Here is a 56,580-nt window from a genome sequence, read left to right on the forward strand (position 1 = left end):
TCTTTGATAGCCTCCAAAGCAACCTTTGCCTTGAATGCAGAACTAAATTTTCTTCTCGATTTTTTCATATGTACAGCATTAAATTTACAATTTAAGTAGCTGTCTTAAAAATGGGGAGTATTATAGTTATCTGATTTTATCGATAAAGAATTAGATAGTAGCGTAAAAATAGTTGGATACAACTATCCAGATGTTGTACTCGATTGTCGAGATTTAAATCTAAAGGTGGCTTGCCGCGAGGTAGTTTACTATTCTAATATTCCTTTTTCTCTTTTATTCTTGTGCGTATTTCTAAATTTACTTTTTGAACTAAATCGTACAAACAAACTTAAAAAAAACCTTCTCTGATTCGGTCTTAACTCATTTGTGTACTTGAAGTTAGATCCGTTAATACTTTGAACAACTCTTCCAGAATTAAATGGATCTAAAACAGATAACACTAAATTCCCTTTATTTTTAAAAACTCTTTTGCTTATCCCGAACTTAAAATACTGATTCGAACTTTGAAATGTCTGAAAATTGACCTTATTTTTAGGACTATAATACCAACTTAATTCAATCTTATAAGATTTTAGTCTTATAAGATTTGTAATAGAGGTATTTACTCTATAAAAATCATTATCCTTTATATCTTCATCAGATATAGTTCCGTACTTTCCATCTAACTTGATGATAGAATTTAACCATTTTGGAGAATTCATATTATATGAAAGGTTAATGCCAAAGGTAGAAGCCCTTCCAATATTTTCCGGTCTACTTATAGTTACATCGCCTTCAGCATCAAAAACAGAGGCATATTGAATTATATCCCTTACAAAGTTTGTATACAATGTTGTATTTAAAGAAGACTTTTCAAATTCATTAAAAGATTCCAATTCTATAGTATGGGTTGATTGAGGTTTTAAATCAGGGTTACCTATTCGTATTCTTTGTAAGTCTACACTAGTATTGAAACTGTTAAGAAAGCTCAAACGTGGTTGTCTTAAGAGGTTGAAATAATTTAAACTTATTTCATTATTATCTCCATATTCATATTCTAAATTTACTTGCGGTAACAAATTAAAAAAGGTTTTACTGGCTGATTCACTTGAATCCTGATTACTCAAATTACGCTCAGTACTTATAAGTCTAAATCCGATGTTAAAATAGATGTTTTCGAATTCATTCGAGTAGTCGCCAAAAAGAGTATTATCAAATTGGGTAAAGGCAATATTGTTTTCAGAAGCAGCATTAAGAGTACTCAAAAAAAATTGCTCCTGATCTATAGTACTTAAATCAAACCGATACCCTATAGAAAGATAGCCATTATTTCTGATAGTCCAGTCATATCGGGATTTAAGTTCAATCTCATTAGATAATAATCTGTCAAAAGCATTGGTTGTAAAATTGTTATCTGTTGATGAAGATTCTGAAAACTCCTCTGACCTTTCTCTAGATTCGAATTCATATTCTACTTCTACTTTTAATTGCTCTCTTTTAGAATTAAATTTGTGTTCATATTCGTGTGCTGTTACTATAGAAAAGAGATTGTTTTCAGCATCATTTATCTGAGTTGTTTGTGTTATATCCCCAGATAAAGTATTCCGAATTCCATGAGTAGATAAAGTGTTATTCTTATTAAACAGGGAAACGTTACCTACGAGTTCACTATTTTCATTCGGTAAATATTCATATTGAATCTCACTGAATTGATTTAGAGAATTCTTATTATTGTCATTAGTTTCAACCTCTAAATTTTCTGAACTAGCATTGAACGTTTTTATGGATTCTTTTTTTGAACTAGCTATATTATTTTCCTTTTTAATACCATACAAACCATATCCATTAAATGCTTCTTTGTTTAAAGCCAGATGAAGTCCTCCCTTGGTAGTTGACGGTACTCCAAAAGCAAAATTGACACCACCGATAAGTCCTTTCCGTTTACGGTCAGTGATAATATTTATTATAGGAGCTGTTTCAGCTTCTTTTGCAGAAGGTCGAGTCACTACTTCGATTCTTTTAATCATATCACTAGGGAGCATTTGAAGCACCTCTGATTTTGATAGATTTGATTTTCTTCCATTAATTTGTACAATAGGATCTTTACCACGTAATTGTACGGTGCCATCAATATCGACAGAAATTGATGGGAGATAACTCAAGACATTAGATATAGATCCAGCAACATCTTTAAGTGTATTGCCTATGTGATAAATTCTTTTATTATTTTTACTTTCTGACCAAAAATCTTTAGTGGTTACAACAACTTCATCTAGCTTTTTTATATCTAAAGGTTTAAGTGGAATTTTTCCTAAATTAAAAGTGTTATTCTTAAATTTAGCATAGTTTATCGGAATAAGATGTATCTCGAAATTCTGATGCCCAACCGAAAGGTTATAATTTCCTTTGTCAAAAGAGATTTGAAAATTTCCTGTACTATCAGATTTGGTGTTTCGTATAACTAAATTATTTTTTAAATCAATAATAAATATGTTTGCATCTTTTACAGAGGTATTATTACTAGCGTTCAACACGCTTCCAGTTATGATGTATTTGTTTTCTTGAGAAAGAAGTATTGTTGTATACAAAAAAAACAAAAGCTGAAAGTATCTTTTTGAGTAATCCATATTTAATTTTGTTTTTTTATCTCTGTAAGTAAGACATCTAGCTGGTAATCGTCAATGCCAAAAATTTGGTCAATTGATCTGTTAATTTCGATGTCAGGATCAGTACCTATCCCATCGAATAAATTACCATTTTTTTGAAATGACAACATATGTGAAAATTTCAATCGTAGTCCGGATAATTCATAGGATTGAGCCAGTCCGCTGGAGCCATCACTATTAACACCAGCTAAAGTGATGTTTTCTAAGTTTTTAAATGATGAGGCAAATACACTAGCAGCGCTAAATGTCAATTCATTAATCATAAAATAAACAGGCTTGTCAAAAAAATAATAGTTATTGAAATGTTCATTGTTTTTTAATACCATATAATGGAAACTACTATAATTTGCATTTTCAAAAAAATTATTATCCCTCAGTTTTATGGGGCGTTCTTGTAGTATAATGTTTTGTGTTTGACGGCTAAAATGATCTAAAGGATAGAGGTTACGTTTATTTAAATTTTCTCTTATGAGATTTGTAACCTTTCCTTTGTACTTAGCCATATTTGCAACAAAAATATCATTTGGCTTAATGAAATAATTAGAAAAAAAATTAATGATATCTCTACTTCCTCCTGAATTATTTCTAATATCAATGATAAGTGCAGTAGCATCTTGGATAGAATTCATATACTCTGTTAACCATTGAAAGAAAAGTTCATTTTCAGATTTATTGTACATTTTTGGAAGCCTTAAATAAGCGATACCATCTTCATAACTACGTTGAAGAGTGCTATATGACTTTTTAGTCTTTTCATATGGAAACAAATGTTTGTTTATTTCGCGCCATTTGGTTTTAAAATTTACAAGCTGGCTATAAATCAAGGTGTCTTTTTTTCTATTTTTACTTAAAAATTTAAGTTTGATACTATCACCGATTTTTAAACCATCTTTTACTTGATAAAATTCATTCATTTTTTCTACTCCCAAAGAAAGTCGTGCACGTTTAGGAGCATATTTATTTAGTATATCGTGTCTAAGTATAAAAGTGTTAATATTTTCATCTTGAATTTCAGAAAGGAGAGGATAATTTTCCAGATAAAAAGAATAATTAAGCTTAGGAAGTTGACGAAGTGCAATTACTTGATTATCAATCCATGGAGCTAAGGAAAATGGTAAATAATACTGTTCTTCTTCTTGCTCTGGTGTTATTTTTTCTATGCTTGCGTGTCTATCTCCTAATTCAGAAAGTATATGCCTGATATTAATTAAGAGTTCATCTTGTTCAATATATTCTCTGGATTCAAAAAGTTTAATTATTGAATCTATCTTATTATTCACTCGCTCTCTATGAATATCAAAATAGGGAGATTTTTTGGATAGGAGCTCATAAATTGTATGTATGGTAGATATCCTGGGGTTATCATATTTTTCTTCAATTTGATATTTAGAAATAATAAAGTGGCATATAATAAATATTAGACATATCATAAAGATGGTGATACCTATATTCAATAAGTATTTCATTTATAGAGAATTTTGAAAATAAAAAATAATCTCTTGCCAGGGAACTTTTATAAACTGAATAATAACAAAAGTAATGATATAAAATTTTCTCATTTTTATCGAACTTTGCGCTATTCCTAAAATTAACAGAATTGAGCTAAACCCAATGACCGGAAAGATAAAATAGGTACCAATACAAAAGATCAAAAGAGCTATATCTTTGGCAATACTATTGTTTTTAGAAAATAGAAACAGTGAAGCGACAAGTCCTTCAAATACGAGTCCGAAAAGCTGAAATGAATATAAAATGTACCCCATAAATGTCGTTGAGGATAACTTGACAAAACTATTATTGATAGGTAATAAATTTAATATTGAAATTGAATTTCTGTTATTAGCAAGTACTTCATAAGGGGTATCTATAATAAAATGCGTTACTAGCATGAATCGTGAGTCAAACAAAAAACGTCCATGCAGAAAACCTGGGGATCCAAAACCATTAATTATTTTTTGGAAGACTGCAAAGAACATCACAAGTCCTATCAAAATTTTGGCATTAGATCTTAGATACTTCAAATCTTTATCTGTCCATAAATACGAGGTGATGAGTAATACCCAGTAAACAAATAATATTTTATGGTTATCGAGAATATAAAATTGTAAACTATTAAAAAATAAAAGCAATAATGATATAATAAGCCAAAGAATTTTGTTATTACTATAGTGACTAAATGCGAGCATTAGGGCACAGGTGATTCTCATAAAAATATCTAAACCCCATCCTGTACTTCCGTCAAGAACAAGTAAAACCAGTGAGAATTTAAAAATTAATTCTTCAGAGAAAGACTGGTAATTTTTATTATGTTTTTCCAGGATTGTAAGTAGTGAATATACCATAGCAATTATGAAAAATTAATTACTTATTTCAATTTCACCTATAAAACTCTTTTTCACGGTTAAATCATTTTCGAAAAAATCTGTTTGAAATAACCTAAGTTTTATACGTTCTATTTTTATCGCTTCTTCTGCAAGTGCAGTAGCATCATTTTCATAATAGGTAGGCTCGTATACGAACTCATAAAACTTATTATTGTTATTAATATGATTCAGTGTATTTTCATCTATATTAGATGGAAATTCTACGTGATTAGGCTTCAAATAAGAATTTATAATTTGCTTACCTAACTTTTTTAATTTTTCTTTTTTAGGGAAATTCTTAGTAGAAATAAGAAAGTTTTTTGATATAGGAATGCTAAACTTACTACTCACAATATTGATTAATATAGAATCTCCATCTTTTTTATAACCTGTTGCGGTTATATTAGTATTCTTGTTGGTCGAGAACATCCCAAAACCACCACCTTTCCAAGGAGTAAGAGAATCAAACTGAGAATTATATAATTGGATGAATGCTATTACAATTAAAACGTAGCAAATCAAATAATTATCCAGGTTTTTTAAAATTTTCATATCAATTAATAGTAAACTGTAGATTTTTTAAGAATCTACAGTTTACTATTTAAACTTTAACTGTTTAGAGAGAAATGGTAGCCTCATTATATTCACCTATAGACTCAAGTGCTTCAAGTCCTTCTTCTCTCTTTTCATTACCTTCATCACTTAAGGTTGGTGAAGATGCTACTGTTACTACATCAGCAACTCTAGAATTTTCGAATTGAGTTAACCCTGCAGCCCCAAATATGGCTAGCGCAAACAAACTGTAAAATAAACCTTGTTTTTTCATAATAATAATAATTGATTTATGTTTTACCTACTTTCAGGCTTTATAGTCGCTGTTTCGGCAATTCCGACTGTAAATATCTGTTTTTAACATATTCGTTTGGTTCAGAAATTTTAATCGATGTACTTTTTGAGGTTTTTTAATTTCAACCAATAATTTCCTGATAAAAAGTATTTACTAGACTTTATTCCAGCACTTAGCTTTCCTATATCAATATAAATAGTCAGTTAATATACTAAATTGTATTATTTTTATGAGGAAAATTCCGCAAATAAATAATTATTTAACATTAATTTAAAATAAGGGGATTTATAGTGTAATTTAATGACCTAAAAATGAACATCAAGTTGCTATTAGAATTTGATTTGTTATTGCTTTATAGATATATATGATAGGATTTAGTTGTTTTTGTTAAGGGAGAAAATACAACAAATTGGTAGGGTAAATACTCGAATTTATGACCTAAATCTGGAATCCTATTCATTGCTTATACTTACTAAATCTGTGCTGTTTTTGACTTTTGGAATAGTATAGAATACGTATGTGTCATTAGTTGCAGGGTGGTAAAAGTATATATCGAATCGTAGTTTCTGTATCTTCTGTTGTTGTTTGTAATGTATTTGTCTGATTAGAAATAAAAAAGGTTTCTACCTCTTTGGTTTTCTTTTGAAGTAAATTGCAAATACCAGGAAGGAAAGGTTTTTGTTGATATGTATTATTTTTTAGTATTGTTATGTACCCTCTTCCCTTATTCGGGCAAAGTAATTTAGATATTGCTCATGCCTACAAGACATCTTGAGATGTTTTGTTTGAAATTAGTCACATAAAATCAGATATTTTTTATTTTGAAGTATCAACGAAAAGCGGCAAATTTTAATACATAGAATTCGAAGAAGCTTATTGCCTAATTTTAAATCAGCAATGGTTTTATATAGGTATTATCATTTTTATATTTCTTAATATCAGTCGCTATATTTGGCTATTCTCTCAGTTGTAAAACATTCTCCACATCAGAACCGATTAGCCTCTTAATCTAATTGACGGAATTTTGAGATTTTTTTAAGAACAAAATTTTAGCGTTTGTCGAGATGTTAACAACCATATATTTTCTTTGGATATACTTACTTTTTGCCCTAAGTTCGCATATCCAGAGAAAGAATTAAGTTATGATTATAGAACCTAGAACTCGTGGATTTATTTGTCTGACTGCTCATCCAAAAGGATGTGAGCAAAATGTGATAAATCAAATCAAGTATGTAAAATCAAAAGGACAAGTTGATGGTCCTAAAAATGTATTAATTATTGGGGCCTCTACAGGATTTGGACTGGCTTCACGAATTACGAGTGCATTTGGTTCTAATGCGGCTACGATAGGAGTCTTTCTCGAAAAACCGCCAAAAGAAGGCAGACCAGCTTCTGCCGGATGGTATAATACTGCAGCTTTTGAAACAGAAGCACATAAGATAGGTTTGTACGCCAAAAGTATTAATGGCGATGCTTTTTCTCATGAGATCAAGCAACAAACAATTGAATTGATTAAAAAAGATCTCGGACAGGTTGATTTGGTTATTTATAGCCTGGCTTCTCCTGTAAGAGTACATCCGGAAACAGGTACAAAACATAAATCTGTACTTAAACCTATTGGTGCTCCCTACACAAATAAAACTGTTGATTTTCATACTGGGGATATTTCAGAAATATCCATAGCAGTGGCAGATCAAGAAGATATTGAAAATACAGTAGCAGTCATGGGTGGTGAAGATTGGAAAATGTGGATTGATGCTCTACAAAAAGTTTCACTTCTTAGTAATGATTTTAAAACTATTGCCTATTCTTATATCGGTCCCAAACTTACAGAACCTGTATATAGAAAAGGGACTATAGGTAGAGCAAAAGATCATCTGGAAGCTACTGCTTTTGAGATTACAGATGCATTAAAAGAAATTAATGGAAAAGCCTTTGTCTCTGTAAACAAAGCACTTGTCACACAGGCTAGCTCTGCAATCCCTGTAATTCCTTTATATATTTCACTACTTTATAAGATAATGAAAGAAAATGAAGTACACGAGGGCTGCATTGAGCAAATACAACGACTATTTGCAGAAAGACTATATAGTGGTGGTAATGAAATCCCAACTGATGAGCATGGTAGAATACGTATTGATGATTTAGAAATGAGTGAGGATATACAAACTAAGATCAAAGATTTATGGGAAAGTGCTACTACAGAAACCCTAGCTACTATTGGTGATCTGGATGGATATAGTAAAGATTTTTTTAACCTATTTGGTTTTAAGGTAGATGGTGTGGATTACAATCAAGATGTCCAGGAAATAGTAGCGATTCCCGGACTACAATAGTAGTGCAAAGAACTAATAAAATTAGACACTATTATAGAGTATTTAAATCCCTTTTGAATACAGTTAATTTATGGTGGTTTTCATATATCATTTTTTAACTTTGATTAATTCGTTTTAATAAGCGTGTAAAATAGATATATGTTTTGAGTTCCTGTGTTGTTTTTATTTGAGATATCTATAAGCCAATAAGAATTCTTAATAACTTTACTGTAAGGTTTCTCATCAAATTGCTACTTTTACATAAGAAAAAACGAAAAGACAATGACAGATACTATAGAAAGAATAAAATGCCTTATCATAGGTTCTGGTCCTGCAGGGTATACAGCTGCAATTTATGCTGCCAGAGCAGATCTTAAACCAATAATGTATACAGGTATGGAACCGGGAGGACAGCTTACTACGACTACTGAAGTTGATAATTTCCCAGGTTATCCCGAAGGTATTGATGGGCCAACGATGATGGTTCAATTACAGCAGCAAGCAGAACGCTTTGGTACCGAAGTTAGAATTGGAATGGTTACCTCTGTTGATTTTAGCAAAGAAGCAGGAGGAATCCATAAAATTACTGTTGATAACACTACGCAAATTGAAGCAGAAACAGTTATTATCTCTACAGGGGCAACCGCTAAATATTTAGGATTACCCAGCGAGCAAAAATTGCGAGGCGGTGGAGTATCTGCCTGTGCCGTTTGTGATGGATTTTTTTATAAAGGACAGGATGTGGCGATTGTAGGAGCTGGAGATACCGCTGCAGAAGAAGCAACCTATCTTGCTAATATTTGCTCTAGTGTGACAATGCTGGTACGTAAAGATTACATGAAGGCTTCCAAAGCAATGCAGCACCGTGTCAATAACACTCCTAATCTTACGGTAAAATATAATACTGAAGTAGATGAAGTATTAGGAGATCAGGTAGTAGAAGGTTTACGAATGGTGAATAACCAGACTGGAGAAAAAGAAGATATCTCTATTACAGGTTTATTTATTGCAATTGGGCATAAGCCTAATACTGATATTTTTAAGGGTCAGATAGATATGGATGATACCGGATATCTTATTACCGAAGGAAAATCAACAAAAACAAACATTCCAGGAGTATTTGCATCAGGAGATGTACAAGATAAAGAATATAGACAAGCCGTTACTGCTGCTGGTACAGGTTGTATGGCAGCTTTGGATGCAGAACGTTATCTAGCTACTATAGAAACTAGTGAAGAGGTTTCTGCATAAAAGATATTTTCTAAATTTAATTTAATTTTTTAAAACCTACTAATTTTTTTTAGCAGGTTTTTTTTCTTCATTAAAAATGGTTTTATTTTGTTTGAGAGGGTCATGCTATAAACGATTCATCTTTATAATTTCTTATCAGACTTCTATATTAATTCAGTTTAAAAATTACTCATAAAAACTTGCTTTTTTAGTGGATACTTTACAGCAAAAAAGCTGTAACCATACTTTAATTTTCTGTCTTATCTAAACAAGAAATTCCTTTTTTTATTTAAGTGCTTTAAAACAAGATTGGTATCATGCGTTTCCAAATTAGGTTCAAGATTTCTAAGTAAAAAATGCTCCGCTAGCCTCGAAATCGAAATGTTTTGTCCAATAAATGTTTTATGGACCTTGCCCTGATGTAGTTTATTACAGAAACAATACAAAAAGGTATCGATTTTTGAAGGGAATTATATGAGTAAGTTTATAGATTTTATACGTTTTCAAAAAAAATGGTAGGGTATTTTGATTGCTATTTGTTTTAGGAAGCAGGAAGAGTAATAATAGTATTAAAATTAAATTTTTACTTCTAAGTATGAGTTGTTCTGATATGAATAGAAGTTGATACATATCTTTTTGAAATACAGAAAAAGAAGAAGCACTATCATTATAGTTTGTAAAAGCGAATGTGCTAAAATAATACATAAAAGCTAAGTAAATAATTCTTCTAGAGCATTTGGTAGCAATACTACTTAGCAAGTAAAAAAATGAAAACGAACAAATGAAATTAATTAAAATTAAAAAACAGATGAATGATCCAAAGATGAATACCATCATGTGTTGCTTTTTGCTGATACTTTTATTTAGTCTGGTGAGCTGCGAAAATGATGATGTTACCCAAAATGATACTACACCGCTAGAGGAGAACCCTAATCTTACAATAAGATCTTCTTTTGGAGGTACGCTTTATGTTGATGGTAAATATATAAATAAGACGTTACCTGCTGATATTAAACTGTCTAAAGGCACATATTTATTGTCAGTTGGTGCCGAGGGCAATGAGGCTGGATATTACAGGAAAGAAATAACGATTGATAGTGATTCTATACCACAAGAAATCGAATTTACAAAAGAAGATATGGTCAATCCCAAAAAGTGGAAAGTTCTTTGGGTGACATATTCAAAAACCAGAGCTAAAGATGGTTGTCAGATTTCAGTATCACAGAATTCTATTGATATTGCTTACAATATATTTTTAGATCATTTAGAAAAGATAGAAAAAGATGCTTTTCACGCGATCACCTGGGAGGTGGTGCAAAAGAATTATACAACAGAAGAAGCTCCTGTTGCAAATGAAAGTGAGAATAATACAGAAGAGGAATGGGGATTGGATTGGACTATATCTTTGGAACAACTCAAGAAAGATTTTGATTTTAATGATTTTGACTTAATTTCTTTTTATTGGCCAGCTAATTCTGATAATGAAACTTCTTGTGACGGCTATCCGCTTAATTATGGAGGTATAGCATCTCCTATTCCTAATGGAATGAAGACTATTGTTGGAGTAATGGAACATCCATTTATAAATAATAGATATGGTATTCAACATCCTAGTGCGTATACCCATGAATGGATGCATACTATAGAAAGATTGTATCCATTAAAAGGTTTTGAGTTACCCATAGATCCCGGAGCTTGTTGTACGGCTCACTCTGGAGAAGCTTTTGGGTATGTTAGTAGTACTGGTGTAGATACGTTTTATGAAGATGTTTTTAAGGGGAAAGTGTTTTCAGAAGAAAGAAAAGTTTATCTTGGTATAGGACCAGAAGCGTTATGGCTATACCAAACCAGAAATTTTGAAGCTTCGTTACTAGATGCAGAAAGGCGTAAGGTAGCGATTGATTAAGGTACTGAATGTATAATACGATTTGTGATTAAAAAATTAGTATAAATTCATTGAATTATTTTTTCTTTATGCAAGGCAAAAAAATCAAGCATAGCTATAGCTACGGTTTATTTTTTAAACGAAGTAGAAAGGAAAAAGAAACGATGAATATGCGAAATTTTTAGTTATAAATCGTATAAAAGGGTAAGCGTTTGGTAAACAGTGTATTGTTTGCAAGACGCTTATGCTTATTTAAGCAATCCAGGGCCATAATCACTCTTTTTTCTATATAGAATAGCTTCATTGGCAAAAGCGGTTATATCAATTTTTAAATCTTCTTCCCCCAAAACATATATTTCTGCAGTATCTATAGCGTTTATGGTAATCTGTTTATCACATAAAATATAGCTGTCACTGGAACCTTCTGCAGTTACCGAGGCAGTATTCGTTTTTAGTTTTTGCCCATAAAAATCTGTATTACTATCTGTTCTAAGCTTCATAGATGTTGCTTCACCTTCAAGTTTAGCAGATGCTTTTTGATATAAATCTATTTTTAAAATATCCGTAGCCAGAATTCCTTTTAATTCGGCATTATCGTTTATCTGATAAAATGCTTCACTAGTAGTCGCGTGCAAATCAATTGTAGATTTATCATTTATAATACTGGTTAAATTAGCTGATTCAATACTTAAGAACACTTCTGTTTCATCATTAGATTCTACTCGTAGGTTTGTTGATTTTAGAAGAGAGGCAGATTTTAACTGTACTTTATTATAGACCAAAATTTTTTTTAATTCCTGTGCATAGGATATTCTAATGTTTAGTTTTTTGGAACGTTTAATGTTTTTTTTAGACTTTATTTCCAAAATACTATCGTGTACCTCTACCGCAATAAACTCTTGTAGATTACTATCCGCTTCGATGGTTACAATATTATCAGTATCTTCTATTAAAGATATTTCAAAATTATCGTGTACTTCTATACTATGGAAAGGATCTAATGATCTTTGCTCTGTAATTACAATTTTATTTCCTTTTATTTTTTCTTTTTGGGCGTAGCCATTCCCAAATACAAAAACTATACATAGAGATATGAATATTTTTTTCATCAAATAAAGTCTTTTTTAATATTATTTTATTGTTTCAAAATGCTATAATCAGAAAATAACCTAATAAATAGACAAGCTAAATATACAAGTGTGCCAGAAATAAGTCAAAAGATGTACCTAAATATAAAGCTTCTTTTAGGTAAGAAGCTTTTTTTCTCTATTAACTGCAAAAACTGTGATTCGATTAGGAACTTATTATTGGTCTATAATCCTATTTTCGACTTGAATTTACTCAATAAAACGTTATTTTTTTACCGGGTAAAAGAAAAAGAATAGATAACCATAGTTCTAGTGATGCTGAACTTTTGTTTTTTTGGCTTCTTCTACAATTTTTCCATTTTCGCGAACGATCATTTTTGATATGGTACCATCAGAAGTTTTAACAAACTCGAAGGTTAGAGGGCTTTGTTTATGAAAAAATACGGTTTCTGATTGAGGATATACGATAGCCTGCATTTTTGAAGCTTTGATCTCCAGAAGATTTTCTTTTTTTGATATGATCACTTTTCCTGTTTGTGGAGCTTGATATGTTCCTGTATATTGATTCAAAATTTTTTCTGATAACAAAATTTCTTTTTTATCAGTATTTTGTGGTGCTGGTTGATGATCATAACTGAGTGCTCTACTCATTTTCCATTGATTATTCTTGTGTTGCCAAACGTGTGTAAATTTTGCTATTTCTGTAAGTCTTTCTGTTTTTCCTTTTTCCAGAACATAAAAAAGATGCTCTCCGGTAATAATTGCACCATAGCTCTGTAAAGGATATATGGATACACTACCTTTTATAACTTCTCTTCTCACTCTAGGGTTTTCGGGATTACATAATCCACCTTTTACACTTGCCATCATTTTAGAGAGTCCGGATGTCAAACCTCCCTTGTCGTGATAGAACTCAAAATCTTCTACAAAAAAAGTTCTGAACGTATCAATATTACAGGTGTTATAGGATACCCAAAATTCTTTATCTAGTTTAGATATAGTTACTTTTAGATCTTCGTTATTGCTGTGATGAGTTTTTGTTTGGGCAGTATTTAAATTGACCGAACATATACTGATGTAGAGAAAAAGGTAGACTTGTGCGATGTTAATTTTTAGCATTGAGTATTTGTTTTTTGATTGATGAATGATGACAAACTGCCTAAAAACTTATGGCCTTATAGGATAGGATGTTACTAAAAACTATAAGTGCTTTTAGGCAGTTCTTTGATTGATTAGTTGATTGATTGGGTTGTCTTCTTTAATGTTTTCTTACATTACCTCCGGAGTTATCGTTTTCAGAAACTTTTTCAGGATCACCATAATAAACTACATTTGCACCACTGGTAGCTTTTCCTGTAAATTCTTCTTTTGCGTGAATTTTTATGTTTGCACCACTTGTTGCACTTGCTTTAGAAACTTGACTAAGCAAATCATTTGCTCTGATATCGGCTCCACTTGTTGCATTGGCGTTATGATTTTTGACTTTTCCTGATAGATTCATTAAAGCTCCACTAGTTACAGAGGTTGTTAAGCTTTCTGCTTTAATTCTAAGTTTAACATCTGCTCCGCTTGTAGCGTTAATGGAGAGATCTTTTTGTACTAAGGGTTCTTGAGAAGTTATCTCAGAACCGCTGGTAGCACTTATTTTACTAAGTTTGTCATAAGAGACATACACTGTTTTTTCGTCAGCACGATAAATATTTTTATCAGATGTAATGTATAGTACTTCTTTTTCTACATAAACTTCGATGTATTGGTGTAGGTTTTCATTGGCTTCAATGATTACTTTTCGATCTTCACTTTTTGTTAGTACAACGTCTAAACCTCTACTGGATTTAATAGTTGTAAAGTTTTTACTTATAGTTTTTTCTTTTCGAATCACTTCTCCTTCACCTTTGATTCCGTCAAAAACTAAGTTACAAGAGCAACATAAGGCAGAAAGGCATAAGGTTATTATTATTTTGGCTAGTGTCGTCATAATAGTGTATTTTAATTTATTAAACTGTTCGTTTTTTGATTTTGATTATTGTTAATTATCGGTTTTTATTTTTACACCGTGCTCGTCAATTTTGATGTCTACTTCATCACTTTTGATTTGTAAACCATCTTCATCTATTTTTAGGTTTGTATTAGAATCATCAGAATTCAGATTTATGTTTACTCCATCGGTATCTTTGTGGTCTTCTTCCCATTCATTGTATTCCCACTCTTCTTTTGGGCAGCTACTACATTTTAATTTTCCATCAATTAATTGGGTATAATTCCCTTCTTTTCCATCCAGTGTTATATAATCGTCGTATTGCCACGAGTTATTAAATCCGGATGTATTATTATCCGCATAAATAGTCATTCCTTCTGGGATGTGTAAAATAACCTTTACTTCCTGATCATTATATTTACTTTTATAATCAGCAATTGCGTAGCCATTTAATAATAGAGAATTGCCTTTTATCTGATAATCGTATTGTATAGTAGCTGCTCTTTGTTTAGCATTCTCATAGCTGTTACCTTCTGCAGTTTTTTCGATTGTAATTTTGGGGATAGAGTCTTCCTTGTTTTCTTTAATAAATACTTCGATATCCTGAATTACTAATACTTTGTTGTCATTTTTATCTCTTTTAATTTTAAAATCATTTCTATGACTTAGGTATTTTATATATCGGGTATTACCTACCATTTTGATCGTTAAGGTATCTGTAGGGGCGATATCAATTTTTCTTGCATCTTCTATAATTTCGGCATCATATGCTTCTTGAGTAGCTTGTCTAATACCGACAATAATTAATCCTACTATAGAAATAATCCAGATAGCTAATAATCCAAGTTTAGCTGGTGTACCTATAGATTTTAGGTTATTGATCACAATCTTGAGCCCAAGAATAAATAAAAAGAAGAAAGGGATACCAACAGCAAAGAGTGTTAATAGAGAAATCAGCCATAAAGGGACATTAGGGTGATTCACTACATCTATATATTCTGTAAAAGGAGTTTCTATGAACTCAAAAGTTCCTACGGTGAATAAGCTGATAAATAAACTAATGAGTGTAACCCCAGCTACGAATATCAGTAGTACTCCGATAAATTTTACAAAAACCTTTAGAATGGCTAATAATACATCTCCCAAAGCATCAAAGAAATTAGAAGATCCACTTTTTACTTTGTTAGAATATTTTTGATAATCGACATCTTTTACCTTGTCTGCTACATCATTAAAGCCTTCTTTTATTTTTTTTTCAATATTACTAATGTTTACAGCCTCTCCTTTCATGGCCAGAAAGTCTGCGGTAGTTTTCGCTTCGGGAACAAAAATCCAAAAAGCGATATAAATCAAAATAAAAGCTCCACTTGAGAATATTGTAAATAGTACCCAGGCGATTCTTAACCAAATGGGGTCTATACCTAAATAGTGACTTAATCCTGAGCTAACACCGCCTACATATGAATTCGTTGTATCTCTGAATAATTGTTTGGATTTTGGAGTATGTTGATAAGAGGAAGTTGGTTCATCTTCAAAAATTTCTTCATCTAATCTATAATCTTCCGGCTGTCCCATTATAGTAATTACCTCATCGACTTCTTTGGTGCCGATTACTTGTCTTTCATCCTTTATTTTTTCACTAAATAGTTCTGCAATGCGGGCTTCAATATCAGCAATAATTTCGTCTCTACCCTGAGGATCTGTAAATGAACGTTTTATAGCTTGAAGATAGCGTTGCAGCTTTAGGTAAGCGTCTTCATCTATGTGAAAAAATATGCCTGCTAAATTTATATTAACTGTTTTGTTCATTTTTATTTCTTTTTTGTTTAGTAACTAAGGTTACCGCATTTTGTAATTCGTCCCAAGTGGTATTTAATTCTTTTAGAAACAGTTTTCCTGTTTCTGTCAGTCCATAATATTTACGTGGAGGGCCTGATGTAGACTCTTCCCAGCGGTAACCGAGGAGTCCTGCATTTTTAAGTCTGGTAAGCAAGGGGTATATTGTGCCTTCTACTACTAACATCTTTGCATCTTTAAGGGTTTCTAAAATCTCCGCAACATAGGCGTCATTATCCTTAAGAATTGAAAGTATGCAATATTCCAGAACACCTTTGCGCATTTGCGCTTTTGTGTTTTCAATCTTCATAAAGCTGATTTTTTTTTAAAAAGTTAAACTGTTCATTTTTTGATTGATAATTGATAATTGATGATTGTTTTTATTTTAGTAGATATTGATCAGAATATACTACTATCGTTATACAAACTGTTGCTAAAAGATAATTGATGAGATTAAATTTTAGGTTATATCGCTGTTCTTTTGATGTTTTGATCAAAAGGATTAATAATATGAAACTTACAATCAATGGTAATATCCAATATCCTAACCCCATCCATTCACTAATACGAGCCTCATCATTTGGAGTAATAATGGATATGAGCATTGCCAATACTCTCGAGTAAAAAGCAAAAAACAAAAATGGATACCAATAGTCATTTTTTGTTCTCCTTATTATATAAAAAACTATAAACGCCTGTGTAATGGTGAATAAGGGTCCTGCCGCGCTTACTAATTGTTCATGCCAGGCTGATTGGTATGCTCCTTCTGATAAAAATACAGAATTAAGTGTCATTCCCATTTTGTAACCCAAGAGTTCCCCAGTGATGAAATGGGCTAACTCGTGGAGAAAGAAGGAGGATACCACAGCTATGATAGTAATTAGAATATATTTTATATTGATTGATGAATTCATTCTAATTTACTTTATAAATCTTATCGTTAAAGGATAACTATATGCATCTCCTTTATTTGCTCTTAATGCTGCCGAAATAATAAAAATGATTTCTAAAAAGAAGCCTATTAGAGCAATAATGCCGACAAAAGAAGCACCGATTAGCGTTCTAAAACCTCCTCCATCAGAGAAATTGATATTTAGATTATTAAAATGAAAAAAATCATAAAAGGAAGTATCACCAAAAATATTAAATATAAAGAATGGAAATGATATCATCCCCAGAATGATAGTATATAGTAAAATACTTAACTGAAAGTTGATGGCTTCTTTACCATGATTGTCTATAAAACTTGATTTCTCCTTATTTGTAGTCCATAAAAGTATTGGAACTATGTAATTTCCAAAAGGAATAAAATACTTAGAGAATATTCCTAAGTGTATAAAAGTTGCGATATTTCTTAAGTTATTAGTTGCCATTTTTAAAAGTATATAATAGTTTCTTATACAAATATATGGTTAAAAGAAGGTATTATGCAAAACATAGTACCATATTTTAACATAAATTTATGATTTCATTTCATTTTGTATGTACATTCTTTTTCAATACTTTAGAGCAATCAAATGATATACTATGAAGATTACTCCCAGAAAACTTAATATTTTTTCAATGTTCAAGTTACCATCTGCCTGGTTGTGTGGAGTGCGTGTAAAATCTATAAATGAATCTAGTTGTGTAGTCAGCGTAAAGCATAGATGGATAAATCAGAATCCATTCAATTCGATGTTTTGGGCAGTACAGGGAATGGCTGCAGAAATGAGTACGGGTGTTATGGTAATGGGATATATAAGAGAAAGCGGAAAAAAAATATCAATGCTTGTGGCTACTAATAATGCTGTTTTTACTAAAAAAGCTACAGGAAGAATAACATTTACCTGTAGTGATGGGCATTTGATCAAGGAAGCAGTCAAAAAAACTATTGAAACTGGAGAAGGACAAACTTTTTGGATGAAATCTATAGGTACTAATACAGACGGAGTAGAAGTGTCCAGCTTCAATTTTGAATGGACTGTGCGAGTTAAGAATTAATTAATGTTTTATAGAATAATAAAAAAAATGTAACATTTTTAAGAATAGGTTTACTAATTAATTACTTGTAATTATCAAATATAAACCTATTCTTAAAAAACTTAATTGTGTGAAGATAGCACGTTATATACTGATTGGTTTAGCATTAATTAGTACATTTTTTTTTACTTGGTTCTTTTTATTTTTTTATAAAGTACCTGATCTGGATATTCCTGAAAATGCATCTGAACAAGAAAAAATTGTATTAATAGACAGTTGGTTCGAAGAACTAAATGCTCAAAATAAATTTAATGGCGCCGTACTTATTGCTAAAAAAGGGAAACCTCTTTTGATCAAAGGACATGGGTTTACAAACTATCATAAGAATGAAAAAATAACAAAAAAATCTTCTTTTCGGTTAGCTTCTCTTTCTAAGCAATTTACTGCTGCCGGCATTATGCTATTAAAAGAAAGAGGACTGATTGAGTATGATCATTTAGTGTCAAAATATATAGATAATTTTCCATATCAAGAAGTTACGATTAGAAGTTTATTAAATCACACATCAGGTGTTCCCGATCGATACCTAGATCTTGCTGAGGATTATAAGAAAGCTGTTGATATCTTAAGTAATAAAAAAGCTGTTAACCTGCTTATAATGAATCATCCAAAAGCGGAGTTCGTACCCTTTGAAAAATATGAATATTCCAATACCAATTACATTCTTCTTGCGAGAATAGTTGAGGTAGTGTCAGAACGAACCTTTGAAGACTATATGAAAATAGAATTATTTAATCCTCTAGGAATGCAAAATACCAGAGTTTGGAATTTATTATCTAAAGAAAAAACATTTAAAAATAAAACCGGTGGTTTTCATACTTTTTTTGGGTACGCTACCGAGATGAGACCTACTTTTGTTGACGGTGTGGCTGGTGATGGTGCAGTATTCAGTAGTGTAAATGACTTTTTGATTTGGGATCAATTTTGGTATGAAAATGAGTTACTTACTCAAGATAACTTAAAAGAAGCATTTGAGATTCCTTCTTTAAAGAGTGATAACGTATCAACATATGGTTTTGGATGGGGAATACATGATAATACAACACGACATTACGGTATGTGGTTAGCTGCAAATACATTTATTATCAGAAATACAGATAAAAAAACATGTATCGTATTGTTAGATAATTCCTTTAATATTTTTTTTAGGAAAATAGTTGAGCGGTTACAGTAGCAACTGACCATTAAGTTTAAATAGTAAACTCTAGTACAAGTATAAATGATATTAAAACTAAATTAATTATGACAGCACACGAAATTGATTACGTTATTTATGGAGAAGAAATGCAATATGTAGAGATAGAATTAGATCCGCAAGAAGGAATTATTGCAGAAGCAGGAAGTTTTATGATGATGGATGATGGTATTAAGATGGATACTATCTTTGGAGACGGTTCTCAGAAAGATCAAGGATTCATGGGTAAAATTTTTGGAGCAGGAAAAAGATTGCTTACTGGAGAAAGTTTATTTATGACTGCTTTTTATAATGAAGTAGTCGGTAAAAAGAGAGTAAGTTTTGCTTCTCCATATCCAGGAAAAATTATACCGATCGATCTTACAGAATATGGAGGTAAGTTCGTATGCCAGAAAGATGCATTTTTATGTGCGGCAAAAGGAGTTTCTATTGGGATTGAATTCTCTAGGAAACTGGGTAGAGGCTTGTTTGGAGGAGAAGGTTTTATTATGCAAAAATTAGAAGGTGATGGTATGGCATTTGTCCATGCAGGAGGTACTACGGCAAGAAAGGTATTACAATCTGGTGAAAAATTAAAGATAGATACAGGGTGTATTATAGGTTTTTCTCAAGGCGTGAATTATGATATTGAATTTGTAGGAGGTATTAAGAATACTATTTTTGGAGGAGAAGGATTATTCTTTGCTAATTTGACGGGACCAGGAGTTGTATACATACAGTCTTTACCTTTTAGTAGATTAGCGAATCGAGTATTGGCATTAGCACCCAGCGGAGGAGGTAAAAGTAAGGGCGAAGGTAGTATTTTAGGAGGTTTAGGTGATCTTTTGGATGGTGATAATAATTTTTGATAAAGTTAAATAAGGGTTAAAGAACATTTTTTTAGTTTAATTTGACTATATTGTAGTAACAACTTTAAATATTGTAAGCATAGTCCTACTTTATTTGTTTTAAACCTAACAATTAAACCCTTCATTAATTTATGGCTAGAGCGATGTTTGATTACACTAAAACGGTTCTTAAAAAAGTTAGTTTTGATGTTAATCTATTTACAAAGGAAGTTATAAAAGCTTTAAACAGGCTTCTTCCTCACGAGATTGAAGAATTAAAACTTTGGATTCAATCTTTAGCACTAAACAAACCAGAGTTAAAACCTTGTTTGATTTATTTAAAAACATAAAAAAAAAGCGACTTTTTAGTCGCTTTTTATTTTTGATAAAGGACTAATAATTTTAACATTCTGAAACGTAATAGCTCCTTTTACAATTCCGGCAATAGTAGTATGCAAAGCTTCTATAATTTGCATTTTTAATTCACTTTTATTGAATATCAGACTCACTTCTCTGGCAGGAGAAGGTTCATTAAAGAAATGTAAATTGCTTTTTTCTTTTTCGCTAATATCTAATGTATGTAAATACGGTAGTAGCGTCATTCCCAGACCTTCATTAGATAGTTTAATTAAGGTTTCAAAACTTCCACTTTCTAATTGAAAACTCTCTTCTTTATAGCTTTTTTGTGTTTTGCACAAATTGATAATCCCGTCTCTAAAACAATGACCATCCTCTAATAAAAGCATATCATCAACATCGAGATCAGAAATATCTATTTTTACCTTTTGACTTAATCTATGGCTGGAAGGAATATATCCTACAAAGGGCTCATAATACAATACACGCTCTTTAATATTCTCATTTTGTAATGGTGTGGCGGCAATTGCAGCATCAAGATGTCCATCTTGCAAACGCTCCATAATAGTCTCTGTTGTCAGTTCTTCTATTTTTAATTTAACTTTTGGGTATTTTTTTATAAAATTATGCAAGAACATTGGCAGTAAAGTTGGCATTATAGTAGGAATAATACCTATTTTAAATTCTCCTCCAATAAACCCTTTTTGCTGGTCTACTATATCCTGTATACGTTCACTTTCATTTACTATATTTTTTGCTTGTTGCACTAGTTTTTTACCTACTTCAGTAAGTTCTATAGGCTTTTTACTTCGATCAAAAATCAGAATATCTAATTCGTCCTCTAGTTTTTGAATTTGCATACTCAGTGTGGGCTGAGTTACAAAAGTTTTTTCTGCTGCCTTAGTAAAATTTTGGTACTCTGCTACCGCAAGTACATAACGTAGCTGTGTTATAGTCATTTTTTATATTTTGGGTTACAAAAGTAAAAAAGCTATTGACTAAAACTATTAAAAAATAAATAAAAATTTATTTTATCTATCATTGTGGTTTTGTATACGCTATTTACTTTTTAATTGGGGTCATATGTTTATCTATGAGAAAACTTTTGTAAAGGGATATTCTCTTTTTAGGTACGATTATGAAGTTTAGTTCGTCCTATAAAAGTAACATTTTTATTTGTATATCAAAGGTGATTTTTTTTTCTATTTTAAATATTTAACGCAAAAAAAATACAAGTATTCTTGTTGTTTATTGGATTTGTTATTATTGCATATATCGAGATATTTATAGTGCACATATCTTTTTAAAAAAAGCTATTGTTTGCAATGGTAATAATGATAAATGGTGCTGCTTTGAAACTTGGTTAACCAAATGTTAACCTTTATTCTGTGCAGTTAACCTTTTGTGACAGATAGCATAGTAGCTAAAAAAAAAATATATGTTTTATTTGTGTAAATCATAACTGAAAAGTGACTGGTTTTAATTTAAACACAATTATATTATGAAAATTTTTAAACTTGCTCAGGGTACTCTACTATGTGGTTTTATATTTATTTTTGGAACATATACAATAAGTGCCCAGATATTAGAAGAAGTAGAAACACTTCATAAATATCAAAAATTAAAGGATTTTAATAAAGAGGATCAAAAAAAAATAGATCTTCAAAAGTTTGTAAAAACGAATCAAAAAACCGGGAGGCTTAAAATTCCTTCCGGGGTAAATCCTTTTTTAAGTAATTCGCCGAATGCAGGAAATTATAAGGAATGGAGTGAATTTGTCAAGGAGATGAATAGCAGGTACTATGAAAAAAATGATCAAAAAAAGTCTTCTCCATTACTTTATGAAGAACAAGAACGAGATTTTGAAAATACGAATGATATTCCTTCAAGAGCAGAGGTTATTCCAAATTTTGGGAGTAAACCTGATCAAAATGGTACTATATTAGTTAGAGGATTTGCCAATGCATCTATAAATTCTGTTCCCTCAGTATCTTTAGGAGATATTCTAGAAGAAGAAAGCTCAGATAATGGAACTGTTTTTTCAGCCACTCCTTTAGAGTTTACCGAAGATTTTCAGACATTAATGGGTACAGCAGTAATTGGGGATGGCTCAGATAGTTCTTCTGGGACTCAATTAGGAGATTTTGATGTATATTCTATTGCTTTATTAGCTGGACAAACTGTAAATTTTAAAGTCCTTTCAAATGATCCAAACAATCCGATCAATCCTGCTATTATTACAGCTACCCAAGATTTAGGTTTTCCCATATCTGATGGATCTGTAGTCGTAGAAGGAGTGGATTCTGTAGAAATTAATTTTACAGCTCCTGATGCTAATACATATTATTTTATGATTGCTGATTTTGAATCTTTTTTTGATGATGTTGATGACGCTCTGGTAATAAATGTATTTGATACAGATGGAAGAGGAGGTGTTGGTCTGGAAGGAGGTTACACTTTTGAGGTTACTTTAGGAGGCCGTTTAGAAAGTGATTTCTATTCTGTACAACTCGAAAAAGGCGATGTATTTGGTCTTGCCAGTAATGGAAGTGCAATTATAACAGAATTTTATACACCTAATGGAAAAATTGCGAATGGAACAATATCTGCTCCTGCATTTCCAATAATAGAAGAGTCCCCATTACCAACTAACGGAGAATTGGTTTTTTCTTATATAGCAGAAGAAACGGGTACTTATACGTTTCGACTGATAGGCACTTTTGAAGCATATGAAGCAGAAATAGCAGTGTCCAGACCAGGTTTTGAGACGATAAACAAAGGCAAAAAACAAGTTATTTATTTAGATTATACAGGAGGAATTATTACGCCCAGACCTTTTATTGCGATCCCTCCAGGGATTGACCCTAATATACCTGGATTAGATGAAGAACTCGAATTATCTCCTTTTGAGGATTTTATGGAGAATTGGGGGATAGAGAATACTTTTTTCAATAGAATACGTACAACATATGAAATAACGAATGTTGTAAAAGAAAATATAGAAAGAGATCTGGCTGCATCAGAAATTAACTCAGATTTTGATGTAATTATTATTAGTGATTATGGTAATCCGGTTTTGGGTAAAAAAATACCTGAAATTCTTGATAAAGTTGGTATACCTTTTAGTCGAGTTATAGTAGGAGGTACAATAGAAGAGTCCGGATTTAGTACTATTGGACTGGCGAGCGTAATAGATACAGGTAATTTTAGTCTGGATGATGATGCATTTGTATTGTTGGATCTTTTAAGCCTGACTGATGAGACTGATCTAGCTTTTGAGAATAGTATTAATTCTATTCCATTATCAGAAAATGCTACCAGAAGTGATGCCGTTACTGTAACTTTAGGAAATATAATATCTCATGAAATAGGTCACTTTTTAGGTAATTTCCATACAGATAATTCTAATGATATTAATAATATTATGGACCAGGGTGGTAGAGGTATTTCTTTTGCAGCAGGTGTTGTTGAAGGAGGCGCTTTTGGTGACGAAAATACTGTAGATGTCGATTTTGTTCAAGATAACTATTCTGTTTTAGAAGGGTTTACTTCTTTGTCAAGAAACCTTACGGATGTAAATACGGCATATGCTTTAGGTTTTAGATCTCGTTTTCGAACAGAAGAGAATTTTGATCTCCCTACCAATATAGAGGCTCTGGAAAATCAGGTATTAGCACAGTTGAATAGTATCGCGTCTGGAGAGCAGGCATATAGCTGGCCTAATCCGCAATCAGCTAATGAAACGTCAAAATTAATTTTCTCTTCAAAACAAGCTGGTCATACCGTGGTGACCTTGTATGATATGCAAGGAAGAAAAATTAAAGAAATTTTTAATGGATTCGTCAGTAAAGGCAAAAAAAATGAAGTGACACTAACTCCTTCTCAGTATAGCCTTACCTCGGGAATATATTTTTATGAGATAAAAAATTCTGATAGAAGGATTACTCATAAATTTTTAGTTAAGTAATACGATAGTTTTCTCTATTATAATATTTTATCGTTTAAATTATATTAATAATTAAAACCGAGATAATAATACGTTCAAGTTGTTATATTATCTTGGTTTTTTTGATCTTTTTCAAGAAATCAACCAAATTATAGCGAATAGAAAAAGCATAAACCACTCCAATGCAATTTCAATTTTGAACTTATACGATTTATAACTAAAAATTTCGCATATTCATCGTTTCTTTTTCCTTTCTACTTCGTTTAAAAAATAAACCGTAGCTATAGCTATGCTTGATTTTTTTGCCTTGCATAAAGAAAAAATAATTCAATGAATTTATACGAATTTTTTAATCACAAATCGTATTACCCAATGAATTAAAAATAATTTGATTCAGTTTACGGTGATTTTTTACCTAAGAACTGGGGTAAACAAAACATACTACTTGCTATTAAGGCAGGATTGCTATAAAAAAATATAATTATATTTTACAGCAAATTCAAACAGCAATAGAATATGGTCTAATCAACTTTTATTTTTATGAACTAATTCTGGTTCTGTATTAATTTGATCCAGGTATTGTTTTAAAGATAGCTCTTCAGTGAGGTTCATTTTTGATTTTGCCCTATTTCTACCCATTTTTATAGCACCAATTCCTACGTGCATTAATTGGGCTGATTCTTTTAAGGATAATCCTAGCTTGATTAAGATACAATGTTTTATGTCATTTTGAGAGAGTTCCGGATGTTTGTTTTTTAGGATAATTACCATTCCAGGGTATTGAGATTCCAGGCGTTCTGAGAATACGTCATCATTAGCGGTTTGCATTAAAAAAGAATTCAATTTTTTTTCAACTTTCTGAACCTGAGCAGCATTATTTTCTTTAATGGCTATTGATAATTCTTTTTTTATCTCAGATAATTCTGATAAAAGTTTTGCTTTGTTGTTTGCTAGCATGGAGAGTTCTGTTTCACGAACTTCTATATGATTTCTTAAGATTTCTCTTTCATTATTTTTAAGCTCTTTAATTTTTTCTTTGGATTTAAAATACTTAAGATATATCCAAATGCTTGTAATGATTAGTAATAAGCATACTAAACCGACTGATAAAATAATAATATACTGCTGCTGTTTATTATTTTGTAATGATAGGATTTCTTTCTCAATTTCTATTTTTTCCTGTTTTCTTTGCTGATCAATAATTTTGATCTTTGTATCATAATAATCGGTAAAAGCTTTTTGCTCTTTTGATCGTATGTTTTCTATAATTTTATTTTTTTTCCAAAGGCTAAAAGCGGCATTTTTATAGTCTTTCTTTTTTTCATAGCTACGAGCTAAAAAAGTGAGTGCTTCTATCTGGTTATAATCTGACATCTCAGGATAGTAGCCATCTTTTGCAGCTATAGCCTCTTTCATATAATATATTGATTTATCTATATTGCCAATAGTATCATAAGCTCTTGATAAAAAATAAGCGTTACCCTGTAGTCCATCAGGTCTATGTTTTTTTAGTTTTTCTACGATATGGAGACCAGAATCAACAGCTTTTTGAAACCTGCCTTGTAGATAGTAATCATTAATCATATTACTTTTTACAAAAAGTAAACTAGCAGTGTCTTTTAGTGTTTTGGCTATGTTCAAAGCTTTTAAGTGTATTGCATAACTTTTTTTGGGTTTCAGTAACTTTTGATAAGCCTGTCCTAAATTAATTAAGATATGTAATTCTACAGAAGAATTGATCGAAATAGAGTCTTTAGAGAATGATTCTAAAATGTCAATAGCTTTTTGATATTGTTTTTTGGCCATATAGGTATATGCTAAAGCATTTTTAATGGATACAACAATTTTTGTGTTTGAAGTATCAACATATTCATATGCCTTCTTCAATTCTACCAGAGATTGTTCTATCATCTCAAAATCTACAATCAAATTTGATCCCTTCTCATAAAAAAAAATTGAAATCATATTTTTAGTTTGATTTTCATATCCTCCTTTTTCAAAATTATGGGCATAATGCATCATGCTATCAAGGTTTTTTTGATAACTGAAATAATTCATGAGTTTAGAATATGCCTGTAATTCTGTGCTTTTATTTCCAATCTCTTTGGATTTTTTAAGAGCAATCCTATAATTAGTATAACTACTGGAAGAAAGGTCTTTTAAAGAGGATTTTAGCAAACTATCTATTTCTTTTAAGGTAATAGAATCTTGAATTTGTGAAAACGAAAGGTTATATGTTGATAAGTATACGATAAGAGTATATATGAGTTTTGGTTTTAAGAAAAAGCTATATTGAATCTTCTTATATTTCATTTTGAGTAGTTTGTTTATAATAACTTTTTTTTTACACTATAGTATGTGCAATTATTCGATCCTTTTTATTGAAAAACCTAATAATACTATAGTTAAGAGAATCTTACCTTTTTTTGTTAACCAGAAGTTAACCCTAGTTGTATCGTGAAGTTAACTCTTTGTTAGCTAATAAACAATGACATTCATAGGATTATTGATTTTGTTTGTAAACGAATTTAATCGGGAGATATTTCTTGATTTTTTATTGAGATATCGTTTTGACCGGATACTAATAATTTTTAACAAAAACCAATACTTACATAATTTTAAAATCATGAAAAACAAATTCACACAAAAAGCTCTCACGATAATGACGAATGTTATTATCGCCATTGTATTTACTTGTACAGCAAATATTTTTGCTCAAAATAGCTGTACGTTTAATCAGAATATACGCTTTACTACTCGTTTTGATAATTGTGGACAAGGAGGGAGAGTCACTGTAGATTATTCTGGAGGGCAAGCACCTTATAATATTTCTATCCGAAACTTGTTTTCTGGAGATCCTGTGACTGCAACATTAGATACGACTTCATTTCCTGTATCATTATTTCCAGGTTCTTTTGAGATTAAAACTACTGATGCCAATGGCTGTGAGGATACTACGACTTTTGCAGTATATGCAGCTAATTTCAAAGTTAGCGTGTTGGATTGTACCGATAGTGGTAGAAGACAAATACAATTCTCTAATAATAACAATAGCTTTCTAGATGTTTCTGTAGCTATTGGAAGTTTTGGGTTTAACTTAAGCGCTGGAACATCTACCATAGTAGAAGCTCCAGAAGGTACTTATATTGCTAGAGTAAGCAGGAGAGGTTGTGCTCCATATAATGTTACTTTTGGAGTTAATGCTTGTTCAACAACAAGAGACAATCAAAGCTCAGCAGCCCAAGAAATAATTATTGGTACTAAGGATATTATGGGAATAGGAGCTAAGGTATATCCAAATCCATTTAACAACGAATTTACGTTGGATTTAATAAATACGAATGTAAAAATATTGGGTACTATGGATGTCTCAGTTTTTGATATCAATGGAAAAATAGTCTATAAAGATGTGATTACAGATTCTAAAACCAATATTAATCTAAGCAAACTAGGAACTGGTTCTTATTTTGTAAAAGTATTAGATGCTAAAGGAGCAAAAGTTCTTGAAGAACAAATTATAAAAAACTAATAATAACATATACCTTATCCTTTATAGATTGTCCTCTATATGATAGGGATTTAAAAGAGACTGCCAATATAGGGTAGTCTCTTTTTTCTTGGTATAAGTTTGCAAAAATCTAGAATCTAATTTCTAAATCTAAATTTTCGGTTCCTACTTCGAATTTGGCATCATTCCACATTGGGGGGCCGTAACTCATATTGTTATTAGAAACGCCGTAGTTTTCTATGGGCATTCCATTATCTTCAAAATCCATTCTATTATTATCATTAGCATCGTGTACACATGAAATTCCATATTCTCCTGCGCTAACATTTGTAAATGTAATGGTTGTCTTACCATCTATTATTTTACCTTTTGCAGATTTAATTGGTGCAGCTGTCATAAAAGTTGTTTCGTCATACAGCCCAAAAAGTACAGAGCCATTAGAATTAGAAACATTAGGAACGGTTACTGTGATAGTGACCCCTTCTTTAGTATTCTGGGCATTTGTTATATAGTTTACGGCGGTGATTGCTAAGAATAATACAAGTGTTTTCATAAGATTTAAAATTTAGTTCGTTTCTTTTTGATGATCCAAAAGTCTATAAATCTCAGAAGTGATACTAAATTATACAACCCAATTGTAGAATAATTAGGATGAAGTGAAGCATTAGAGTATGTTTAAAAACCCTTCTGCCTGCTGGTCATTACTTTGACAACCTTGACTTTACTTCAAATAAGCAACATATCTCGATATGTCGTCGATTTGAAGTGTCGTCAGAATACCAAACTACTGACAATCAGTTTGCATTGTTTTTAAACATGTTCTTAGTATGTTGGAGATAAGATCTGGAGTCAAAAAATGATAATACACCCTATTGTATTATTCAGGATCTGGGTTATATCTAAAAAAAAGAACTTATTTGTTCATATAGTTTACAATAATCCACGGGCTTTAATTTCCAGATATTTGTTAATTGTATTTATTGTTAGATCTTCTGGTGCAGTTAGTACAGTTTGTATTCCGTGTTTTTGGAGTTCTTTAACCATTACCTTTTTATCATAAGAAAACTGTTGTGCAATCGTTTGATCATAGATAGCTTGCAAGTCTTCGGTTTTCTGGTGGATAAGCTGATCTAATTCTGTGTTTTCGAAGAAAATAACTACCAGAAGATGTTTTTTTGCTAGCGCTTGTAAATATGGAAGTTGTCTTTTTAATGATGAAATATGTTCAAAATTGGTGTATAATAATAGAAGACTACGCTGATTGATTTGTCTTTTTGTGTGTGCATATAAAAATCCAAAATCTGCATCCAGGAATTGTGTTTTTATATTATACAATGTTTCGGATATGTTGTTAATATATGTTTTCTTTCTACTAGCAGGCAAAAAACCGGATACCGTATTAGAAAAAGTGAGCATACCTACTTTATCATGCTTCTTTAAAGCAATATTAGAAAAAGCCAATGTACTGTTTATGGCATAATCCAGAAGACTTACTTCATTAAAAGGCATTTTCATCGTACGGCTGATATCTATTATAGAGTAAATAGGTTGAGATTTTTGATCCTGAAATTGATTGATCATTAAATTACCATGCTTGGCAGTCGCTTTCCAATTAATGATCCTTACATCATCACCAGTGACATATTCTTTAATTTGCTCAAACTCCATAGTATGTCCGATACGTCTTATTTTTTTAAGACCAAACTGTGTAAGTTTACTATCTATAGCCAGAAAATCGTATTTTTTCATCTGGATGAATGAAGGATATACTTTTACCATAGCAGATTTATCAAAGCTATAGCGTTTTTTTACCAGTCGAATTCTAGTCATTACATAAATATGTAAGTGTCCAAAAATATATTCACCACGTTCTACCGGGCGCAGTGAGTACTCAAAATCCAAAACAGATGCAGGAGCGATATTTCCTTTTTTAAGAAAATCACGTTTTTGAAACTGAATAGGTATTTCATCAATGATTTCTGTATAGATAGTAAAAGCGTATTTATTTTTTATTCTAATAGGGATAGCATTAAAATCACTATTAGAGAATTTTTCAGGCAATAACCTATTGGCTTCTATTCCGTTTTGGTTATTAAACAAAATGACAATATCAAATAAAAAGACGATTAATAATCCCCATACTAATAACCAGGCTATTGGATACAACGCATGAAACCAATAAGAAGCTAAAAACAACACAGATACTATAGCGAGTATATAAAAAACGCTGTTGCTTAGATATAAGGATTTGTAGAATTTGATCACTATTATCGGGGAATTTCTACAGATTGCAGGATCATTTCTATTACATTTTCGGTGGTCATACCTTCCATTTCACGTTCTGGTGATAAAATGATTCTATGTCCTAAAACAGGTAGTAAAGACTTCTTAATATCTTCTGGAGTTACAAAATCTCTACCATGAATAGCTGCAAAGGCTTTGGAGGCATTCATAATTGCGATTGATGCTCTAGGTGAACCCCCCAGATATAGATGAGGATGTGTTCTTGTTTTGGTCACAATCTCTGCAATATATCCCAGAATTTTCTCTTCGATTATAATTTCCTGAGTTTTATTTTTAAACTCAATTAGTTTTTCCGGAGTCAGTACAGGATTTACCATTTCCAGTGGTTTCAATGCCTTTCTTTCGTGATGTGTTTTAAGGATGCGTACTTCTTCTTGCAGGGATGGATATGCTACTTTTATTTTAAACAAAAACCGATCTAATTGTGCTTCTGGTAAAGCATAGGTTCCTTCTTGCTCTATAGGGTTTTGTGTGGCTAATACCATAAAAGGGGGTTCCATTATATACCGGATTCCATCAATAGTAACCTGGCGCTCTTCCATGACTTCAAAAAGGGCGGCTTGTGTTTTTGCAGGAGCACGATTGATCTCATCAATTAATACCATATTAGAAAAAATAGGACCTTTCTTAAATTCAAAATCACTGGTTTTCATATTCAATACAGAAGTTCCCAGTACATCACTAGGCATCAGATCTGGTGTAAACTGAATTCTATTGAAGTTGGTTTTAAGCGTTTTGGCAAATAGTTTGGCAGTAACTGTTTTTGCAATGCCCGGAACTCCTTCTATTAGTACGTGTCCATTTGATAATAAAGAAACAATGAGAAGCTCTATAAAATCTTGCTGACCAATAATTACTTTAGCTAATTCAGTTTTTAATTGTGCTACAACCTGTTGTAATTCGCTGAGGTCTATCCTGTTTTTAAAATTTATATTTTGTTCCTGAGTTTCATTACCTGTAATTTCTTCGTTTTCCATGCCTTACATTTTAATCTTTCTTTTGACTATAGTTATGTTGGTATTCTGTTTTCAATACTGATTGATGATTAAGATTTATCCTTAAATTCTGTAATAAGTTTATGTAGTTGAATCAGTTCTTCTTTATTGATATTATTTTTTCTGTTAAGTTCCTCAAAAATTTTAAATAATCTTTTAGTATCGTCTATATTATTATTACTTCTGGCAGCAATATCCAGCAATGTTTTTTCATTCAGGATATTTGTGGGTATTCTAAGTTCTTGTCGGATGTAATCCAAAAACAGTAAATTTTGTTTTTCTACAATCTCATTATGCTTTTGTTTTTCAAAATACATACCACTAATAGTCCTTGTAAAGGCTAACGTTTGATTTTTTAATGGAGTTATAACTGGAATACTTCGCTGTTTTCTTTTTCCTTCAAAAATAACAAATAACAGTGTTCCAAAGATCAATATGTAGTATGACCATTTCAGGTGTCTATTTTGTAAGAGAAAGAAAAGGGGAGAAGAATAGAATTTTTTTCCAGACTTGTAATAATTATCCCAAAGAATTTTTTTGGTAGGATTAATATATGCCAGTAAATTTTGAGTGTATTGATAATTTGTGTCTGTTAGCATAAAATAATTCCCGAATGCTTCAGGAAAATAATGTAATAATATTTGTCCTTTGCCAAAAGGTTTTTTGATATAATTTAATTTCGGATCTTTAATTTTTAAGCTATCGTTATATAATTGTGAAACGCCAAGAATAGTGGTGTTTAGGGTGTCTATTTTGCTAAAATATGGATTCGATATATTGCGATCATATAGATACGGAGTTTCTTTTTTTAAGTTTTTATTTACCAATTCTACAATTGGTTGTGTATCTATATTATCTAATGCGACCATATGATCAGTATCAAGAGATAAGGTGTCTAGTAGGTTACTACTTATAAATTTTGCAGATATGAACAGTGTATTCCCTTTTTCTATCCAGTTTAATAGTTGTTTTAATTCACTGTCATCAAATCCAATAGTTCCATTAACAAAAAAGTAGGTACCTGTTATAGAATCATTGTCTGTAAGAAACTCATAAGGAGGTTGATTAATATCTTTTAGATAATCTGCTCCAAAAGTTTCTTCTATCATTGAGTAAGAAACAAAGGTACCTAAGGGAATCTTATCTGTCCTGGCATAACTCGGAAACCAATTCACTTCTTCTGTTTCATTTGCTTCCAAAAAGACAAATAGCCCTATAGCAGCAACAAGAATAATAATTATTATTTTAGAATTTTTATTGAGCAAAGTGAGAAGTTATACGATTGGTTAATGATTTAAATTTTTGTTCTGCGGTATGAAATGATTTTTCATCAACTTCAAAACTTCCATACCATATAAAGTCATACAATCGGGTAATGTTTTGAAATTGTTGTTTTATAGCACTATCAGTTAATTCTTTTGTGTAATCAGTATTTGTTTTTTGAGATTCCCAAACAATTAACTCCTGATCAGACATTTTTTTTAATACAGAAAGATAATAATATCTAATAGCCAACCGGTGGTTATTTTTTTCTAAAGCCTGTTTAATCAGTTCCTGAATATCTTGATTGTGTATAATATCTTCATCTTCTGTAATGATTACCTGAGAAGCCTGTTGTTTTTCTAATAACATATCTTTTGGATTCACCTTCATAAACAAATAAATGAGTAAGCATACGATTGCGATCACTATAATATATGGAATTGCCAGAAGAAAAAAACTGAGAAATCCTGTTGCTACCGCTCCGGTACCGAATAACCATTCATACAATTTGTTCCATAATTGTCCAAACCACTTTTTGAACTGAGTCCACCAGGTATCTGTTTCTTCTAATTCTGTATAATTAAAATCATCTTGTAATGCGAATTCCCTGAGTCTCTCTTTATTAAATTTTCTAACCTCTTTGGTAGTATCCAGATCATATATTATTTCCTGAGGAGATACCACTGCAGTGGTATCTTGTACCTGTGCAGATATAGAAAATGAAGCTGTAAAAAATAGAATGTATAGTAGTATTCTCAAATTATTCTGATTTACCTAAAGCGTCTATCTGCTCTAATGTTCCTGTATGATTTTTTCTTTCATTTATATTGTAATATATAAAAGCACTAGAAATTGCTGTTAACAGATATATAATGATGTATTGTAGTACTGAAGCTAATGTGCTCAGAGTAACCGATATCCAATCAAGCATTGTAGATGGATCCGAAAGAGTGCCCTCTGTTGCGGCAGTAAATGTTTTGAAAAACATGTATATGATAGCAGGGATAGAAAATACCATACTAATAATATATGCCAATATCAATATGACCAAAAGAGTAGCAAAAGTGATCCACCATTCATTTTTGATAAGTTCAAAACTCTCACTAATTGAATCAAATACTCCAATATTTCTGAAAACCAATATAGAAAATACCAGACTCATAGGAACATAAAAATAGATTCCTGGGATAAAACATAGCAAGAACCCAAAACTGGTGATGAGTGTTGATAAGATTGAAAGGCCAATGATTTTTCCAAAATTCTTTTTTACACCTTCTATGATCATTGATTGATCGATGATCCCGTTCCCTTGGATATATACTCTTATATAGTGTAGAATAGTTCCAAAAACCAAACCATAAAAAAGCACTGTACTTGCAAACATGAAAAATAAAGAAACTATAAAATTTGCAGAGGTAAATATCTGGGTGTTTCCCCCTATATTAAACAGGTCCAAAATATTAGATGATTGATGTGTGTAGTACCCTACTGCTATTATAAGGATAGCAAAGGAAAAACCAGTCGTTCTGAATAATATTGAAAATAGAGGTTTGATATTAGTTCTCAAAAATGCAAATACATCTTTTAGGATATCACCTAATTCTCTTTTCTTTTTAAATTCGATATAGTTGTTATTCATGAGTCAGAATTGATTTTTTATATAATTGTCTGGGGTATATTACATAATAAAACAGAATTAATCCCAGAGATAAAGTAATGATAAAAATAGCAAGCCAATCCGGCATTTCTGTATGACGGGTTACAAAACCTTCTAAGAAGCCAGCAATAATAAAAAAGGGAATTGTACTGATTACAATTTTTAGCCCTGCTTTTACACCGTTAATAAAAGAAGTCAATCGGGTATATGTTTTGGGAAATAAAATAGAATTACCTACAACTAATCCAGCGCAACCTGCAATGATGATAACAGAAATTTCTATAGTTCCGTGTATCCAAATTGTTCTGGCACTTTCCCATAAAAGTCCTTTTTCGTAAAAAAAATACTGAAAAGAACCTAACATAATAAAATTTTGCATCAACATATAAACAGTACCAATCCCTAGCATAATTCCTAATATAAAACAGTTTAGCGCTACTCTTATATTATTAATAGTGATTCCCAGAAACATATTTGTTTCTCCCATTTTTTTATAAACAGCCATAGGATCTTCATTAGCGATGTTCTCCAGGGTCATATTTACATATCCATCACCAAGAATAGATCTCACAAATGCGCCGTCAGTTGCAGAAGAGTAAACGCCTACAGCAGTAAAAAGAACAGAAATTAAGAAAACAATAAGTAATTCTTTTTGATAAGCATAAAATTCCAGAGGAAACTCCTTTACCCAAAAAGAATAAAAACGATTTTTCTTTTCTTTTTTAGTTTTATAAATCTTTTGGTGCGCATTAGACGCTAATCCATTTAAGTAGTTAAATGTCTGGCTTTTAGGATAGAAGGTGCTAGCGTAACTTAGGTGATCAGTAATTTCTACATACAAACTAGAAAGCTCATCTGGAGTTATTTGTGCATTATTAACTAGAACGCTTTCAAATTTTAACCATTTATCTTTATTTTGCTTCACAAAAGCCGCCTCACGCATGGATCAAAAATTAGGAGCTTCAAAGAAACATAATTAATGGATAATTTTCAAATAGAAACAGCTCAAAATGTAAGTATTCAACAAAATACTGCAGGAATAGGAGAGAGGATCTTAGCGTATCTTATAGATCTTTTGATTATCATAGGGTATTTTATTTTGGTGCTTTTTTTTATTGGATTATTGAATTTGGATGTTGGAGATCAATGGTCTATTTGGCTAATGGTTGGTCTTCCACCATTTTTATATTTTTTACTGTGGGAAACTTTTTGGGACGGTAAAACCCCAGGAAAAGCTACGATGAAGTTAAAAGTTGTAAAATTGGATGGATCCAGACCTGCATTTTCGAATTATTTGATTAGATGGTTACTTCGTTTACTAGATATTACGCTTGCCTCCGGAGGAATTGCAGTCGTAGCTATATTGTTTAGAGGTACAGGGCAGAGACTGGGCGATATGGCGGCTGGAACTACTGTAATCAGTGAGAAGCAACGCGTCAAGTTTCATCAAACAATTTTGGTGGATATTCCAGATGATTATAAACCGACATATCCGCAGGTTACAGTATTTAGTGATGTTGAAATGAGGAAAATAAAAACAATTTTTCAGGAAGCAAGAAAACACGGAAATCATCATATAATTTTGCAATTATCATCAAAAGTAAGTAGTTTAATGCAAATTACGCCAGAAGAAAAACCATTGCAGTTTCTATCCAGGGTGTTAGAAGATTATAATTACTATACGCAGAAACTCTAAGAGCGATAAGAAAATAGAAATATGGAGGTTTGACTTCTGCCTGCACATAAAAAACGCACTAATTTGCTTATCTAATCACTTGTGCCTTAATAAATATATTTTCTTTTGGCCATTCACTGCTGTCCACAGGAACATTAGATATTTTATCCGCGATATTCATTCCTTTTACGACTTTACCAAAAATTGTATGTTCTCCATTGAGGTGATGTGCTCCATTTTTAGCAACGACAATAAAAAACTCATAAGGAGTAGAACGATTAGATGGGTTATCAACCCACTGTTTGGATAAAGCAACAGCTCCGCGGGTATGGGTAAGTCCTTTTAAGGGTTCTTGGGGTAGGGTATAATCTCCAATTTCAAAACGTCTTTGTGCCATCTGATTACGATCACTATTCCCGCCTTGTATTACAAAACCTTTAGCCACCCTATAAAAAAAGGTCTCATCAAAATATTTTTGTTTTGTGAGGTAAATAAAGTTAGCTCGATGCATAGGGGTTTCTTTATACAACTCAATATGGATGTCGCCATATTTTGTGTTTATTTTGACTAAAGTTTCAGGATTTTCCTTACCATATTGTAGAAAAAACTCCTTCATTGTAGCATTAGTAAGCTTAAAAGGGTCATTATTTTTTGATATAATGCTATCCTTTTTTTCTTTAGTCTTTATTTTTATAGTGTCTGCAAGAGAAATATTCTCTTTATTGCTAGTTACTGATGTTACTTTTTTTCTAGAATGTGTATCTTCACAACTATAGATTAGAAAGAGACTCATTAAACTATACAATAAAACCATTCTAGTAAATGACATTCGAAGCTTTTAAAAAATTAATTCCAAAAATACAGAAAATGTCGGTACCAGGAGAATCCTCTCATTTTATTATGGCTCCAGAAATGAGAAAACGAGCATTACATAAAATCAAAATTGAGGAAAAAAACCCCAGGAATGCGGCTGTAATGATGCTTTTTTATCCTAAAGGTGATATGACACATCTAGTCTTAATTTTACGACCTACTTATGAAGGCGTGCATTCTGGTCAAGTAGCATTACCTGGCGGAAAAGTCGAAGCGTTTGATGTAAGTTATAAAACTGCAGCATTGCGTGAAACCTGGGAAGAAATAGGTGTGCCCATAGAAGATATTAGTGTTTTAAAAGCGCTTACCAGCATATATATACCTCCATCTAATTTTTTGGTACATCCTTTTCTGGGAGTTGCATATGAAAAACCTGTTTTTGTAAAACAAGAAGAAGAAGTAGCAGAAGTACTTGAGATTTCTCTAGTACAATTATTGGATGACAGGAATGTAACTTCTAAAAAATTGTCAACATCATATGCCCAAAATATTGAAGTACCATCCTTTGAATTAAATAGTTATACCGTTTGGGGAGCGACTGCCATGATGCTTAGTGAACTTAAAGTGTATATAAAATCTGTGATAGCAGTATGATTTTGTATATTTGACACCCATTTTCCTTCTAAAATTTAGAAGAATTTAACTGAAATACTATCTGTTATTTGGTCAATTATTGTGGTTTTTAATAATAAAATAATTGATAATCAATGATTAATGTTGAATTGTTAGATGGTAATTAGGTATTAATAAATTAACACTATTTATGGGATTGTTTAAGAGAAATCCTTTTGGTCATATATTATTATTAAAAAAGTGGCTTATCCGTATTTTGGGAACCTTAACACATAGGCGTTATAGAGGTTTTAATGAGTTACAGATAGAAGGGAGTGAAATTTTTAAGACACTTCCTGATAACAATGTTTTATTCGTATCAAATCATCAAACATATTTTGCAGATGTTGTAGCGATGTTTCATGTATTTAATGCGAGTTTAAGTGGTCGTACAGATTCAATTAAAAATGTAGGTTATTTATGGAAGCCCAAACTTAATCTGTATTATGTAGCTGCCAAAGAAACAATGAATGCTGGTTTATTAGCAAGGATATTGGCATATGCGGGAGCTATAACAGTAGAACGAACCTGGAGGGATAAAGGACAGGATATCAATCGTCAGGTTAAGATGAGTGATATAACTAATATACGTAGAGCGCTCGAAGATGGTTGGGTAATTACCTTTCCTCAGGGAACCACAAAACCTTTTAAACCTATCCGTAAAGGAACAGCACATATCATAAGACAATATAGACCTATTGTGATTCCTATTGTAATTGATGGATTCAGAAGATCTTTTGATAAAAAAGGAATCAGAATAAAAAAGCGGGGGATTCTTCAGTCTATGGTAATTAAAAAGCCGCTGGATATAGATTATGATAATGATTCTATTGATGATATTGTTAATAAGTTAGAATTTGCAATAGAACAACACTCTTCTTTTCTAAAAGTGATTCCTCAGGCAGAATTAGAAGCAGAGGAAGAATTAAATAAAAAAAGACGCTGGGAATATTAATAATCTTTTCTTAACACAACCTTTTTTTGTTAGCTACCTAACATTTAGTATACTTTCTAGATGTTAACAAAACGTTGGTTAAGTGTTAATTATTTTATAAATAACCAAATATGAGAATACAGTGATGTTATGTTGTATTTTGGTTTAATTTTCTTTATTTCAGTTATTTACGTTTTTATTTTTATTTTTTTAAAGCTAATTATATCATAATAGATTTTTAGCTTTTGTAAGTTAGAAATTCTATTTCGTACCAAATAAAAGTCGGGAAGCTTAAAAATTAAATATCTTTTCTTGATTACTCACATAGTATTCGGCCGAATTATGAGTGTGTAGAAAAATACAAATTATCTTTTACTATAATCACGAATAAGTGATACTTGAATTAACAAGTATTGATATAGTATTTTGATGATAATGAAAAACAAAAACTAAAAAAACAGGAAACAAAAAATGAAAAATTTAAAATCAAACTTACTTGTACTTTTGGCCATGGCATTTGTAATCACTTCTTGTAGTGATGATGATGATGTCATAACAGATGGAGGAAATTCTAATGATTTCGTAGGAGCAGTGTATGCCATGACTAACGGAAACGGTCAGGTTGCAGGTAATGTACAAGATGCGAATACAATTATTACATACGGTAGAAATGCAGATGGAACTTTAACACCGATTGGTCCTGTACCTACAGGAGGAAATGGTGGCGATTTTGATGGAGGAGAAGGGTTAGATCCTTTAATTTCTGCATATGCATTAACAAAAACAGATGATAATGAGAATATCTTAGCTGTAAATGCAGGGAGTAATACGATTACTTCATTTAATATACAAGAAGATTTTTCACTAGAAATAGCAGGAACCCCACAACCTACAGGAGCAGAAGGCCCTAATAGTATTGCGTATACTTCTAGTAACGCTGATGGCGTAAAGGGAATAGTATATGTATCTAATATTACTCGTTCTGAATTTCTTGCTGGAGGAGAACCAATGCATCAAGGTACTATAACAGGTTTTTGGTTATTAGACGACGGAACCTTGTCACCAATTGCAGGATCTACAAGAGATTTAGCAAACAGACCTTCTGCAGTTCAATTTTCTCCTGATGGAAATTGGCTAGTGGTAGCTTCTATAAATTCTGGAGCCGCAGCATTAGCTTCTGGAAGTGAAGATGAAATCGTGGTATATGGAGTAAATAGTGATGGTACTTTATCGGCTTCACAGGTTGCTGGCGCAACTTCTACGCTGAGAGGAAATACAGATGGAAGAAACCTTCCATCCGCAATTGGGTTTCAGATCGTAGGTAATAATTATGTAGTGGTTACAGAGGCGAGAGAATTTCAACCTGACGGTACACCACCAGCGTTTCCTGCATTGCAAGACGGATCAGTTTCTACCTGGCAGATACAAGGAGACGGAAGCCTTACTCCAATTAGTACAGATGTGCGATCAGGAGAAGGAAATACTGGTAGAACTGCTTGTTGGTTAGATTTTACATCAGACGGAAACACATTCTTTGTATCGAATGCGATAGAAGCAGGTTTGGCATCCTTTAGTTTTGATAATGGAGTCGTAGCATTATTAGATCAAACTGCTGCTTCTGGTATTGGTACAGGTGGTGCTGATAATGGTCCGGATGCTTTTGCAAGAACAGAAGGATGGATCGATATGTGGATTTCTGATGACGGTCAATATTTATATCAATTATATGGATTGGATGGAACTATCGGAATCTATAGAGTAAATGGGCAAACATTAGAATTTATAGGTGAAGAATCAGGAAACCTTCCTGACACTAACACACAAGGAATAGTAGCTATTTAAAAAGAACCAAATAAATGATATTATTTGTTTAATATAAAAGCCAGAAGATTGAATTATCTTCTGGCTTCTGGGTTAGCAACTAGTTTATTTACTAAAGGGGATGTACATTGGTTAATAGTTGCTAACATATATACTACTATACTACAAATTCACTAAATTGTAATGTAGGTATAGATACACAAATCTGACTTGATGCTATATGTTTTTTAGATCTTATTTGTTTTACCAGTTCTGAAAAAATTAATTATTATCTTAGTTTAAATCTATAACTGCTAGCTCTTGCTTTGAAACGAAAAAATGTTACTCCAAATTGTGACGTAGGATAAAACACACGACTTCGTCCTCTACCATTTTGATTTTCATATAGTCTGACTTCTCCACGATAAAATCTTGGGCTTATTAGTTTACATGATTGTACTCTGTTATTCCAAAATCCATGAAAGTTTGCATTCGGTTGAGAAGTTGTTATGCTCCTACCTCGAATAAAAGAGCTTTCAAAAAACCTGATTTGAACTCGAGCTTTTCCACTCTTTTCATCAGATTTAGTTTTTAGTTTCTCCAGGTGATTTTCTAATTTCTCATTATCTTCATAAAGAAAAGTATTGTTTTCATCTTCTACAACCCAATCAGTATTATAAAAAATTTCAGTTCCATGAGCTTCTTCCAATTCTTTTTCATTAAAAGTTTGTCCTTTGTAATGATAAATGACGTCAGTATTAAAAGCTCCTATTTCAGTAGCTGTAGCAGTTTCTAACTCTTCATTAGAGCAACTTATTAGTAATATAGATACTAATAAAGAACAAATTAAAGATTTTAAAAAGAAAGTTTTCATTTTGATATATTTAATTGGTTTATACTATTATAAACAAGTAAAACCTTAAATACCCTACATTGTATAAGTATTTGAAAAAAAAACAGTTAACATCAGAGATGAGTGTGTTGAGAGGATACTGTATAAAAAGAGAATTTATTCTGAAATAGGCTATATAGGACCTTTTCGATTAAAAATTACTTACTAAGATGTGCTCTTTTTGTAGATATTTTAAAACAAAAACTACCGACAATTTATATAGTTTATCCCTTCGGGAAGTAAGCGTATCATGCACCAAGACGATATGCCGTATTAACTTTGAAGTGATTTAGTTATTCCAACCAATCCTTAAAGTCTTTGACCCGTTCACGGGAAACAATAATTTCTTGTTCGCTAAAATGATGTAGTTTTATCTGTAACCTGGAATTGGTATAAGAAATGATATCTTTAATAGCATTGATATTCACATAAAACTTACGACTCACCCGGTAGAATTGTTGTGGATTTAGTTCTTCTTCTAGTGACTCCAGCGTGGTATCTATTAAGTAGTTTCTATTCTCATTTGTATGTAAATATGTTCCTTTGTTTTCAGAATAAAAACATTCAATATCTTCTACAGAAAATATTTTGAGATGTTGACCTACTCTGGCTGTGAATCGTTTTTTGTACGTTCTATCTATGGGATTAATTAAAAGTTTTTTAATGTCTTCAAAATCTACCTGAAGTTGCGGGGCAGAAGGTAGTTGTTGTTTGTATTTATTGATAGCAGTTTCGAGTTCCTCATCATCAATAGGTTTTAGAAGATAGTCTATACTGTTTAATTTAAAAGCTTTTAAGGCATACTCATCATAAGCAGTAGTAAATATGATGGCACTTTTTACGGTAATTGTATCAAATATCTCAAATGAAAGACCATCGCTTAATTGTATATCTAAAAATATTAAATCCGGATGTTCATTTTTGTGAAACCAGCTGATAGATTCACTAACAGAATGCAACATGGTATGTACTTCAATGTTTAGTTCTTTGAGCATTCTGCTCAGTCTTCTTGCAGCAGGTTTTTCGTCTTCAATTATTATTATATTCATTGTTGAGAATAGTTTATTTTCTGATAGTACTTTTTTATTAGTATGTTTTTAATACTTGGTATAGAATTTTTATCGGGCTACACCGTATGTATAATTGCTTCTCATTTTCGACACTTAATTTTGTTAAATATAAATTAATCTATAGGATATGAGGTAGTTGCTTTTTTTTGTTTTAATAAAAGCAGTATTATATTAGCTTTATTCCCAGAGTTGTTTGTCCTGATCCTCTTCATCCATATATTTTCGTATTTTTCGTTCTTCCCAATCTTTATCAAACATAGGATTGATTCTATATGCTTTTGCTGCATGAAATGCTAGTCCGATTCCCCAGCCAAAAGCCGCCCATAAAAACCACGCATAGTGCCATTCATTTTGATAATAGTTTAATCCAGCCAAAAAACTAATAATTATTATATATGAAAATAGATTGTTATAAAACTTCTTTAATTCTTCTACGCGCTCTTTTGCCCGCTCATATCTTTTTTGTTCTTCAAAATCTTTCATAATAGTTATTTTTTTTGATTGATGGTATTATTTATTTAAGCTTCGTTTTTTATAACCTGAGTTTAAAAATCCATTCTCGATATGTTTTCCCTTTGCCAAAGCAATCGAATTGACGTATTCTTTAATACGATTTATAACTAAAAATTTCGCATATTCATCGTTTCTTTTTCCTTTCTACTTCGTTTAAAAAATAAACCGTAGCTATAGCTATGCTTGATTTTTTTGCCTTGCATAAAGAAAAAATAATTCAATGAATTTATACGAATTTTTTAATCACAAATCGTATAACTCGTCAGTTTAAACACTGAATAAAATTTTATTTGAGGTCTCGAATTGACGGTTTTTAATCTTCTACATTAATAATCTAAAGTTTATAAGAAGTCTATAGTGTCATCCTTATCCATGATTTCTTTAATTTTTCGTTCTTCCCATTGTTTACTAAAAATTATATTTGGGTTAAAAACTTTTATCCAATGAAAAAATAAACCAATTCCCCAGAAAAAAGGAGTTAGATATAGGTTCCAGTTTAACCAATTGTTAAAGCCATCGTTTATGAAATTAGAATTAATAAGGAACAAAAAAATATTTACAATGATATATGCGGTAAGATGCGAATAGAACCCTTTTTCTGCCTCTACTCGTTTCTTAGCTCTGTCATATTGCACTCTTTTATTTGAGTTTTCCATATTGTTTTTTTAGTGATCTTTACTATTCATAATTTTCTCAATCTTACGATCTTCCCATTCTTTACTAAAAAAGGATCGGCTAAACAGTTTTCCTGATCCGTTTTTTTCTCTAAAAGCCCATAATCCATGACCTAGTAAGAAAACACCCCACAATACAGGAGAGCTTATTAAATTAATAATCAGGTAACCATCATATATGTAGTCTTTTAGTTGTAGAATAACAATGATAATAGCAACATTTATAACGATATACACGCTTAGATGTGTATAAAAGGATTGTTCTTCTTGAACACGTTTTTTAGCTTTGCTATATCTTTTTTGTAGTTCTAAATTTTCCATTTTTTAGTGTTTTAAATGTCATTATTCTTATTCATAAACTCGTTAATCTTCTGTTCTTCCCATTTTTTGCTAAAAATAGATTTGCCAAGGAGTTTTTCTAAACCATTTTTTTCTCTAAAAGTCCATATTCCATGTCCCAGTAAACCAAGTCCCCAGAATAAAGGTGTACTAATTAGATTCCAAAACTGGTAATTGTTATATTCTTCATTGTTTATATAATCACCTAGTATGATTTTAAAAATAAGAATGACAATATTCATTACAATATATACAGTAGCATGTGTGTAGAATCCTCGTTCTTTCTGCACTCTTTTTTTAGCTTTTCTATAGGTCTTGCGTTTATTGAGATTATTCATATTTTCTAGTATTAGATTCTTTCATATACTTTCTTATTTTTCTTTTCTCCCAGTCTTTTCCAAATATCGGATGCCTGTCATACGCTTCTCCATAATGAAATACGAGTCCTAATCCCCATCCTGCAATTGGGAATATTACCCAAGGAAGGCTAAAACCAGTAGTTCTGTAATTAATAAAAATCAGAAAAGGGATTACAATACAATAGGCAATGAGGCTACCATAAAATTCCTTCATTTTTTTTACCCGTTCTTTTGCACGTTTATATTTTAAATCTTTTACAATTGCCATATCGTGCGATGTTGTCATATCCATGGATGTTATTTTTTTTGTTAATATCGGAAGTTTAGCAATAAAAGCTGTTTCCGTTTTATATACAGAGAATTCTCTCTTGGTCAGTAATCCATATCGCTGTTGCACATTACCTAGCCCTACACCGCTACTTTGTTTGAGTACTTTTTTGGGTTGTAGATTATTTTCTACGATCAGAAAACCATCGGCTTCATAAATTTTGATATGTAATGGCTTACCAGGCATCACGATATTATGCTTTACAGTATTTTCCAGTAAAATCTGAAGCGAGAGCGGTACTACTTTTGCTTCGGGATTTGTTGCCTGTTCTGGTATTTCAAAAATAATACTATCCTCAAACCTTAATTTAAGGAGTGTCATATATGTTTTTGCGAACTTTAATTCTTCATCTACTGTAATAAGCTCTTTATCTTTTTGTTCTAGTACATATCGATATACTTTGGATAGGGAAGTGGTAAACTTCTGAGCCATTCGTGGATTTTCATCGATTAGTGATGTTAGCACGTTTAAACTATTAAACAAAAAATGAGGATCTAATTGATTTTTTAAAGCCGCAAATTTTGCAGAAGCTGTTCCTGCTATTATTTTTTGTTCTGTGACTTTCTTTTCCTGTAATACTTTGTAAAAATACATTGCGTGGAAGAACAGGGAAAGAGCAACAGTAAGAAGTAAAGGAAACAGGTAATCTCTAAATGATTGATCCGCAATAAACTCGTCGGGTGTTTGTTTTTTTAAAATAATTACAAAAGCTATAAATTTACATAGGGCGTATCCAATAATTGTAATAATAATAGAACCTCCTGCACCAACAATTATTCGTTTTAATCCTTTGTTTTTCCATTCGAATTTGTAGTTAATAAATCTAAAATACAATGTATTGAGATAGCATAGACTGAAAGAATACATAAAATTAATACCCCACCAGGTGACTGTAGAAATACTTTCTAATCTAAATCCATTACTCATTAGATTTAATAGTGCTATAAGTATTGAAACTCCCAATGAAACGGTAATAATAAACTTTATATCTTTTAGAGTATTCATATATTACAGAGGTCTTATTTTTTTTAAATGTGTACTAATTTAAGTATTTATCACTTACAGTTTTGTTTTACACGTTCAATTTGATCCTTACCCCAAGATGGATAAAAAGGAGTGGTAGGTTGTTCTTTATCAAAGAGTAATGCAGCTTTTTCTATCTCGGGGCAATAAGCCTTTGGATCTTTTCCCCAGAATTTTGCACTTCCCATTTTCCATTCTGCATGATACAATATAGCTCTTGGGTTTTCTGGGTCAAGCACTTTTGCCTTTTGATACAGTTCTTCTACTTTTGGAGAAAGTGTCATTCCGTATACAGAAGGATTATGGGCAACATAGGCCGTATTGAGCATGGCTTCCATAATCATAATTTCTGCATTGTTACTAGAGAATGTTTTGGCTTCATTCAGGTGATTTTGAGCTTTTTTCAATCTGGATTCTATTTCCTCTGCATTTTTGGTAGTAAAGGTTTTTATGATATGCACCTGTGCAGCATAGTAGTAAGGTAGCCAGTTTTCTTTTTCTGCTTTACCAATTCGCTCAAATAAATTGGCAGCCTCATCAGTTTTATTACTACCCCAAAGTTCAAAGGCCTTACCCATGCCTTTTTCATAAGGAGTTTGAGAATGTATAGTTGTCGCTGTTAAAAAAGTTAGTAGTATGACGATGGTTTTCATAATTTGGATGTTTTAGTTTTACATTGTAAAGATCTTGCAATACTCGATTTTTAGGAATTATATCTTACCGAATTGTAACTTTTATACCTTGAATTGTATTAAAGCGTATCTAATTGATTATCCGTTTTATTATCACTGATCGTCCAGAAGAATCCTATAATAAAAAATCGATCAGCAGTAGGGCGTATGGCACGTCTATTAAAAACCCCATTACTATTAGGAGTATTTGCATATTGATAATTAAATATATTATCAGACCCCAGAACATTAGACAGGGAGAAATACACTATTTTTTGTTGACTTAATAAATAAGCCCAATTAAGATTCAAGGAATTAAACGCTTTTGTTTTTTCTCCAAGAAAATTGCGGGTGTTAGGATTTGTATAAGAACGACCGGAGGCAAAGTTATAGGTAGCTCCAATCAGAGATTTCCAATCTTTAACCCAGTGTTTTCCTACGAGCGAAACATTATGATCAGAGGCAAAATTTGGAGTCGCACGTTCTGGATAATTTCTATACGTTCTTTCTGTATTGAGATAAGAATAACTAGCCCAGTATTCAAGATTTTTGATTGACTTATTATCACGCCAGTACAGGTCTAGTCCTGTGGCATACCCATTGCCATTGCTGGAGTAATTACTAGAAAACTCAGGCCTTTCTGTGTCAAATTTTACCAAGCGATCATATCCTTTATAATAAGCTTCAGCTCTTAAGGTTCGTCCATTGTTTTGATATAGGTAATTAAAAATATAATGAGACGATTTTTCCAGATCCAATGAAGTATTAAATTTAAGAATATTTTGCTGAGGCGCCTGATAGAAATCTCCATAGGCTAATGAAATTTGTGATGTGGATGATGTTTTATAAGCTAAGGAAACTCTTGGTGCTATTCTGGTATACTCCAACAATGCATTATTTGTTCCTCGAACTCCTAATTGCATAGCCAGTTTTTTACTAAAAAATATATTAGCTTCAGTAAAAACAGCAGTACTATTATTTTGATAATTACTTTCAACTTTATCAAAAGATGGAGCTGTAACTTCTTCTGTAAAGTTTCCCAGAAATTGCTCAAATCCCATACTTAATTTAAATCGGTTGCTGAATCTTTTTCTGAGTTTACCCTTTACATGTGCGTTGTTATCATCAGTACCAACCTTAGTTTCTGTAATCTGTATATCATTATGATCATTGGCAAAGCTGGCTCCGACAGTAAGTTTCCAATCATTTCCTAATTCACCTTTATACGAGGCGTTGAGATATAGATTTCTATTAGTAAGTCCAAAATTAATTCCTTCAGGAATATTGATATCTTCTTGTATTAATTGAAAATCAGTATAGTTTAGACCTCCATAGACTTTTAATAAACCATTCTTAAATTGATGTCTATAAACAGCTTCACCTGATAGAGACTCAAAAGGCTTACTCCATTCCACGCGCTGTGAAATGATTTCCTGATATGGTTTTAGATTGAGGTAAAAAGCATTGATACTAAGTGAATTATTTTTCCATTTTTGAGTATTACCTACGCCAAGTCCCACACTTATAAAGGAGAAATCTGTTTTTTCTTGATTTGGCTCATCAATGGTGTTGAGTAATAATACACTCGATAAAGCATCACCGTATTCTGCAGAATACCCGCCTGTAGAAAAATTAGTGCCTTTGAACAAGAAAGGAGAGAACCTTCCACGTGTAGGGATATTATTGGCGGTGGCTGTAAATGGTTGAAATACTCTAAGTCCGTCAATATAAACATTCGCTTCATTAGCATCACCACCTCGAACAAAAAGCCTGCCATCTTCAGCCACTGTAGAAGTTCCTGGTAACGTCTGGAAAGCCCCAATATAATCTCCGGCTGCTCCCGCAGTGGTAACAATGTCCAAAGGGGTTAATACTGATGCTTTACTATTATCACCAGCAGAGAAAGTGCCTGCATTGAGAATTACACTGCCGAGCGAGTTTACGTCCTCTTTTAATCTTACCTCTAAGTTTTTCATAGCTGTGATGGTAGTAGTTAATGAATATGTTTCAAAAGAAAGGAAAGATATAACCAATGTGTGTTCACCGGTTTCAGAGGTAGTAAATGAAAAATTACCTTGATCATCAGTAGAACCACCGTCATAGGTTCCATCCAGATAAATATTAGCTCCGATAATTGGAGTGCCAGAGCGTTCTGTTACCGTACCAGAGATGGTTGTTTGTGAAACAGAAATTGAAGTGATGAGTAATAAAAAAAAGGATAGTAAAGATTTCATGTATGCTGTTTTCTAATGAATTAATAGTTCAAAAGTCTATTAAAAGAATAAATAGAGAAACTGAACATAGCCGAACTGTAGAAAAAGGGGGACAGATTGTGAAAAAGATTAAATGTCAAAAAAAAACCGATTAGAAAGTACTTTTTCTACTGAATTGGTTAAATAAGAAACCACAGGAATAAATCGAAAAACCATGTGTATCTTTATGATAATCAATTTCTTTTCATGTTTTTTTTGAGATAAAGTATTTTTTACATTTTAAACTAATAATTTAGTTGAATAATTCAACTAAATTATTAGTTTTGTGTTTTATAATCTACAAAACAATGAAAATAAAGCTATTGTTACTCATTATTTTAATTTATTTAAAGGTTCAAAGTCAGGATTTTACCGTTCTTTATAGAGAAAATAGAGTTCCTTATCAATCAGTAGTAAAAGAGAAATCTGATGTAAATCAAATTAATTTAAAGAATGTAAAAATTCGTTTTAACCATAAAAACAGTGATTCTATTGAGATTCAAAAGAAATTTTATAGAAAAATAGATTCTATTAATAAACTAGCCAAAGAATTACAAATAGAGAAGAAGCGACATAAAAAAATAGATACATATGAATTTATTACTGTTTTGAGGGTGAGTGGAGACAAATCTATTTATTACCCACAAGAAAACGTAAGTAATGACACACTTATATCGACAGTTGTTTCTGCATCCGGATTACGATCCTCCAAGAAAATTATCAACTATAATGATATGGAGGTTATCTACAAGGATTTATCCGAAAAAATACAGGTCAGTTCTTTGCAGAAACATCATTTTGACAGGAAAAAAAGAAGCTTTCTTATCGAAGAAGAGCTACAAGATTTTAATTGGATCATTACACAAAAAACTAAAAAAATAAAAGGGTATGTATGCTATAAGGCATTACTAAAAGAATCAAACAAAAATATAGAAGCCTGGTTTACCAGAGAAATCAAAACAAGTACAGGGCCCAAAGAATATTGGGGATTACCAGGTCTTATTCTAGAAATAAGAGAGGGTAGGAGAACAGTAAGTCTTTCCAGTATTTCTATCTTTTCATCAGAATCTTTTGATATCAAACCACCAACAGAAGGCGAAAAAATAACAAGAGAAGATTTTGAAGGAGTGTCCTCTAGATTATTTGATGAATATTAATATACTATCAAACTCGTTCTACCTCATTCTCTTTTTTATTCTTAAAAGGTCTCACGATTAATCGTGCGGCTTTATCATAATTAATATAATTATAGGTCCAGTTAAAAAAAGTAATAAAGCGATTCCTGAAACCTACTAAAAACCAAAGATGTATAAACATCCAAATAAACCATGCAAAAAATCCTCCGAATCTAAATTTTCCTAAATCCACAACAGCTTTATTACGGCCAATAGTTGCCATCGAGCCTTTATCAAAATACGTAAAGGGTATCATGGGCTGACCTCTAAGATGTCGTTTTAGGTTTTTTACAAGGTGATTTCCCTGTTGTATTGCGGGTTGCGCTACCATTGGGTGTCCTTTTGGATACGCATCAGTTTCCATAAGTGCAATATCACCTAAAGCATAAATAGTATCATAACCCTCAATTTGATTAAATTGATTAACTTTATAACGATTCGCTCTGGGAATTAATGAAGAAGCATCTATTCCAGATACGGGAGCACCTGTAACACCAGCAGACCATATAAAGGTAGCAGTTCTTAAAGATACATCGGTATTTGTAGTCACCAGGTTGTTTTCATAATTTGTAACCTGAGTGTTTGTATAAATATTAACGCCTAATTTTTTTAAGAATTTAGTGGCCTTCTCTGAAGCGCGCGTACTCATAGGTGGTAAAACACGATCTGCACCTTCAATCAAATGGATTTCCATTTCGGTAAAATCCATATCCGGATAATCCTTTGGTAATACATTTAGTTTTAATTCTGCAATCCCACCAGCCAATTCTACTCCGGTAGGACCAGCACCAGCCAGCACAAAACTAAGTAATTCTTTTCTTCTTTCTGGTTCAGGAGTTATCACAGCTTGCTCCAGATTTTCTAACATCAAACTACGTAAATTCAATGCCTGCGGAAGATTTTTCATTCGCATCGCATTATTTTCGATATTGGTATTCCCAAAAAAATTAGTGCGGGCACCCGTTGCAATAACAAGATAATCATAAGTAATACTACCAATACTTGTATGTACCTTTTTGTTCTCAGGATCAACAGATGTTACTTCTGTCATCCTAAAGAATGTATTTTTACCGCGTTTTACTATTTTTCGTAATGGATACGCAATAGAATCTGGTTCTAATGAAGACGTTGATACTTGATATAATAAGGGTTGAAAAGTATGGTAGTTATGCCTGTCTAATAAAATGAGCTGTACATCTTCTTTTACCATTTTTCTGGCAAGGGCAACTCCTGCAAAACCACCTCCGATGATAACTAATCTTGGTAAATTAGAAAAAGGGATATTCATATGTAGCTAATGTTGTTTTACAAAGATAAAGTGATAAAATCAGATACACTATAGAATAGTTATTTTTGTTATTAAAATGATTTCATTAGCAAAAATCAATTTTTTAAACGTTTTTTTTTAAACATTTTTTTGAAATTATAAGTAAACTACTTCTAAACACGTCTAATGAGGCATTTATTAAGAAAAACAGTTCGGTTTTGAAGGAAGCCTTGAAGCATTTAAATCTTGATTATCGAGTAAAATTAATTTTTAAAGTGTAACAGATTTGTTTTAATTTATACTTATAAAGTGTAACTAACAAAAGTGGATAAAGAATTAGAACATAGTTTTGTAACCAATCTTGAGCAAAATCAAAATATTGTGCATAAGGTTTGTAGGATATATGCCAATGATGCAGAAGCACATAATGATTTGTTTCAGGAGATTACCATACAGTTATGGAAAGCGTACCCCAAATTTAGAGGAGAAGCTAAGTTTAGTACCTGGATGTATAGAGTATCGCTTAATACAGCAATCACTTTGTATCGCAAGTCTAAAAGAAATATTAAAACATCGGATTTTGATGCAATAGATTTTAAAATTGCCGTTGAGGAATATGATGATGATGAAGAGCAGCAATTAAAATTAATGTATTCTGCAGTTAAACAATTAAACGATATTGAGAAAGCTCTGGTGTTTTTATACCTGGAGGATAAATCATATAAAGAAATAGCAGAGACTATGGGGATCTCTGAAGTAAATGCACGAGTGAAAATGAATCGAGTGAAAACAAAATTGAAAAAAATATTAAACCCATAAGCATGGATGAATTAGAATTATTAAAAAGAGATTGGCAGAAGCAGGAAAAAACGCTTCCCAAATTGACATATGATGAGATTTATAAGATGATCTTAAAGAAATCTTCATCAATTGTTAAATGGATTTTTATTATTAGCCTGTTTGAATTTGTATTAATGATAAGTCTCGAAATAATAGCCAGAGTAAATGGGACATATGACCATTATGAAGATATTGGGGTAAATGAGGTATATACAGTGCCATTATCTTTTGCTTCTTTCGGAATATTAACTTATTTTATTATTCAATTCTATAACAATTACAGAAAGATTAGAGCAACAGATTCTGCAAAAGTGCTGATGGAAAACATTCTGAAAACAAGAAGAACGGTAAAAAAATATGTTTTTATCAATCTCTCCTTTATTACAGTCATGTTGCTATTGGTATTCGGGTATATGCTTTTTTATAGCCCGGAGTTTCAGGAAATACAAAGTGAATCCAATAAAGATATTCCAAAATATGTATTAGGGATATTATTCTTTATAGTTACCATTGTATGCGTGGGAGTAATTGCTACTATATACTATCTCCTTTATGGGTTGTTAACCAGAAGGTTGAATAAAAACTATAAAGAATTGAAGCAATTAGAGGTGTAAACCTGAGTTGGATTAATCCCAAGCGCGATCCGTTTGAGTGAAATTCTGATAAGAATTTTGTATCAAAAACAAGCGTTTTGGGGTTTAAAAACCTTTCTTGATACACTTTTCCTTTGTCCAAGCGCTTGGATTAGTGGTTTTTAATCTGCTACATTAATAATCGAAACTCAGTCGTTGCATAGTGTAGTAAAAATAGAGGTCTCTAGAGTGTATTCAGTTTTGATTGCTTAGTCTTACCAAACATCTTTTTATTTCAGTAGTTGTGTGATATATACGATTACAAATATCCATCCGGTATATAAGGCGGTATATGCCAGAGAATAAACTGTCGAAATTCCAATATCTCCTTTTGTATCTGAGGATTTAGTGAACACAAATTTTAGTGCTCTAAAGAAAACCCAATACATCATTGCTAATAAGATGAAAATCGAAATCCAAAAAACTGCTTCCAGAAAAATCAATAAGATGGCAAAAAGGATGGTCATTCCAATCCAGAGAATTACAGAAACTACGATTCCATCGATTCCATCTCCGACATCTATAGTTGGTAAGTCAGGTATAGTTCCGGATTGAGAGATTATATCTCCGGTTTTGAAGTTTCTGAACTTTGAGAAGTTGTCTATTAATCCAATTCCTTTATAAAGTCCATAGACCATAAACAAAAATAGGGCAGTAGCTATAATTGATAACGAAATGTAGAAATTAGAAGTCAAACTCCGACTATAATTTATTCCAGTAAGATAAACCGTCAGCATTGTAATTACGATTACAACCAGAGACACAATAAAAACTGATTTTCCTTTAAGGTATGTTTGTTTAACGTTCAATACTTTGTAATATGTATCTATTGTAAAACCTAATGATTCTATTTATTAGTACTTGGTTAAAGATATAAATATTAAGGGCTACTAGTGCTTATTTTATCAAAATGTAGCTGTATTTTCCCCTCATACTGGATATCAATAGCATTCTTTATAAGACTTTTTGAACTGTGTTTTCAGGCAAGCATACTTCTCAACAGTGGATAAAAAAACAGGGAAAAAATAGTTAGTTAAAAGTTTTTTAGTACTTTAGAGAGACTAAATTAGTCGTCGTCACCCTATAACTGATTTTTTTTTTCAGCTATGGGGTGATTTGTTATAAATAATAAGCTAATGAACCGATGCATAAGAGTATATATAATGGAGATTTTAGAATAAGCTCAGAAGACTTTGAATTTGAGTATCAAAAAAAGCTCACCAATAAGCTTGATGATCTCAAAGAAGATTTTGATCAAAAAATTCTAAATGAAATTGTCTTATGGAAAGTAAATAGATATGCTTTATTTTCCAACGATCTCATTTCGAAAATTAATGCAATCAATCCAAATGAAACGAAACCTAATAAAGAAAAAGTAAGTGATATTCTAACCGGGCTATTAAAAACGAAAGGGGTAGGGTTGCCAATGGCATCAACTATTCTAAGGTTTAGAAATCCAAATCTATTTCAAATAATTGATCAGCGTGTGTTTCGTATTATTTACCCAAAAGAAACTTTAAAATTAAGTACTTATAATTCTGATAAGAATATTAAATTTCAAGTGGATCTATATCTAAAATATTTAAAAGACCTTCAGGATGTTTGTAAGAGACTGGATATTCCGTTTGAAAAATCTGATCGTATTTTGTTTATGGCGGATCGCAGAATAAACAATAAACATAAGCTTAATAACTACTAGCAACTAATGGAATAAAAATATTCCATTAGTTGCGTTAGCCAATTAAACAACTACCATGGGTAATCTAAATCTGGTTTTTACAATGCATAAACAGAATGGAGAATGTAATCCAGATACATTGTATGAAATTATAGAGATAATAAGTCCTGAAATAATATTTGAAGAACTCTCTCTTGCTAATTTTGATGAAGCCTATAATGCAAAGACTCTAATTACATTAGAAACAACTGCGATAAAAAAGTACTTAAAAAGTAATAACATAAAAAACTTTCCAGTTGACACTTACGATTTGCCAGATCATTACTATGATAATTTGGATCATATGTTCAGTGAATTGCTTTATAGTTCTATATTTCAAGAGTCAAATGAATTAAGATATTTATTAGAAAAACAATCATCTTTTATTAGATCAGGCGGTTTCGCTTTTTTAAATAGCGATAAGAACACTGAAATTTTTGAGGGAATGGATATTTTAAAAGAAAAATTATTGAAGAAAATTAATAATGAGAAACTTTATAATATCGCTAAACTAGAAAAAGAAGTAATTAGAAAACGTGAAAACGAAATATTGAATACCATATACAACTATAGCGAGAAACATACATATAAACAAGCCCTTCTTTTTATTGGCTCAGGGCATAGAAAGACAATTATGGATAAGATCGAAAAACGAAAGAAAAAGGAAGAAAACAAAGTAAATTGGATTTTTTCATTGCCATAAGATCAAAGACTAAAAATACTAGATTCTGTACAAGATGCGATAGATTCAAGTATTATCAAAAAGAATTAATAGATTTGTTAGAGACTAAAGTGAATTTTTACTAAAAATTCAATAAAAAAATGCTACTAAAATTATTTAAAAAACCACATTTACTTTTCTGGAGCGTTATTCCTTGTATTGCTGTTTCTATCTTTTTCATAAGACGGAGCAAACATTAGATGTAAATATTCATGCCACCTATTTTGTTTTTTGGATTTACGGGACTTATATATTTTTTTCAGGTATAGAGAAAATGGTAAAATAAAAAGTTTAATAAATCAAGATTATTCTGCATATCAATAATTAATCGGGGAAATAAACTCTATTATTTTAGTTTTTTTAGTAATTTAGAAGCAACGTAAAAAAATATAAGAATACCCCATATTCAGTTTAACCCTGAGTATGGGGTATTTTGTTCAAATAAATGATAACAAAAACTAGAGTGCAAATGCTTTGGCATATACCATACAAATCCGTTATCGGCAATCAGGCAAAATGACTAACTAATTAAATATATATTTATGCCATTTAGATTACTTAAATTAACGCTTATTACATTATGGTTTATTGGATGTAGCACAATGAAAAATGTGAGTAAATCATCTGATATTATCAAAACTGATGAAATACCTGAAATTAACGTTGCTCTATATCCATATTTATTTGAAGAATATGAGAACAAATCCAAATCAATACTTACTAGTTTATGGAAAGCAAAGCATCCAAATGTTAAATTAAATTTTGTTAAATATAATTCATACAAAGAAGCCCCTCCGACCAAAGTAGATGTATTTGTGATGGATGCATTATATATAAGCTCTTTTGCAGAAAAAAAATGGATATTACCGATTGGAGAGAAACATATTGAGAATAAAAGTGATTTACTTCCTCACTCTCTGGAAGGCTGTTTTTATGACGGTCAGTGCTTTGGAATTCCTCAGTTTGGTTGTGCCAATATTTTATACTACCGGAATGAAGATAAAGAGATTAGAGATTGTAATACGCTTGAAGACTTATACAAAATAATAGGCAAAGCAAATTATGATAGTGAAAAACCACCAAATGAAACAGGGCTACTAATAGATCTATCAAGCGGAACATCAAACATCTGTTTCTATATTGAAGCGTTTATGGACAAAACAGGTGTTTATTCAGCGAATCCTAAACTAGCACTACCATACTCTTTAGACAAAGAATCGCTAAGCAATGTTAAAAAACTGGTAGATATGGGAGGTGAAAAGTCTAGAGATTGGTTACCAAAAAGAGCTGAGTGGTTTAGTAATGGATCAGGAAGATGTTATGTTGGTTTCACAGAAAATATGTTTCAAATGGAACAAACAAACCTGGAGAACATTTCCATGAAGCTTATTCCATCATATATTGACTCTAATGTGGATTTATTCTTCATGGATGCCGCAGTAATAAATGCGAATGTTGGAAAATCAACTAAAAAAAGAGAACTAGCGATAGCATTAGTTAATTTGATATCATCAACTGAGCATATGGTAAAGAGTTGTCAAAATGGAAATAATGCATTTTATTATATGCCAGCAAGGAAAAGTATTTTTGAAACACTCAAAACACAATACCCTAAATACTCCGAGATGTTCGAATTGATCAAAATATCGAAGCCAAAGACCTTTAGATTAGGCAAAGAAGCTTTTGATAAAATTAATTATAAAGACTTAATGGAAACTGTAATATTTAATTGAAACCCTGATAACAATAAGATAACAAATAACAATCATCTATCGGCTGACTAAAATTGTTGTACAAACTTATAAGTTCAGTAAGCTACTTCGGATGGAAGTGTAATTATAACCCTGTCTCAGGGTTAAGCCCCAGGAGGGCTCTGGAAGCTAGCTTCCAGAGCCCTCCTGGGGCTTGGTCGCTAAATCGAGTGCTATCCGATCCCCAAATTTAATATATAA

At 31.6% G+C, this 56,580-nt stretch carries 52 protein-coding genes; 19 read left to right on the forward strand and 33 right to left on the reverse strand.

Features of this window, described 5'->3' with window-relative positions; translation table 11 throughout:
- Nucleotides 1-248: 248 nt before the first annotated feature.
- The 5 genes from F0000_RS17135 to F0000_RS17155 all read right to left on the reverse strand — a co-directional run bounded on the left by F0000_RS17135 (nucleotide 249) and on the right by F0000_RS17155 (nucleotide 5,834).
- Nucleotides 249-2,606 carry a TonB-dependent receptor gene (locus F0000_RS17135; protein ID WP_149625956.1) on the reverse strand — a complete coding sequence of 786 codons (2,358 nt, stop codon included), beginning with the start codon at nucleotides 2,604-2,606 and terminating at the stop codon, nucleotides 249-251.
- Between the two features lie 2 nt (nucleotides 2,607-2,608).
- Nucleotides 2,609-4,111: a S41 family peptidase gene (locus F0000_RS17140; protein ID WP_149625957.1), complete on the reverse strand. Its 1,503-nt coding sequence runs from the start codon at nucleotides 4,109-4,111 to the stop codon at nucleotides 2,609-2,611.
- Nucleotides 4,112-4,987 carry a hypothetical protein gene (locus F0000_RS17145; protein ID WP_149625958.1) on the reverse strand — a complete coding sequence of 292 codons (876 nt, stop codon included), beginning with the start codon at nucleotides 4,985-4,987 and terminating at the stop codon, nucleotides 4,112-4,114.
- Nucleotides 4,988-5,002: 15 nt separating this feature from the next.
- Nucleotides 5,003-5,560 (reverse strand): hypothetical protein, encoded by a 558-nt coding sequence (locus F0000_RS17150; protein ID WP_149625959.1) that lies wholly within the window; start codon nucleotides 5,558-5,560, stop codon nucleotides 5,003-5,005.
- Nucleotides 5,561-5,624: 64 nt separating this feature from the next.
- A complete protein-coding gene (locus tag F0000_RS17155; RefSeq protein ID WP_149625960.1) occupies nucleotides 5,625-5,834 on the reverse strand; it encodes a hypothetical protein in 210 nt (69 codons plus the stop codon).
- A gap of 1,163 nt (nucleotides 5,835-6,997) precedes the next feature.
- Here F0000_RS17155 and fabV point away from each other — a divergent pair.
- The 3 genes from fabV (at nucleotide 6,998) to F0000_RS17170 (ending at nucleotide 11,306) form a co-directional block, all read left to right on the forward strand.
- The gene (fabV, locus tag F0000_RS17160; protein ID WP_149625961.1) at nucleotides 6,998-8,191 is read left to right on the forward strand and encodes an enoyl-ACP reductase FabV; all 1,194 of its coding nucleotides are present in this window, start codon (nucleotides 6,998-7,000) and stop codon (nucleotides 8,189-8,191) included.
- 261 nt (nucleotides 8,192-8,452) lie between these two features.
- Nucleotides 8,453-9,421, forward strand: coding sequence for a thioredoxin-disulfide reductase (trxB, locus tag F0000_RS17165; RefSeq protein WP_149625962.1), 969 nt, complete (start codon nucleotides 8,453-8,455; stop codon nucleotides 9,419-9,421).
- A 760-nt stretch (nucleotides 9,422-10,181) separates the two neighbouring features.
- Nucleotides 10,182-11,306, forward strand: coding sequence for a hypothetical protein (locus tag F0000_RS17170; protein ID WP_149625963.1), 1,125 nt, complete (start codon nucleotides 10,182-10,184; stop codon nucleotides 11,304-11,306).
- A gap of 227 nt (nucleotides 11,307-11,533) precedes the next feature.
- On the opposite strand, the gene F0000_RS17175 is transcribed toward F0000_RS17170, so the two are convergent.
- From F0000_RS17175 to F0000_RS17205, 7 genes are all read right to left on the reverse strand, one after another.
- Nucleotides 11,534-12,394, reverse strand: a complete 861-nt coding sequence (locus F0000_RS17175) for a DUF2807 domain-containing protein (RefSeq protein WP_149625964.1) — start codon at nucleotides 12,392-12,394, stop codon at nucleotides 11,534-11,536.
- 288 nt (nucleotides 12,395-12,682) lie between these two features.
- A complete protein-coding gene (locus tag F0000_RS17180; RefSeq protein WP_149625965.1) occupies nucleotides 12,683-13,492 on the reverse strand; it encodes a DUF4440 domain-containing protein in 810 nt (269 codons plus the stop codon).
- A 139-nt stretch (nucleotides 13,493-13,631) separates the two neighbouring features.
- On the reverse strand, nucleotides 13,632-14,351 hold the full coding sequence (locus F0000_RS17185) for a head GIN domain-containing protein (protein ID WP_149625966.1): 720 nt from the start codon (nucleotides 14,349-14,351) through the stop codon (nucleotides 13,632-13,634).
- 51 nt (nucleotides 14,352-14,402) lie between these two features.
- A complete protein-coding gene (locus F0000_RS17190; RefSeq protein WP_149625967.1) occupies nucleotides 14,403-16,160 on the reverse strand; it encodes a PspC domain-containing protein in 1,758 nt (585 codons plus the stop codon).
- Nucleotides 16,144-16,497: a PadR family transcriptional regulator gene (locus F0000_RS17195; protein WP_149625968.1), complete on the reverse strand. Its 354-nt coding sequence runs from the start codon at nucleotides 16,495-16,497 to the stop codon at nucleotides 16,144-16,146. Before F0000_RS17195 ends, F0000_RS17190 begins: the two co-directional genes overlap by 17 nt.
- 70 nt (nucleotides 16,498-16,567) lie before the next feature.
- The gene (locus F0000_RS17200; RefSeq protein WP_149625969.1) at nucleotides 16,568-17,101 is read right to left on the reverse strand and encodes a hypothetical protein; all 534 of its coding nucleotides are present in this window, start codon (nucleotides 17,099-17,101) and stop codon (nucleotides 16,568-16,570) included.
- 6 nt (nucleotides 17,102-17,107) lie between these two features.
- A complete protein-coding gene (locus tag F0000_RS17205; protein WP_149625970.1) occupies nucleotides 17,108-17,560 on the reverse strand; it encodes a DUF4870 domain-containing protein in 453 nt (150 codons plus the stop codon).
- A gap of 154 nt (nucleotides 17,561-17,714) precedes the next feature.
- On the opposite strand from F0000_RS17205, the gene F0000_RS17210 reads away from it, so the two are divergent.
- The 4 genes from F0000_RS17210 (at nucleotide 17,715) to F0000_RS17225 (ending at nucleotide 20,581) form a co-directional block, all read left to right on the forward strand.
- Nucleotides 17,715-18,170 carry a DUF4442 domain-containing protein gene (locus F0000_RS17210; RefSeq protein ID WP_149625971.1) on the forward strand — a complete coding sequence of 152 codons (456 nt, stop codon included), beginning with the start codon at nucleotides 17,715-17,717 and terminating at the stop codon, nucleotides 18,168-18,170.
- Nucleotides 18,171-18,279: 109 nt separating this feature from the next.
- Nucleotides 18,280-19,383 carry a serine hydrolase gene (locus tag F0000_RS17215; protein ID WP_188112162.1) on the forward strand — a complete coding sequence of 368 codons (1,104 nt, stop codon included), beginning with the start codon at nucleotides 18,280-18,282 and terminating at the stop codon, nucleotides 19,381-19,383.
- 68 nt (nucleotides 19,384-19,451) lie between these two features.
- Entirely contained in the window at nucleotides 19,452-20,252 is an 801-nt protein-coding gene (locus F0000_RS17220) for a TIGR00266 family protein (protein ID WP_149625973.1), read from the forward strand.
- A gap of 131 nt (nucleotides 20,253-20,383) precedes the next feature.
- Nucleotides 20,384-20,581: a hypothetical protein gene (locus F0000_RS17225; protein WP_149625974.1), complete on the forward strand. Its 198-nt coding sequence runs from the start codon at nucleotides 20,384-20,386 to the stop codon at nucleotides 20,579-20,581.
- Nucleotides 20,582-20,596: 15 nt separating this feature from the next.
- Here F0000_RS17225 and F0000_RS17230 read toward each other — a convergent pair whose 3' ends face one another.
- Nucleotides 20,597-21,547, reverse strand: coding sequence for a LysR family transcriptional regulator (locus tag F0000_RS17230; protein WP_149625975.1), 951 nt, complete (start codon nucleotides 21,545-21,547; stop codon nucleotides 20,597-20,599).
- 542 nt (nucleotides 21,548-22,089) lie between these two features.
- On the opposite strand from F0000_RS17230, the gene F0000_RS17235 reads away from it, so the two are divergent.
- Entirely contained in the window at nucleotides 22,090-24,555 is a 2,466-nt protein-coding gene (locus tag F0000_RS17235) for a T9SS type A sorting domain-containing protein (protein WP_149625976.1), read from the forward strand.
- A 504-nt stretch (nucleotides 24,556-25,059) separates the two neighbouring features.
- Here the strand turns inward: F0000_RS17235 and F0000_RS17240 are convergent.
- Nucleotides 25,060-26,847 carry a lipopolysaccharide assembly protein LapB gene (locus tag F0000_RS17240; protein ID WP_149625977.1) on the reverse strand — a complete coding sequence of 596 codons (1,788 nt, stop codon included), beginning with the start codon at nucleotides 26,845-26,847 and terminating at the stop codon, nucleotides 25,060-25,062.
- A 313-nt stretch (nucleotides 26,848-27,160) separates the two neighbouring features.
- Here F0000_RS17240 and F0000_RS17245 point away from each other — a divergent pair, with 313 nt between their 5' ends.
- The gene (locus F0000_RS17245) at nucleotides 27,161-28,063 is read left to right on the forward strand and encodes a T9SS type A sorting domain-containing protein (protein WP_188112163.1); all 903 of its coding nucleotides are present in this window, start codon (nucleotides 27,161-27,163) and stop codon (nucleotides 28,061-28,063) included.
- Nucleotides 28,064-28,172: 109 nt separating this feature from the next.
- On the opposite strand, the gene F0000_RS17250 is transcribed toward F0000_RS17245, so the two are convergent.
- The 7 genes from F0000_RS17250 to F0000_RS17280 all read right to left on the reverse strand — a co-directional run bounded on the left by F0000_RS17250 (nucleotide 28,173) and on the right by F0000_RS17280 (nucleotide 35,204).
- Complete coding sequence (locus tag F0000_RS17250; RefSeq protein WP_149625979.1) at nucleotides 28,173-28,595, reverse strand: DUF2141 domain-containing protein; 423 nt, start codon at nucleotides 28,593-28,595, stop codon at nucleotides 28,173-28,175.
- Nucleotides 28,596-28,972: 377 nt separating this feature from the next.
- A complete protein-coding gene (locus F0000_RS17255; protein ID WP_149626007.1) occupies nucleotides 28,973-30,304 on the reverse strand; it encodes a DUF58 domain-containing protein in 1,332 nt (443 codons plus the stop codon).
- Nucleotides 30,305-30,309: 5 nt separating this feature from the next.
- The gene (locus F0000_RS17260) at nucleotides 30,310-31,323 is read right to left on the reverse strand and encodes a MoxR family ATPase (protein ID WP_149625980.1); all 1,014 of its coding nucleotides are present in this window, start codon (nucleotides 31,321-31,323) and stop codon (nucleotides 30,310-30,312) included.
- A 68-nt stretch (nucleotides 31,324-31,391) separates the two neighbouring features.
- Complete coding sequence (locus F0000_RS17265) at nucleotides 31,392-32,606, reverse strand: DUF4350 domain-containing protein (protein ID WP_149625981.1); 1,215 nt, start codon at nucleotides 32,604-32,606, stop codon at nucleotides 31,392-31,394.
- Entirely contained in the window at nucleotides 32,596-33,363 is a 768-nt protein-coding gene (locus F0000_RS17270) for a DUF4129 domain-containing protein (RefSeq protein WP_149625982.1), read from the reverse strand. The genes F0000_RS17265 and F0000_RS17270 overlap by 11 nt, the downstream gene beginning before the upstream one ends.
- 1 nt (nucleotide 33,364) lies before the next feature.
- On the reverse strand, nucleotides 33,365-34,243 hold the full coding sequence (locus F0000_RS17275; RefSeq protein WP_149625983.1) for a hypothetical protein: 879 nt from the start codon (nucleotides 34,241-34,243) through the stop codon (nucleotides 33,365-33,367).
- Nucleotides 34,236-35,204: a stage II sporulation protein M gene (locus F0000_RS17280; protein ID WP_149625984.1), complete on the reverse strand. Its 969-nt coding sequence runs from the start codon at nucleotides 35,202-35,204 to the stop codon at nucleotides 34,236-34,238. The genes F0000_RS17275 and F0000_RS17280 overlap by 8 nt, the downstream gene beginning before the upstream one ends.
- A gap of 36 nt (nucleotides 35,205-35,240) precedes the next feature.
- Between F0000_RS17280 and F0000_RS17285 the strand changes: the two genes are divergently transcribed.
- Nucleotides 35,241-35,957 carry an RDD family protein gene (locus tag F0000_RS17285; RefSeq protein WP_149625985.1) on the forward strand — a complete coding sequence of 239 codons (717 nt, stop codon included), beginning with the start codon at nucleotides 35,241-35,243 and terminating at the stop codon, nucleotides 35,955-35,957.
- A gap of 67 nt (nucleotides 35,958-36,024) precedes the next feature.
- On the opposite strand, the gene F0000_RS17290 is transcribed toward F0000_RS17285, so the two are convergent.
- Nucleotides 36,025-36,765: a peptidylprolyl isomerase gene (locus F0000_RS17290; RefSeq protein ID WP_149625986.1), complete on the reverse strand. Its 741-nt coding sequence runs from the start codon at nucleotides 36,763-36,765 to the stop codon at nucleotides 36,025-36,027.
- Here F0000_RS17290 and F0000_RS17295 point away from each other — a divergent pair.
- The 3 genes from F0000_RS17295 to F0000_RS17305 all read left to right on the forward strand — a co-directional run bounded on the left by F0000_RS17295 (nucleotide 36,759) and on the right by F0000_RS17305 (nucleotide 40,197).
- Nucleotides 36,759-37,403, forward strand: coding sequence for a CoA pyrophosphatase (locus F0000_RS17295; RefSeq protein WP_149625987.1), 645 nt, complete (start codon nucleotides 36,759-36,761; stop codon nucleotides 37,401-37,403). The genes F0000_RS17290 and F0000_RS17295 overlap by 7 nt on opposite strands.
- A 169-nt stretch (nucleotides 37,404-37,572) precedes the next feature.
- Nucleotides 37,573-38,376, forward strand: coding sequence for a 1-acyl-sn-glycerol-3-phosphate acyltransferase (locus F0000_RS17300; protein WP_149625988.1), 804 nt, complete (start codon nucleotides 37,573-37,575; stop codon nucleotides 38,374-38,376).
- 450 nt (nucleotides 38,377-38,826) lie between these two features.
- On the forward strand, nucleotides 38,827-40,197 hold the full coding sequence (locus tag F0000_RS17305) for a beta-propeller fold lactonase family protein (protein WP_149625989.1): 1,371 nt from the start codon (nucleotides 38,827-38,829) through the stop codon (nucleotides 40,195-40,197).
- Nucleotides 40,198-40,444: 247 nt separating this feature from the next.
- Here the strand turns inward: F0000_RS17305 and F0000_RS17310 are convergent, their stop codons facing one another.
- The 9 genes from F0000_RS17310 to F0000_RS17350 form a co-directional block, all read right to left on the reverse strand.
- Entirely contained in the window at nucleotides 40,445-41,029 is a 585-nt protein-coding gene (locus tag F0000_RS17310) for a beta/gamma crystallin family protein (RefSeq protein WP_149625990.1), read from the reverse strand.
- 311 nt (nucleotides 41,030-41,340) lie between these two features.
- Nucleotides 41,341-42,096, reverse strand: coding sequence for a LytTR family DNA-binding domain-containing protein (locus F0000_RS17315; RefSeq protein ID WP_149625991.1), 756 nt, complete (start codon nucleotides 42,094-42,096; stop codon nucleotides 41,341-41,343).
- Nucleotides 42,097-42,294: 198 nt separating this feature from the next.
- On the reverse strand, nucleotides 42,295-42,600 hold the full coding sequence (locus F0000_RS17320) for a 2TM domain-containing protein (RefSeq protein WP_149625992.1): 306 nt from the start codon (nucleotides 42,598-42,600) through the stop codon (nucleotides 42,295-42,297).
- A gap of 371 nt (nucleotides 42,601-42,971) precedes the next feature.
- Nucleotides 42,972-43,286 (reverse strand): 2TM domain-containing protein, encoded by a 315-nt coding sequence (locus F0000_RS17325; RefSeq protein WP_149625993.1) that lies wholly within the window; start codon nucleotides 43,284-43,286, stop codon nucleotides 42,972-42,974.
- A gap of 9 nt (nucleotides 43,287-43,295) precedes the next feature.
- Nucleotides 43,296-43,625 (reverse strand): 2TM domain-containing protein, encoded by a 330-nt coding sequence (locus F0000_RS17330; protein WP_149625994.1) that lies wholly within the window; start codon nucleotides 43,623-43,625, stop codon nucleotides 43,296-43,298.
- Between the two features lie 11 nt (nucleotides 43,626-43,636).
- The gene (locus F0000_RS17335) at nucleotides 43,637-43,981 is read right to left on the reverse strand and encodes a 2TM domain-containing protein (RefSeq protein ID WP_149625995.1); all 345 of its coding nucleotides are present in this window, start codon (nucleotides 43,979-43,981) and stop codon (nucleotides 43,637-43,639) included.
- Nucleotides 43,974-45,335, reverse strand: a complete 1,362-nt coding sequence (locus F0000_RS17340) for a 2TM domain-containing protein (protein WP_149625996.1) — start codon at nucleotides 45,333-45,335, stop codon at nucleotides 43,974-43,976. The genes F0000_RS17335 and F0000_RS17340 overlap by 8 nt, the downstream gene beginning before the upstream one ends.
- Nucleotides 45,336-45,385: 50 nt before the next feature.
- On the reverse strand, nucleotides 45,386-46,006 hold the full coding sequence (locus F0000_RS17345) for a M48 family metallopeptidase (RefSeq protein WP_149625997.1): 621 nt from the start codon (nucleotides 46,004-46,006) through the stop codon (nucleotides 45,386-45,388).
- 98 nt (nucleotides 46,007-46,104) lie between these two features.
- Entirely contained in the window at nucleotides 46,105-48,258 is a 2,154-nt protein-coding gene (locus F0000_RS17350; RefSeq protein WP_149625998.1) for a TonB-dependent receptor, read from the reverse strand.
- 326 nt (nucleotides 48,259-48,584) lie between these two features.
- Between F0000_RS17350 and F0000_RS17355 the strand changes: the two genes are divergently transcribed.
- The gene (locus F0000_RS17355) at nucleotides 48,585-49,433 is read left to right on the forward strand and encodes a GLPGLI family protein (RefSeq protein ID WP_149625999.1); all 849 of its coding nucleotides are present in this window, start codon (nucleotides 48,585-48,587) and stop codon (nucleotides 49,431-49,433) included.
- Between the two features lie 7 nt (nucleotides 49,434-49,440).
- Here F0000_RS17355 and F0000_RS17360 read toward each other — a convergent pair whose 3' ends face one another.
- Nucleotides 49,441-50,739 carry an NAD(P)/FAD-dependent oxidoreductase gene (locus tag F0000_RS17360; RefSeq protein WP_149626000.1) on the reverse strand — a complete coding sequence of 433 codons (1,299 nt, stop codon included), beginning with the start codon at nucleotides 50,737-50,739 and terminating at the stop codon, nucleotides 49,441-49,443.
- Between the two features lie 303 nt (nucleotides 50,740-51,042).
- On the opposite strand from F0000_RS17360, the gene F0000_RS17365 reads away from it, so the two are divergent.
- Complete coding sequence (locus F0000_RS17365) at nucleotides 51,043-51,537, forward strand: RNA polymerase sigma factor (RefSeq protein ID WP_149626001.1); 495 nt, start codon at nucleotides 51,043-51,045, stop codon at nucleotides 51,535-51,537.
- A 2-nt stretch (nucleotides 51,538-51,539) separates the two neighbouring features.
- Entirely contained in the window at nucleotides 51,540-52,172 is a 633-nt protein-coding gene (locus tag F0000_RS17370) for a hypothetical protein (RefSeq protein ID WP_149626002.1), read from the forward strand.
- A 248-nt stretch (nucleotides 52,173-52,420) separates the two neighbouring features.
- Here F0000_RS17370 and F0000_RS17375 read toward each other — a convergent pair whose 3' ends face one another.
- Complete coding sequence (locus F0000_RS17375) at nucleotides 52,421-52,999, reverse strand: hypothetical protein (RefSeq protein ID WP_149626003.1); 579 nt, start codon at nucleotides 52,997-52,999, stop codon at nucleotides 52,421-52,423.
- 335 nt (nucleotides 53,000-53,334) lie between these two features.
- On the opposite strand from F0000_RS17375, the gene F0000_RS17380 reads away from it, so the two are divergent.
- The 3 genes from F0000_RS17380 to bcmE all read left to right on the forward strand — a co-directional run bounded on the left by F0000_RS17380 (nucleotide 53,335) and on the right by bcmE (nucleotide 56,361).
- Complete coding sequence (locus F0000_RS17380; RefSeq protein ID WP_149626004.1) at nucleotides 53,335-53,889, forward strand: hypothetical protein; 555 nt, start codon at nucleotides 53,335-53,337, stop codon at nucleotides 53,887-53,889.
- A gap of 82 nt (nucleotides 53,890-53,971) precedes the next feature.
- Nucleotides 53,972-54,610 (forward strand): hypothetical protein, encoded by a 639-nt coding sequence (locus F0000_RS17385; protein WP_223148915.1) that lies wholly within the window; start codon nucleotides 53,972-53,974, stop codon nucleotides 54,608-54,610.
- A gap of 560 nt (nucleotides 54,611-55,170) precedes the next feature.
- Complete coding sequence (gene bcmE / locus F0000_RS17390; RefSeq protein WP_149626006.1) at nucleotides 55,171-56,361, forward strand: thiamine pyridinylase; 1,191 nt, start codon at nucleotides 55,171-55,173, stop codon at nucleotides 56,359-56,361.
- Nucleotides 56,362-56,580: the final 219 nt, after the last annotated feature.

This window comes from Aquimarina sp. RZ0 (genome assembly GCF_008370685.1).
In the GTDB taxonomy this organism is placed as follows: Bacteria; Bacteroidota; Bacteroidia; order Flavobacteriales; family Flavobacteriaceae; genus Aquimarina.

What these genes read in the sequence shown, in the direction of transcription:
- F0000_RS17135 (WP_149625956.1), bottom strand. Translation starts at nt 2,606, where the DNA reads ATGGATTACTCAAAAAGATACTTTCAGCTTTTGTTTTTTTTGTATACA.
- F0000_RS17140 (WP_149625957.1), bottom strand. Translation starts at nt 4,111, where the DNA reads ATGAAATACTTATTGAATATAGGTATCACCATCTTTATGATATGTCTA.
- F0000_RS17145 (WP_149625958.1), bottom strand. Translation starts at nt 4,987, where the DNA reads ATGGTATATTCACTACTTACAATCCTGGAAAAACATAATAAAAATTAC.
- F0000_RS17150 (WP_149625959.1), bottom strand. Translation starts at nt 5,560, where the DNA reads ATGAAAATTTTAAAAAACCTGGATAATTATTTGATTTGCTACGTTTTA.
- F0000_RS17155 (WP_149625960.1), bottom strand. Translation starts at nt 5,834, where the DNA reads ATGAAAAAACAAGGTTTATTTTACAGTTTGTTTGCGCTAGCCATATTT.
- fabV (WP_149625961.1), top strand. Translation starts at nt 6,998, where the DNA reads ATGATTATAGAACCTAGAACTCGTGGATTTATTTGTCTGACTGCTCAT.
- trxB (WP_149625962.1), top strand. Translation starts at nt 8,453, where the DNA reads ATGACAGATACTATAGAAAGAATAAAATGCCTTATCATAGGTTCTGGT.
- F0000_RS17170 (WP_149625963.1), top strand. Translation starts at nt 10,182, where the DNA reads ATGAAATTAATTAAAATTAAAAAACAGATGAATGATCCAAAGATGAAT.
- F0000_RS17175 (WP_149625964.1), bottom strand. Translation starts at nt 12,394, where the DNA reads ATGAAAAAAATATTCATATCTCTATGTATAGTTTTTGTATTTGGGAAT.
- F0000_RS17180 (WP_149625965.1), bottom strand. Translation starts at nt 13,492, where the DNA reads ATGCTAAAAATTAACATCGCACAAGTCTACCTTTTTCTCTACATCAGT.
- F0000_RS17185 (WP_149625966.1), bottom strand. Translation starts at nt 14,351, where the DNA reads ATGACGACACTAGCCAAAATAATAATAACCTTATGCCTTTCTGCCTTA.
- F0000_RS17190 (WP_149625967.1), bottom strand. Translation starts at nt 16,160, where the DNA reads ATGAACAAAACAGTTAATATAAATTTAGCAGGCATATTTTTTCACATA.
- F0000_RS17195 (WP_149625968.1), bottom strand. Translation starts at nt 16,497, where the DNA reads ATGAAGATTGAAAACACAAAAGCGCAAATGCGCAAAGGTGTTCTGGAA.
- F0000_RS17200 (WP_149625969.1), bottom strand. Translation starts at nt 17,101, where the DNA reads ATGAATTCATCAATCAATATAAAATATATTCTAATTACTATCATAGCT.
- F0000_RS17205 (WP_149625970.1), bottom strand. Translation starts at nt 17,560, where the DNA reads ATGGCAACTAATAACTTAAGAAATATCGCAACTTTTATACACTTAGGA.
- F0000_RS17210 (WP_149625971.1), top strand. Translation starts at nt 17,715, where the DNA reads ATGAAGATTACTCCCAGAAAACTTAATATTTTTTCAATGTTCAAGTTA.
- F0000_RS17220 (WP_149625973.1), top strand. Translation starts at nt 19,452, where the DNA reads ATGACAGCACACGAAATTGATTACGTTATTTATGGAGAAGAAATGCAA.
- F0000_RS17225 (WP_149625974.1), top strand. Translation starts at nt 20,384, where the DNA reads ATGGCTAGAGCGATGTTTGATTACACTAAAACGGTTCTTAAAAAAGTT.
- F0000_RS17230 (WP_149625975.1), bottom strand. Translation starts at nt 21,547, where the DNA reads ATGACTATAACACAGCTACGTTATGTACTTGCGGTAGCAGAGTACCAA.
- F0000_RS17235 (WP_149625976.1), top strand. Translation starts at nt 22,090, where the DNA reads ATGAAAATTTTTAAACTTGCTCAGGGTACTCTACTATGTGGTTTTATA.
- F0000_RS17240 (WP_149625977.1), bottom strand. Translation starts at nt 26,847, where the DNA reads ATGAAATATAAGAAGATTCAATATAGCTTTTTCTTAAAACCAAAACTC.
- F0000_RS17245 (WP_188112163.1), top strand. Translation starts at nt 27,161, where the DNA reads ATGAAAAACAAATTCACACAAAAAGCTCTCACGATAATGACGAATGTT.
- F0000_RS17250 (WP_149625979.1), bottom strand. Translation starts at nt 28,595, where the DNA reads ATGAAAACACTTGTATTATTCTTAGCAATCACCGCCGTAAACTATATA.
- F0000_RS17260 (WP_149625980.1), bottom strand. Translation starts at nt 31,323, where the DNA reads ATGGAAAACGAAGAAATTACAGGTAATGAAACTCAGGAACAAAATATA.
- F0000_RS17275 (WP_149625983.1), bottom strand. Translation starts at nt 34,243, where the DNA reads ATGAATAACAACTATATCGAATTTAAAAAGAAAAGAGAATTAGGTGAT.
- F0000_RS17280 (WP_149625984.1), bottom strand. Translation starts at nt 35,204, where the DNA reads ATGCGTGAGGCGGCTTTTGTGAAGCAAAATAAAGATAAATGGTTAAAA.
- F0000_RS17285 (WP_149625985.1), top strand. Translation starts at nt 35,241, where the DNA reads ATGGATAATTTTCAAATAGAAACAGCTCAAAATGTAAGTATTCAACAA.
- F0000_RS17295 (WP_149625987.1), top strand. Translation starts at nt 36,759, where the DNA reads ATGACATTCGAAGCTTTTAAAAAATTAATTCCAAAAATACAGAAAATG.
- F0000_RS17290 (WP_149625986.1), bottom strand. Translation starts at nt 36,765, where the DNA reads ATGTCATTTACTAGAATGGTTTTATTGTATAGTTTAATGAGTCTCTTT.
- F0000_RS17300 (WP_149625988.1), top strand. Translation starts at nt 37,573, where the DNA reads ATGGGATTGTTTAAGAGAAATCCTTTTGGTCATATATTATTATTAAAA.
- F0000_RS17305 (WP_149625989.1), top strand. Translation starts at nt 38,827, where the DNA reads ATGAAAAATTTAAAATCAAACTTACTTGTACTTTTGGCCATGGCATTT.
- F0000_RS17310 (WP_149625990.1), bottom strand. Translation starts at nt 41,029, where the DNA reads ATGAAAACTTTCTTTTTAAAATCTTTAATTTGTTCTTTATTAGTATCT.
- F0000_RS17315 (WP_149625991.1), bottom strand. Translation starts at nt 42,096, where the DNA reads ATGAATATAATAATAATTGAAGACGAAAAACCTGCTGCAAGAAGACTG.
- F0000_RS17320 (WP_149625992.1), bottom strand. Translation starts at nt 42,600, where the DNA reads ATGAAAGATTTTGAAGAACAAAAAAGATATGAGCGGGCAAAAGAGCGC.
- F0000_RS17325 (WP_149625993.1), bottom strand. Translation starts at nt 43,286, where the DNA reads ATGGAAAACTCAAATAAAAGAGTGCAATATGACAGAGCTAAGAAACGA.
- F0000_RS17330 (WP_149625994.1), bottom strand. Translation starts at nt 43,625, where the DNA reads ATGGAAAATTTAGAACTACAAAAAAGATATAGCAAAGCTAAAAAACGT.
- F0000_RS17335 (WP_149625995.1), bottom strand. Translation starts at nt 43,981, where the DNA reads ATGAATAATCTCAATAAACGCAAGACCTATAGAAAAGCTAAAAAAAGA.
- F0000_RS17340 (WP_149625996.1), bottom strand. Translation starts at nt 45,335, where the DNA reads ATGAATACTCTAAAAGATATAAAGTTTATTATTACCGTTTCATTGGGA.
- F0000_RS17345 (WP_149625997.1), bottom strand. Translation starts at nt 46,006, where the DNA reads ATGAAAACCATCGTCATACTACTAACTTTTTTAACAGCGACAACTATA.
- F0000_RS17350 (WP_149625998.1), bottom strand. Translation starts at nt 48,258, where the DNA reads ATGAAATCTTTACTATCCTTTTTTTTATTACTCATCACTTCAATTTCT.
- F0000_RS17355 (WP_149625999.1), top strand. Translation starts at nt 48,585, where the DNA reads ATGAAAATAAAGCTATTGTTACTCATTATTTTAATTTATTTAAAGGTT.
- F0000_RS17360 (WP_149626000.1), bottom strand. Translation starts at nt 50,739, where the DNA reads ATGAATATCCCTTTTTCTAATTTACCAAGATTAGTTATCATCGGAGGT.
- F0000_RS17370 (WP_149626002.1), top strand. Translation starts at nt 51,540, where the DNA reads ATGGATGAATTAGAATTATTAAAAAGAGATTGGCAGAAGCAGGAAAAA.
- F0000_RS17380 (WP_149626004.1), top strand. Translation starts at nt 53,335, where the DNA reads ATGCATAAGAGTATATATAATGGAGATTTTAGAATAAGCTCAGAAGAC.
- F0000_RS17385 (WP_223148915.1), top strand. Translation starts at nt 53,972, where the DNA reads ATGCATAAACAGAATGGAGAATGTAATCCAGATACATTGTATGAAATT.
- bcmE (WP_149626006.1), top strand. Translation starts at nt 55,171, where the DNA reads ATGCCATTTAGATTACTTAAATTAACGCTTATTACATTATGGTTTATT.